The 52,811-nt window shown below is 72.2% G+C and carries 61 protein-coding genes and 3 pseudogenes; 35 read left to right on the forward strand and 29 right to left on the reverse strand.

The window, feature by feature from the left end; genetic code table 11:
- Positions 1 to 953, reverse strand: a 953-nt coding sequence (locus tag STRAU_RS36670; RefSeq protein WP_037664375.1) for a D-alanyl-D-alanine carboxypeptidase family protein, incomplete at its 3' end; no start/stop codon positions are given.
- A 171-nt stretch (positions 954 to 1,124) separates the two neighbouring features.
- On the reverse strand, positions 1,125 to 1,574 hold the full coding sequence (locus STRAU_RS36675) for a carboxymuconolactone decarboxylase family protein (RefSeq protein ID WP_016645446.1): 450 nt from the start codon (positions 1,572 to 1,574) through the stop codon (positions 1,125 to 1,127).
- 82 nt (positions 1,575 to 1,656) lie between these two features.
- On the opposite strand from STRAU_RS36675, the gene STRAU_RS36680 reads away from it, so the two are divergent.
- Together STRAU_RS36680 and STRAU_RS36685 are read left to right on the forward strand one after the other, a co-directional pair.
- Positions 1,657 to 2,538, forward strand: coding sequence for a sigma-70 family RNA polymerase sigma factor (locus STRAU_RS36680; RefSeq protein ID WP_016645447.1), 882 nt, complete (start codon positions 1,657 to 1,659; stop codon positions 2,536 to 2,538).
- Between the two features lie 288 nt (positions 2,539 to 2,826).
- The gene (locus STRAU_RS36685) at positions 2,827 to 3,465 is read left to right on the forward strand and encodes a hypothetical protein (RefSeq protein WP_016645448.1); all 639 of its coding nucleotides are present in this window, start codon (positions 2,827 to 2,829) and stop codon (positions 3,463 to 3,465) included.
- Between the two features lie 78 nt (positions 3,466 to 3,543).
- Here the strand turns inward: STRAU_RS36685 and STRAU_RS36690 are convergent, their stop codons facing one another.
- The 3 genes from STRAU_RS36690 to STRAU_RS36700 all read right to left on the reverse strand — a co-directional run bounded on the left by STRAU_RS36690 (position 3,544) and on the right by STRAU_RS36700 (position 5,397).
- A complete protein-coding gene (locus tag STRAU_RS36690) occupies positions 3,544 to 4,395 on the reverse strand; it encodes a hypothetical protein (protein WP_158692209.1) in 852 nt (283 codons plus the stop codon).
- Between the two features lie 106 nt (positions 4,396 to 4,501).
- Entirely contained in the window at positions 4,502 to 4,942 is a 441-nt protein-coding gene (locus STRAU_RS36695; RefSeq protein ID WP_016645450.1) for a hypothetical protein, read from the reverse strand.
- 170 nt (positions 4,943 to 5,112) lie between these two features.
- Positions 5,113 to 5,397 carry a YciI family protein gene (locus STRAU_RS36700; protein WP_016645452.1) on the reverse strand — a complete coding sequence of 95 codons (285 nt, stop codon included), beginning with the start codon at positions 5,395 to 5,397 and terminating at the stop codon, positions 5,113 to 5,115.
- 24 nt (positions 5,398 to 5,421) lie between these two features.
- Here STRAU_RS36700 and STRAU_RS36705 point away from each other — a divergent pair, with 24 nt between their 5' ends.
- Positions 5,422 to 6,108, forward strand: a complete 687-nt coding sequence (locus STRAU_RS36705) for a Crp/Fnr family transcriptional regulator (protein WP_106968165.1) — start codon at positions 5,422 to 5,424, stop codon at positions 6,106 to 6,108.
- A gap of 71 nt (positions 6,109 to 6,179) precedes the next feature.
- On the opposite strand, the gene STRAU_RS36710 is transcribed toward STRAU_RS36705, so the two are convergent.
- Positions 6,180 to 6,710: a GNAT family N-acetyltransferase gene (locus STRAU_RS36710; protein ID WP_037664377.1), complete on the reverse strand. Its 531-nt coding sequence runs from the start codon at positions 6,708 to 6,710 to the stop codon at positions 6,180 to 6,182.
- 100 nt (positions 6,711 to 6,810) lie between these two features.
- Positions 6,811 to 8,104: pseudogene (locus tag STRAU_RS36715) on the reverse strand (MFS transporter).
- A gap of 149 nt (positions 8,105 to 8,253) precedes the next feature.
- Between STRAU_RS36715 and STRAU_RS36720 the strand changes: the two are divergent.
- The 3 genes from STRAU_RS36720 to STRAU_RS36730 all read left to right on the forward strand — a co-directional run bounded on the left by STRAU_RS36720 (position 8,254) and on the right by STRAU_RS36730 (position 10,549).
- Entirely contained in the window at positions 8,254 to 9,066 is an 813-nt protein-coding gene (locus STRAU_RS36720) for an AraC family transcriptional regulator (protein ID WP_016645455.1), read from the forward strand.
- 34 nt (positions 9,067 to 9,100) lie between these two features.
- On the forward strand, positions 9,101 to 9,694 hold the full coding sequence (locus STRAU_RS36725) for a helix-turn-helix domain-containing protein (RefSeq protein ID WP_016645456.1): 594 nt from the start codon (positions 9,101 to 9,103) through the stop codon (positions 9,692 to 9,694).
- A 177-nt stretch (positions 9,695 to 9,871) separates the two neighbouring features.
- Entirely contained in the window at positions 9,872 to 10,549 is a 678-nt protein-coding gene (locus tag STRAU_RS36730) for a GNAT family N-acetyltransferase (protein ID WP_016645457.1), read from the forward strand.
- A 21-nt stretch (positions 10,550 to 10,570) separates the two neighbouring features.
- Here the strand turns inward: STRAU_RS36730 and STRAU_RS36735 are convergent, their stop codons facing one another.
- Both STRAU_RS36735 and STRAU_RS36740 read right to left on the reverse strand, forming a co-directional pair.
- Positions 10,571 to 11,062 carry a glutathione peroxidase gene (locus tag STRAU_RS36735; RefSeq protein ID WP_016645458.1) on the reverse strand — a complete coding sequence of 164 codons (492 nt, stop codon included), beginning with the start codon at positions 11,060 to 11,062 and terminating at the stop codon, positions 10,571 to 10,573.
- A 16-nt stretch (positions 11,063 to 11,078) separates the two neighbouring features.
- A complete protein-coding gene (locus STRAU_RS36740) occupies positions 11,079 to 11,879 on the reverse strand; it encodes an ABC transporter permease (protein ID WP_016645459.1) in 801 nt (266 codons plus the stop codon).
- Positions 11,880 to 12,005: 126 nt separating this feature from the next.
- On the opposite strand from STRAU_RS36740, the gene STRAU_RS36745 reads away from it, so the two are divergent.
- From STRAU_RS36745 to STRAU_RS36760, 4 genes are all read left to right on the forward strand, one after another.
- Entirely contained in the window at positions 12,006 to 13,091 is a 1,086-nt protein-coding gene (locus STRAU_RS36745; RefSeq protein WP_037664378.1) for an S-(hydroxymethyl)mycothiol dehydrogenase, read from the forward strand.
- The gene (locus STRAU_RS36750; RefSeq protein WP_016645461.1) at positions 13,091 to 13,765 is read left to right on the forward strand and encodes an MBL fold metallo-hydrolase; all 675 of its coding nucleotides are present in this window, start codon (positions 13,091 to 13,093) and stop codon (positions 13,763 to 13,765) included. The genes STRAU_RS36745 and STRAU_RS36750 overlap by 1 nt, the downstream gene beginning before the upstream one ends.
- Positions 13,766 to 13,890: 125 nt before the next feature.
- A complete protein-coding gene (locus STRAU_RS36755; RefSeq protein WP_016645462.1) occupies positions 13,891 to 14,607 on the forward strand; it encodes a DUF2470 domain-containing protein in 717 nt (238 codons plus the stop codon).
- 54 nt (positions 14,608 to 14,661) lie between these two features.
- Positions 14,662 to 15,273, forward strand: a complete 612-nt coding sequence (locus STRAU_RS36760; RefSeq protein ID WP_052029436.1) for an isochorismatase family protein — start codon at positions 14,662 to 14,664, stop codon at positions 15,271 to 15,273.
- 83 nt (positions 15,274 to 15,356) lie between these two features.
- On the opposite strand, the gene STRAU_RS36765 is transcribed toward STRAU_RS36760, so the two are convergent.
- A complete protein-coding gene (locus STRAU_RS36765) occupies positions 15,357 to 16,343 on the reverse strand; it encodes a 2-dehydropantoate 2-reductase (RefSeq protein WP_016645464.1) in 987 nt (328 codons plus the stop codon).
- Positions 16,344 to 16,461: 118 nt separating this feature from the next.
- Here STRAU_RS36765 and STRAU_RS36770 point away from each other — a divergent pair, with 118 nt between their 5' ends.
- A complete protein-coding gene (locus STRAU_RS36770; RefSeq protein WP_016645465.1) occupies positions 16,462 to 17,103 on the forward strand; it encodes a CGNR zinc finger domain-containing protein in 642 nt (213 codons plus the stop codon).
- 229 nt (positions 17,104 to 17,332) lie between these two features.
- Positions 17,333 to 17,503 carry a hypothetical protein gene (locus STRAU_RS42715; RefSeq protein ID WP_016645466.1) on the forward strand — a complete coding sequence of 57 codons (171 nt, stop codon included), beginning with the start codon at positions 17,333 to 17,335 and terminating at the stop codon, positions 17,501 to 17,503.
- A gap of 19 nt (positions 17,504 to 17,522) precedes the next feature.
- Here STRAU_RS42715 and STRAU_RS36780 read toward each other — a convergent pair whose 3' ends face one another.
- From STRAU_RS36780 to STRAU_RS36800, 5 genes and pseudogenes are all read right to left on the reverse strand, one after another.
- Positions 17,523 to 18,644, reverse strand: a complete 1,122-nt coding sequence (locus tag STRAU_RS36780; protein ID WP_078621736.1) for a glycosyltransferase family 2 protein — start codon at positions 18,642 to 18,644, stop codon at positions 17,523 to 17,525.
- 100 nt (positions 18,645 to 18,744) lie between these two features.
- Entirely contained in the window at positions 18,745 to 20,097 is a 1,353-nt protein-coding gene (locus STRAU_RS36785) for a hypothetical protein (RefSeq protein ID WP_016645468.1), read from the reverse strand.
- A gap of 83 nt (positions 20,098 to 20,180) precedes the next feature.
- Positions 20,181 to 21,662: an NHL repeat-containing protein gene (locus tag STRAU_RS36790; RefSeq protein ID WP_016645469.1), complete on the reverse strand. Its 1,482-nt coding sequence runs from the start codon at positions 21,660 to 21,662 to the stop codon at positions 20,181 to 20,183.
- A gap of 247 nt (positions 21,663 to 21,909) precedes the next feature.
- A pseudogene (locus STRAU_RS36795) lies at positions 21,910 to 22,683 on the reverse strand (NHL domain-containing protein); the annotation flags it as partial.
- A 193-nt stretch (positions 22,684 to 22,876) separates the two neighbouring features.
- A pseudogene (locus STRAU_RS36800) lies at positions 22,877 to 23,230 on the reverse strand (flavoprotein); the annotation flags it as partial.
- Between the two features lie 195 nt (positions 23,231 to 23,425).
- Here STRAU_RS36800 and STRAU_RS36805 point away from each other — a divergent pair.
- On the forward strand, positions 23,426 to 23,788 hold the full coding sequence (locus STRAU_RS36805; protein WP_016645471.1) for an ArsR/SmtB family transcription factor: 363 nt from the start codon (positions 23,426 to 23,428) through the stop codon (positions 23,786 to 23,788).
- Positions 23,789 to 23,845: 57 nt separating this feature from the next.
- On the opposite strand, the gene arsB is transcribed toward STRAU_RS36805, so the two are convergent.
- Both arsB and STRAU_RS36815 read right to left on the reverse strand, forming a co-directional pair.
- Positions 23,846 to 24,940 (reverse strand): ACR3 family arsenite efflux transporter, encoded by a 1,095-nt coding sequence (gene arsB / locus STRAU_RS36810; protein WP_037664417.1) that lies wholly within the window; start codon positions 24,938 to 24,940, stop codon positions 23,846 to 23,848.
- On the reverse strand, positions 24,940 to 25,251 hold the full coding sequence (locus STRAU_RS36815) for an ArsR/SmtB family transcription factor (protein ID WP_037664385.1): 312 nt from the start codon (positions 25,249 to 25,251) through the stop codon (positions 24,940 to 24,942). The genes arsB and STRAU_RS36815 overlap by 1 nt, the downstream gene beginning before the upstream one ends.
- Positions 25,252 to 25,351: 100 nt before the next feature.
- On the opposite strand from STRAU_RS36815, the gene STRAU_RS36820 reads away from it, so the two are divergent.
- From STRAU_RS36820 to STRAU_RS36835, 4 genes are all read left to right on the forward strand, one after another.
- Positions 25,352 to 25,987: an arsenate reductase/protein-tyrosine-phosphatase family protein gene (locus STRAU_RS36820; RefSeq protein WP_016645475.1), complete on the forward strand. Its 636-nt coding sequence runs from the start codon at positions 25,352 to 25,354 to the stop codon at positions 25,985 to 25,987.
- A 49-nt stretch (positions 25,988 to 26,036) separates the two neighbouring features.
- The gene (locus tag STRAU_RS36825; protein ID WP_037664387.1) at positions 26,037 to 26,459 is read left to right on the forward strand and encodes an arsenate reductase ArsC; all 423 of its coding nucleotides are present in this window, start codon (positions 26,037 to 26,039) and stop codon (positions 26,457 to 26,459) included.
- 108 nt (positions 26,460 to 26,567) lie between these two features.
- Positions 26,568 to 26,975 (forward strand): YciI family protein, encoded by a 408-nt coding sequence (locus STRAU_RS36830; protein ID WP_037664389.1) that lies wholly within the window; start codon positions 26,568 to 26,570, stop codon positions 26,973 to 26,975.
- 20 nt (positions 26,976 to 26,995) lie between these two features.
- The gene (locus STRAU_RS36835; protein WP_037664419.1) at positions 26,996 to 28,141 is read left to right on the forward strand and encodes an RNA polymerase sigma factor; all 1,146 of its coding nucleotides are present in this window, start codon (positions 26,996 to 26,998) and stop codon (positions 28,139 to 28,141) included.
- Positions 28,142 to 28,144: 3 nt separating this feature from the next.
- Here the strand turns inward: STRAU_RS36835 and STRAU_RS36840 are convergent, their stop codons facing one another.
- On the reverse strand, positions 28,145 to 29,290 hold the full coding sequence (locus STRAU_RS36840; protein WP_016645480.1) for a lactonase family protein: 1,146 nt from the start codon (positions 29,288 to 29,290) through the stop codon (positions 28,145 to 28,147).
- Between the two features lie 253 nt (positions 29,291 to 29,543).
- Between STRAU_RS36840 and STRAU_RS36845 the strand changes: the two genes are divergently transcribed.
- The 4 genes from STRAU_RS36845 to STRAU_RS36860 all read left to right on the forward strand — a co-directional run bounded on the left by STRAU_RS36845 (position 29,544) and on the right by STRAU_RS36860 (position 32,915).
- The gene (locus STRAU_RS36845) at positions 29,544 to 30,740 is read left to right on the forward strand and encodes a hypothetical protein (protein ID WP_016645479.1); all 1,197 of its coding nucleotides are present in this window, start codon (positions 29,544 to 29,546) and stop codon (positions 30,738 to 30,740) included.
- A 100-nt stretch (positions 30,741 to 30,840) separates the two neighbouring features.
- The gene (locus STRAU_RS36850) at positions 30,841 to 31,545 is read left to right on the forward strand and encodes a TNT domain-containing protein (RefSeq protein WP_016645481.1); all 705 of its coding nucleotides are present in this window, start codon (positions 30,841 to 30,843) and stop codon (positions 31,543 to 31,545) included.
- 18 nt (positions 31,546 to 31,563) lie between these two features.
- Positions 31,564 to 31,812 carry a hypothetical protein gene (locus tag STRAU_RS36855; RefSeq protein ID WP_016645482.1) on the forward strand — a complete coding sequence of 83 codons (249 nt, stop codon included), beginning with the start codon at positions 31,564 to 31,566 and terminating at the stop codon, positions 31,810 to 31,812.
- Between the two features lie 38 nt (positions 31,813 to 31,850).
- Positions 31,851 to 32,915, forward strand: coding sequence for a lipoate-protein ligase LplAB (locus STRAU_RS36860; protein WP_037664422.1), 1,065 nt, complete (start codon positions 31,851 to 31,853; stop codon positions 32,913 to 32,915).
- A gap of 48 nt (positions 32,916 to 32,963) precedes the next feature.
- Here the strand turns inward: STRAU_RS36860 and STRAU_RS36865 are convergent, their stop codons facing one another.
- The 4 genes from STRAU_RS36865 to STRAU_RS41100 form a co-directional block, all read right to left on the reverse strand.
- Positions 32,964 to 34,271 (reverse strand): bifunctional folylpolyglutamate synthase/dihydrofolate synthase, encoded by a 1,308-nt coding sequence (locus STRAU_RS36865; RefSeq protein WP_016645484.1) that lies wholly within the window; start codon positions 34,269 to 34,271, stop codon positions 32,964 to 32,966.
- A gap of 104 nt (positions 34,272 to 34,375) precedes the next feature.
- Entirely contained in the window at positions 34,376 to 35,512 is a 1,137-nt protein-coding gene (locus STRAU_RS36870; protein ID WP_016645486.1) for a GTP-binding protein, read from the reverse strand.
- Positions 35,513 to 35,520: 8 nt separating this feature from the next.
- On the reverse strand, positions 35,521 to 35,691 hold the full coding sequence (gene rpmF / locus STRAU_RS36875) for a 50S ribosomal protein L32 (RefSeq protein ID WP_016645485.1): 171 nt from the start codon (positions 35,689 to 35,691) through the stop codon (positions 35,521 to 35,523).
- A gap of 94 nt (positions 35,692 to 35,785) precedes the next feature.
- Complete coding sequence (locus tag STRAU_RS41100) at positions 35,786 to 36,151, reverse strand: DoxX family protein (protein ID WP_016645487.1); 366 nt, start codon at positions 36,149 to 36,151, stop codon at positions 35,786 to 35,788.
- 6 nt (positions 36,152 to 36,157) lie between these two features.
- On the opposite strand from STRAU_RS41100, the gene STRAU_RS41105 reads away from it, so the two are divergent.
- The 3 genes from STRAU_RS41105 (at position 36,158) to STRAU_RS36895 (ending at position 39,136) form a co-directional block, all read left to right on the forward strand.
- Positions 36,158 to 36,955, forward strand: a complete 798-nt coding sequence (locus STRAU_RS41105; RefSeq protein WP_016645488.1) for a helix-turn-helix domain-containing protein — start codon at positions 36,158 to 36,160, stop codon at positions 36,953 to 36,955.
- A 94-nt stretch (positions 36,956 to 37,049) separates the two neighbouring features.
- Positions 37,050 to 37,925: a MerR family transcriptional regulator gene (locus STRAU_RS36890; RefSeq protein ID WP_037664430.1), complete on the forward strand. Its 876-nt coding sequence runs from the start codon at positions 37,050 to 37,052 to the stop codon at positions 37,923 to 37,925.
- On the forward strand, positions 37,922 to 39,136 hold the full coding sequence (locus STRAU_RS36895) for a glycosyltransferase (RefSeq protein WP_016645490.1): 1,215 nt from the start codon (positions 37,922 to 37,924) through the stop codon (positions 39,134 to 39,136). Before STRAU_RS36890 ends, STRAU_RS36895 begins: the two co-directional genes overlap by 4 nt.
- Positions 39,137 to 39,176: 40 nt before the next feature.
- Here the strand turns inward: STRAU_RS36895 and STRAU_RS36900 are convergent, their stop codons facing one another.
- From STRAU_RS36900 to STRAU_RS36910, 3 genes are all read right to left on the reverse strand, one after another.
- Positions 39,177 to 40,208, reverse strand: a complete 1,032-nt coding sequence (locus STRAU_RS36900; RefSeq protein WP_016645491.1) for a glutathione S-transferase family protein — start codon at positions 40,206 to 40,208, stop codon at positions 39,177 to 39,179.
- Positions 40,205 to 40,588 (reverse strand): hypothetical protein, encoded by a 384-nt coding sequence (locus STRAU_RS44855; RefSeq protein WP_016645492.1) that lies wholly within the window; start codon positions 40,586 to 40,588, stop codon positions 40,205 to 40,207. Before STRAU_RS44855 ends, STRAU_RS36900 begins: the two co-directional genes overlap by 4 nt.
- Before the next feature lie 166 nt (positions 40,589 to 40,754).
- A complete protein-coding gene (locus tag STRAU_RS36910) occupies positions 40,755 to 42,230 on the reverse strand; it encodes a cytochrome P450 (protein ID WP_037664392.1) in 1,476 nt (491 codons plus the stop codon).
- Between the two features lie 109 nt (positions 42,231 to 42,339).
- On the opposite strand from STRAU_RS36910, the gene STRAU_RS36915 reads away from it, so the two are divergent.
- The 8 genes from STRAU_RS36915 (at position 42,340) to STRAU_RS36950 (ending at position 48,545) form a co-directional block, all read left to right on the forward strand.
- Positions 42,340 to 42,957 (forward strand): TetR/AcrR family transcriptional regulator, encoded by a 618-nt coding sequence (locus tag STRAU_RS36915; RefSeq protein WP_016645494.1) that lies wholly within the window; start codon positions 42,340 to 42,342, stop codon positions 42,955 to 42,957.
- A 129-nt stretch (positions 42,958 to 43,086) separates the two neighbouring features.
- Entirely contained in the window at positions 43,087 to 43,836 is a 750-nt protein-coding gene (gene dapB, locus STRAU_RS36920; RefSeq protein ID WP_016645495.1) for a 4-hydroxy-tetrahydrodipicolinate reductase, read from the forward strand.
- A 45-nt stretch (positions 43,837 to 43,881) separates the two neighbouring features.
- A complete protein-coding gene (locus STRAU_RS36925) occupies positions 43,882 to 45,030 on the forward strand; it encodes an isopropylmalate synthase (RefSeq protein WP_037664393.1) in 1,149 nt (382 codons plus the stop codon).
- 28 nt (positions 45,031 to 45,058) lie between these two features.
- Positions 45,059 to 45,244: a hypothetical protein gene (locus STRAU_RS36930; protein WP_016645497.1), complete on the forward strand. Its 186-nt coding sequence runs from the start codon at positions 45,059 to 45,061 to the stop codon at positions 45,242 to 45,244.
- A gap of 1 nt (position 45,245) precedes the next feature.
- Positions 45,246 to 46,094 carry an ATP-grasp domain-containing protein gene (locus tag STRAU_RS36935; protein WP_016645498.1) on the forward strand — a complete coding sequence of 283 codons (849 nt, stop codon included), beginning with the start codon at positions 45,246 to 45,248 and terminating at the stop codon, positions 46,092 to 46,094.
- The gene (gene argC / locus STRAU_RS36940) at positions 46,091 to 47,146 is read left to right on the forward strand and encodes an N-acetyl-gamma-glutamyl-phosphate reductase (protein ID WP_016645499.1); all 1,056 of its coding nucleotides are present in this window, start codon (positions 46,091 to 46,093) and stop codon (positions 47,144 to 47,146) included. Before STRAU_RS36935 ends, argC begins: the two co-directional genes overlap by 4 nt.
- Positions 47,147 to 47,193: 47 nt before the next feature.
- Positions 47,194 to 47,970: an amino acid kinase family protein gene (locus tag STRAU_RS36945; protein ID WP_016645500.1), complete on the forward strand. Its 777-nt coding sequence runs from the start codon at positions 47,194 to 47,196 to the stop codon at positions 47,968 to 47,970.
- An 11-nt stretch (positions 47,971 to 47,981) separates the two neighbouring features.
- The gene (locus tag STRAU_RS36950) at positions 47,982 to 48,545 is read left to right on the forward strand and encodes a type 1 glutamine amidotransferase (protein WP_037664395.1); all 564 of its coding nucleotides are present in this window, start codon (positions 47,982 to 47,984) and stop codon (positions 48,543 to 48,545) included.
- A 33-nt stretch (positions 48,546 to 48,578) separates the two neighbouring features.
- Here the strand turns inward: STRAU_RS36950 and STRAU_RS36955 are convergent, their stop codons facing one another.
- Both STRAU_RS36955 and STRAU_RS42720 read right to left on the reverse strand, forming a co-directional pair.
- Positions 48,579 to 49,082 (reverse strand): hypothetical protein, encoded by a 504-nt coding sequence (locus STRAU_RS36955; protein ID WP_158692210.1) that lies wholly within the window; start codon positions 49,080 to 49,082, stop codon positions 48,579 to 48,581.
- On the reverse strand, positions 49,082 to 49,222 hold the full coding sequence (locus tag STRAU_RS42720; protein ID WP_016645502.1) for a hypothetical protein: 141 nt from the start codon (positions 49,220 to 49,222) through the stop codon (positions 49,082 to 49,084). The genes STRAU_RS36955 and STRAU_RS42720 overlap by 1 nt, the downstream gene beginning before the upstream one ends.
- Before the next feature lie 237 nt (positions 49,223 to 49,459).
- Between STRAU_RS42720 and STRAU_RS36960 the strand changes: the two genes are divergently transcribed.
- A complete protein-coding gene (locus STRAU_RS36960) occupies positions 49,460 to 49,960 on the forward strand; it encodes a winged helix-turn-helix transcriptional regulator (protein WP_037664397.1) in 501 nt (166 codons plus the stop codon).
- 27 nt (positions 49,961 to 49,987) lie between these two features.
- Here the strand turns inward: STRAU_RS36960 and STRAU_RS36965 are convergent, their stop codons facing one another.
- Positions 49,988 to 50,227, reverse strand: a complete 240-nt coding sequence (locus STRAU_RS36965) for a hypothetical protein (protein WP_016645505.1) — start codon at positions 50,225 to 50,227, stop codon at positions 49,988 to 49,990.
- Between the two features lie 157 nt (positions 50,228 to 50,384).
- Between STRAU_RS36965 and STRAU_RS36970 the strand changes: the two genes are divergently transcribed.
- Both STRAU_RS36970 and STRAU_RS36975 read left to right on the forward strand, forming a co-directional pair.
- Positions 50,385 to 50,969 carry an SRPBCC family protein gene (locus STRAU_RS36970; protein ID WP_016645506.1) on the forward strand — a complete coding sequence of 195 codons (585 nt, stop codon included), beginning with the start codon at positions 50,385 to 50,387 and terminating at the stop codon, positions 50,967 to 50,969.
- Positions 50,969 to 52,057 (forward strand): LLM class flavin-dependent oxidoreductase, encoded by a 1,089-nt coding sequence (locus tag STRAU_RS36975; protein WP_016645507.1) that lies wholly within the window; start codon positions 50,969 to 50,971, stop codon positions 52,055 to 52,057. The genes STRAU_RS36970 and STRAU_RS36975 overlap by 1 nt, the downstream gene beginning before the upstream one ends.
- Here STRAU_RS36975 and STRAU_RS36980 read toward each other — a convergent pair.
- Positions 52,042 to 52,728, reverse strand: coding sequence for an HD domain-containing protein (locus STRAU_RS36980; RefSeq protein WP_016645508.1), 687 nt, complete (start codon positions 52,726 to 52,728; stop codon positions 52,042 to 52,044). The genes STRAU_RS36975 and STRAU_RS36980 overlap by 16 nt on opposite strands.
- Positions 52,729 to 52,811 lie beyond the last annotated feature (83 nt).

The raw sequence follows: 52,811 nt of genomic DNA on the forward strand, positions 1-52,811 counted from the left end.
GCGAAGCCCCAGTCGAGCAGCGACCTGGCCTCCTCGTACACGGTCATGCCGCCCCGCCGCGGGTTCATCACCGTCACCAGGACGGTGCGCGCGCCCCGGTGGGCCGCGGCGATCAGGGTGTGCCCGGCGCCGCTGGTGTAGCCGTTCTTGACGCCGATCAGGCCGCGGTAGGGGGCCACGCCGTCGGCGCCGGTGAGCAGCCGGTTGGTGTTCTGGATCGGGTACGACCAGTTGCCGTCGGGAAAGCTCGCGCGAGCCGTCGAGCAGTACCGGGCGAACTGCGGGTCGGCGAGGCCCGCCCGGCCGAACACCGACAGGTCGTACGCCGACGACACCTGGCCGGGCGCGTCGTAGCCGTCGGGCGACACGACGTGCGTGTCGCGGGCGCCGAGCGCGCGGGCCTTGGCGCGCATCTGCCGCACCGTGCGCTCCCAGCCGCCGTTCATCGAGGCGAGCACGTGCACGGCGTCGTTGCCGGAACTGAGGAACACCCCGCGCCACAGGTCGGACACCTGGTAACTGCGGCCCGCCGAGAGGCCCACCAGGCTGCTGCCGCCGCCGACGCGGGCCAGCTCGGTGTCGGTGACGGTGTGCCGGGTGTCGGGGTGCAGCCGGGGCAGCGCCGTCAGCGCGAACAGGGACTTGAGGGTGGAGGCGGGCGGCAGCCGGCGGTGCGCGTTGTGCGCGGCGAGCACTTCGCCCGTCCTCGCGTCGGACACCATCCAGGACAGCGCGGACAGGCCACGGGGAACCGGTGGCGCGTCAGGGCGCGGGCGTACCTGGGTTCCGGACCGGTCGAGCAGGGACGAGGAGTACGCGGGCGCGGGCTTCGGCGGCGCGGGCTCGGCGCCGACGGCCGGTCCCGCGAGGCAGACCAGGGCCCCGGTGGTGAGGGCCGTGGCGCGCAGGACGGGGGCGCGCCGGGACGGGCGCGAAAGGTACCTGATGACCATTCAGCCACCGTAGGAGCGGGCTCCCCGCCGCGCAGATCGGCTTGGCCCGGGTGGATGTATCGGACACGCCCTGGGGCGTGGCGGCCGAGTGGGGTCGCCGACACGCCGTCGGGGCGTCATCCCTATGCCGTGCGCAAGGCACGGCCTCCGGGGGATGACGCCCCGCCCGGCTCACCAGGTCTTGCCGGCCTGCTCCCGGGTCGTGCGGTTGATCCGGTTGAAGAAATTGGTCAGCGCGATCTCCAGGATGACCGCGCCCAGTTGCTCCTCGCTGAAGTGGTCGGCGGCGGCGTCCCAGATCTCGTCGGTCACGCCCGGTGCGCCGTCCTGGATCCGGGTGGCGGCCTCGGTCAGGGCGAGGGCCGCCCGCTCCTCTTCGGTGTAGAAGGGCGTATCGCGCCATGCGACCACGTTGTGCAGCCGCTCGTCCGTCTCACCGGCCTTCCGTGCCGCTTCGATCCCGGCGAAGATGCACGGGCTGCAGCCGTTGATCTGGCTGGTACGCAGATGGACCAGGGACAGCAGGTGCTTGTCGACGCCCCCGGCGTAAATCGCCTTGTAGAGGTGCTGGATCGCCGTCACCACGTCGGGGTTCGCCGGGCTGTTCAGTCGTGCTTCCATCGGTGCTGCTCCTTCATCGGTTACCTGCGCCCCTTGGGGCCCGTCATCACCACGACGGAGCAGAGTCGAGAAAGGTAACAACATGTACGACACCAGCGCGGCGGACCCGATGGCCGAGGCGTTCGAGGCTCAGCGTGACCGGCTGCGCGCGGTCGCCCACCGCATGCTCGGATCGCACGCCGACGCCGAGGACGTGGTCCAGGAGGCGTGGCTGCGCCTCTCCCGCCAGGACGCGGCGACCATCCACAACCTCGCCGGCTGGCTGACCACGGTGGTCGGGCGGATCAGCCTCGATGTCCTGCGATCGCGCCAGGCCCGCCCGGAGGCGTCCTACGACGACGGTCTGTCCGAGTTCGTGGTGACGCTCGACGACGGTCCCGCCCCCGAGGACGACGCGGTGCTCGCCGACTCGGTCGGCCTCGCGCTCCTCGTCGTACTGGACTCGCTCGGGCCGAGCGAGCGGCTTGCGTTCGTGCTGCACGACCTGTTCGCGGTGCCGTTCGAGGAGATCGGCCAGATCCTCGGCAAGTCCACCGCCGCCGCCAAGATGCTCGCCAGCCGCGCCCGCAAGAAGGTGCGGGCCATCGAGCGGCCCACGGTCGCCGGGCGGGAGCAGCGAGAGGTGGTGCACGCCTTCCTGGCGGCGGCTCGCAGCGGCGACTTCGAGGAGTTGCTGCGGGTGCTCGACCCCGAGGTGAAACGGACCGTCCACACCCCCTCCGGCGTGGTCGTCACCCTCGGCGCCACCCAGGTCGCAGCCGGCGCGCGACTGTCCGGCGCGGCGGCACAGGGGCGGGCGGTGCTCGTCAACGGCCTCCCAGGGCTCATCGCCTGGCGCGAGGACGGAACCCCGCTCTCGGTCGTCGCGTTCACCGTCGTCGACGGCAGGATCACCGACATCGCGGTCGTGGTCGACCCGGCCAAGCTCGCGCGGATGGACCTGCCGGAGCCGGCGGCGGGGTGACGAAGGCGGAGGCCGACCGGCGGGGAGCGCCGCGGGTCGGCCGATGGACGGCTGTGGCTGGGTGAGGTGTCTGCCCGCACCGGACTGTGAACTTCGAGGCGCGTACGAGTAGTTGCTCGCCGCGCAGCCGGGCTCACCTCACTCGTACGATCATTACGCCGAAGCCCTGAACAGGAGCTATCGTCACCGCCACACGGGTCAACTGCCCGGAAGGCGCGGGTGGCAGCGGTTGTCGGGCACCGCCCGCCGAAGGCTGCCACGGCCGAAGACAGAGAAAGGGCCGACACCATGACCGAGAGCGCGAGCGCCGCCACGGCACTGGCATCGCAGTACGCCACCCAGGTGAGCGGCGACCTGGAACGCAACGTCAAGGAGCAGGAACGTATCCGGGCGGAGATCGACACTCTGCAGGAGCAACTGGCCGCCCTGCACCGTGACCACACCGTGCTGATGAACATCCGCCAGGCCCTGGAAGTCGCGACCCCGCCCGCCGCGACCGCTGAGGCGCCGGAGAGGGCCGGCGTGGTTCCCGCTCCCCGGCGCAAAGCCGCGGCCGCCGCCAGCAGGAGCAAGCAGCGGGCGGCCAGCCGGGACGGGTCGCCGCAGCGCGGCACGGCGGGCGGAAAGCAGGCCCGCAAGACCGCGCCCACAAAGGCCGCCGAGCCCACCCTGGTCGAACTCATCCGACGCTACCTCGACACGCAGACCGAACCACGCTCCGCGGCGGAAATCGCCATCGACCTCGGTCAGGCGCATCCCGCCCGTGGCGTCAAGGCCACCGTCGTGCGCACCACGCTCGAAAATCTGGTGGCCAAGAACCGGGCCCAGCGCACCAAGCAGGGCACGTCGGTCTTCTACACCGCGCCCGACGCTCCCGCCCAGGTGACGAACCCTGAACAACAGCCCCAGCCGGACCACGCGGAGTGACACCGCCATTGCCGCGCGCGGCGATCGCCTCGCCTGTGAACGGGAGAAGTCCCGCGCGGGCAGCGTCGGCCAAGGCCCTCACCTACTGTGCCGCCGTACATTCTCCAGGTAGCGCTTCCGGGCCTCCTCGACCTGTCGGAAGCGCCCAGCACTGTCTTTGATCGCCTGGTGCTGCAGGGTCGCGTCGGCCCGCCACCAGACGTCCACCAGGTGTGTCCGGAGTTTGCACGCGACGTCGTCGCGGGCCGTGGCGATCTCGGCGCGGGTGGGACGCCCGCCCTTCCATCGGGGGTCCTCGTTCGGGTCCATCGGATGGCGGTAGGCATGCCCCCGGTCCCGCATACAGGCCCGCCACTTGCCGAACACCCGCTGGGCGGCGGGGGTGTGCTGGGACTTCTCGTACGCGGCGGCGGAAGCCTCGTTGACCAGGTCGGAGCTCACTTTTGGTACGTCGCGCACGAGTGCGTGCTGGGCCCGTTCCTGGCAGCCCGACCGGCCGTCGGTACCGTAGGCAGCTGTCCGCTGCCGTGCGGTGAGCCTCGCGTCCCGCTGTTCCAGGCGCCGCTCCGCGGTCTTGGTGACCGGGTCGGGCATGGCGTGGTATCCGTAGCGCTTCGCCACCGCAGGCTCAGCCAGACCGTAGCGGCCGCGATGCGGCCATGTCTCGGTGGCGGGGTGGGGGAGCTCGGGCCAGTCCAGTCCCTGACGCGCCATGCACGACTTGATCAGCTTCTCCTGCGCCGTGGCGGCGAGGGCGGCGTTGCGGCTGTCCAACTCGTACGCGTCCAGGGGCAGGGCGAGTGCGCGGATCTCCCGGCTCGGGGCGGGCGGCCGATCCGGGGGGCGGTTACCGTCGTCTGCCGAGGGTCCCCCGCAGCCCGCGGCGAGCAGCAACATCAGGGCCGCTGCGGGTGCGATACGCCTGCGCATGGTCATCACCTCCCAGGAGGTGCCGGAGGCACGGCAGGCGGCGCCGTACCTCCGGCAGATGGACTGGCTCACTTCAGGGCATGGATTCGCGCCGCCGGTTCACGAGTCAGACGCACGACTTGTACAGCGAGCTCGTCTTGTACTTGACGCGGGTGTCCTTGAGGTCGGACGACCACGTCCACGGGTGGAACGTCCAGTGGTCACCGCGGTTCCAGTAGTTCGTCCACAGCGTCCAATAGCAGCTGCGAGTGAGGTTCTTCACCGAGCGGAGATTGTCGTTGACCTTGCGTCCGTTGTTGTATTTGTTGTCGGACAGCTTCATGTCCGACTTGCAGAACTTCTTGTAGCCGCCCGTGTAGCGCCAGTGCTCGTACGCATGCAGCGGGGCCGGGCACGCCGCCCTGGCCGACCGCGCGGTGTCGTCCGCGGCGGTGGACCTCGGGGTCTTCGGGGCGTTGTCGGCCTGGGCGGTCGGAGCCGCCAAGGTCAGCCCGGTGCCGAGCGCAAGGGTGGCCGTGGCCAGCGCGAGGCGCTTGTGTCGATGCATCAGTGGTGTCCTCCGTTGTCTTCGGGTAGGCGCACCGCCCCCGTTGGCGGTGGTGGTTTCGGCCGTTCGCTCTGTATTCGAGCGGTCGGTTGGTTGTTCAGCAGCCCGCTTCCGTACTCGTGAACAAAACCGTGGGGGTCTTTTCGTGCCGCAGCGGCACCGCACGTGTCTCAGTGGGCAAGGCCCACCACAGGGGACCATTCCCGGATGCTGACGATCTCGACGGCCGGCAGGCGAAAGTAGGGATCGGCGTCCAGCAGGCGGTGGAGAGCAGCACGGTCCGGGACATCGAAGAGCAACAGCGCGCCCGAATCGTCCGTGAAGGGACCGGCCGCGTGCAGTCGGCCCGTTGCATGGAGCGCGGTGAGGGAGGCGCGGTGAGCGGGGCGGGCCGCGAGTCGGGCGGCGCTGTGCTCGGCGTTGTCGGTGCTGAAGCGCAGTTCGAAGGTCCACATGGTCCGGACGCTAGTGTCGAGTGCATGTGCGCGTCTGTATCGGCTGATACACCTACAAGGCTGTCTCTGGCGGAGATCCCGCTCCTGGCCGGCCTGCCCGAGGCAGAGTTGGCTGAGGCATGGGCGGCTTCGACGGCCAAGCATTATGGCGTCGGCGATGCTCTTTGCCGGGAAGGCGAGCCTGCACATGAGCTCGTGCTGCTGCTGAGGGGGCAGGTGGCGGCGACTTCGGTCACAGCCGGTGGTTCGGTCGTCCGTCATGGGATCTGGACGTGTCCGGCCGCTCTGGACAAGACGGCGGTGATCGACGGCCGTGGGCATACGGCGACGTTCACGGCGGAGACGGAAGCATGTGTCCGAACGCTCCCGCGCCCGGCATTCCTGGCACTGATCGACGACGTCGCCGCCGTGCGCGGCCATGTACTGCGGACGTTGGCCGCCGAGACACGGCGCCAGCAGGCACGCGTCGTGGACACCCTGTTGCCCGCACAGGCGCGGCTTGCCGCCTGGATGCTGAAGGCGGCCGATACGGAAGGCGTCGTGCGCCTGCCCGCGTCGCAGCAGCAGCTCGCGGAGCTGCTCGGGCTCACCAGGGTCACCGTCAATCGCGCGCTCGGCGCGTTCCGGCGGGATGGCCTGATCGAGTACGACCACGGTGCGGCACGAGCGACTCTGCTGGCTCCGGAGCTCTTGCAGCTGCGCGGGCTGTGACACGCCAGCCCCTCAAACCCTCCCAGCCGAGGCCGACCGGCGGGGATCGCCGCCGGTCGGCCGATGGACGGCTACCGCTGGGTGAAGTCCGCCGCCACGGCACGGAACCGTGCGGTCGCGGCGGCGTCCTCGCGCAGGCGTCGTAGTCCGGCCTTCTCCAGGACGCGGACGGATGCCGGGTTGGACAGTTCCACGGTCGCGTGCACTGCGTCCACGCCGGGCGCGGTCAGGGCGAACTCGACCAGCGCACGGGTGGCTTCGGAGGCGTAGCCGCAGCCCCGGCGGGAGGCGACGATGCCGTAGCCGACCTCCAGGGCGCCGTCGCTCGGCGGCCAGAACAGCCCGATCGAGCCGATGACTTGGCCGGTGCCGCGCTCGGCCACCAGGCGGTGGCCGTAGGCGGTGAGGCCCTCGGGGTGTTCGGTGAGGAAGTCCGCGATGACGCGGTCGCCTTCGGCGGGGAAGTCCTCGGCCCAGTCGGCGAGGCGGGGGCCGTCGGCGACGGCGGCGAGCTCACCCGGCGTCCACGGGCGCAGCACGAGCCGTTCCGTGGTCAGGTCGGCGCCGGTCACCGAGAAGGAAGAGAAGGATGGTGAACACATGCGGTACTCCAGGTCGTTTCAGACGACCGGGCCACGGCTCACAGTCCGCGCGCGGCCCGGACAAGGGCATGCTGACGACGGGCCTGGCAGGCCATATTCATCAACCTCCCTTGTCGGAGCGGCAGTCGGCGGCGGGCGCTGAGTGCGCGCGCGTCGGTGGATCGTAACAAGGGGGCTCGGGCGCGGGTTCGGCGGCCGCGTTTATCCGGGTGGACGGCGGGACGGGGCTCCCGGTCGGCGGCGGGACGGGCCTCGCGTCCGGCATGGCCGGCTCGCGCAGTGGTCGCAGCAGGAGCCAGCCGACGGCGGGCAGGGCGATCAGTGGGGCGAGGGCGAGTTGGAGGGAGGTCGTGTCGGCGAGGGCGCCGATGAGGGGGCTGGCGATGCCGCCGACGCTGACGGTCAGGCCGAGCGTGACACCACTGGCCGTCCCCACGCGCCCCGGCAGGTAGTCCTGACCGAGCGTGATGTGCAGGGAGAAGGGCACGTACAGACCCGCGGACGTCAGCGCGACGAAGAGATAGAGCAGCGGACCCGGGACCAGGACGACGCCCGCGACCGCGAGCACGCTCAGCGCGTACGACCACCGGACCACCGTGACGCGGCTGTGGCGGGTGGCGAGGCGGCCCCCGGGTGGCGAGGCGTCCCCCCGCCACGGTGCCCACCGCGCCGCCGAGGTAGAGCACGAACAGCGCCGCCGTACCCGCGAACTCGCCGCCGTGGGTGCGCTCGCGCACGTACAGCGCGATGAACGCGCTCAGGCCGACGAAGACGATCGAGCGGCACACCACGGCGCCGGACAGCCGGAGGAAGGACGGCCAGTCGTCGCGGCCGGCCGCGACGCGGCCGCGCGTCGCCGCGCTCGCGTCCCCGGGTGTCCGCAGCGCCCGCAGCGCCGCCGCGCACAGCACCGCGCCCGCGAGGGCGGGTACGACCAGTAGCAAGGACGCGCCCAGTCCGCCGGTGGCGACGACGGCGGCCACCAGCAAGGGGGCGGTGGCGAAGCCGATGTTGCCGCCCAGCGAGAACCAGCCCATCGCGGTGTGGCTGCCACGGCTGGCGACGCGCGCCACGCGGGCGGCTTCGGGGTGGTACGCGGCCACGCCGATCCCGGACACGGCGACGACCGCGAGGGTCAGGGCGTAGGAACCGCCGACACCGCTGAGCGCGACACCGGTGCCGCCCACCAGCGTGCTCACCGGCAGCAGCCACGGCATCGCCCACTTGTCGGTGAGCGCCCCGAACAGCGGCTGCACCACGGACGACAGGAGTGAGGCGGCGAGGACGATGCCGGAGGCGGCCGCGTAGGAGTACGCGCGCTCGGCCACGAAGAACGGCACCAGGGCGGCGACGGCTCCCTGGTAGACGTCCACGCAGGCGTGGCCGAGGGACATCAGGGCGAGGGGTCTGTTGCCGGTCTTGTGTTTGTTGCTGGTCTTGTCTCTGGACACCTGTCGATCGTCGCGATGTCCCACACTGTCGGGCTTCCGATAAAGTGCCAGCTTGTATCGATTATCCGCCATGAGCCGGAGGGGTCCGCCCGATGCAGGAAGCCGCCCGCCTCGTGCCGGAGGCGGCCCACCTCGTGCCGGAGGACGCCCACCCCGCGCCCGAAGCCGTCCGCCACACCCCCACGGCCCCCACGCACGTCCGCACCCTCGCCGCCGGGGAGCGCATCGACGCCCACCGGCACGACGACCACCAGATCGTGCTGCCCGGGTCCGGGGTCGTCGCGGTCACCACCGAGGCCGGCACGTGGTTCGCGCCCGGCACCCGCGCCATCTGGGTGCCCGCGGGCACCGTCCACGCGCACCGCGCCCACGGCCATCTGAACGCGCACTTCGTCGGGCTGCCCCCGGACGAGAATCCGCTCGGCCTGGACGCCCCCACCGTCCTGTCGGTCAGCCCGCTGCTGCGCGAGCTGATCGTCGAGTACACCCGCGTACCCGCCGACACCGGGCCCCAACGCCGCCGACTGCGCGCGGTCCTCCTCGACCAGCTCCGTACGTCGCCCCAGCAGCCGATGCAACTGCCCACGCCCGCCGACCCGCGCCTCGCGGCCGTCTGCGCCCTGGTCCACGACCACCCCGAAGACCCCCGCACGCTCGCCGCCCTGGGCGCCGCGACCGGCGTCGGCGAACGCACCCTCAGCCGCCTCTTCCGCGCCGAACTCGGCATGACCTTCCCGCAGTGGCGCACCCAGTCGCGCCTCTACCACGCGCTGCGGATGCTGGCGGACGGCACTCCCGTCACCACCGTTGCGCACCGCTGCGGCTGGTCGTCGACGAGCGCGTTCATCGACGTCTTCCGCCGCTCCTTCGGCTACACGCCCGGCGCCCACAACCGACGCCCCTGACGGCGCGGTGGTCGCAGGTGCTTAGGATGCCGTCATGGCTGATCCGGACCCCTCGACCCGTCCCTCCGCGCGGGATCCGGAGCTGGGCTTCCCGCCGCCCGGCGAAGTGCTGCACCGGCTGCGTACGCAGCGGGGCATGTCGCTGCGTCAGGTTGCCGCGGAGTGCGGGCTCTCGGTGTCGTTCCTGGCGTCCCTGGAGCGCGGCGAGACCGACATCGCGCTGGAGCGGCTCGGCCGGCTCGCGAAGGTCTTCGACCACGACGTCGGCTCGTTCCTCGGCTTCTCCCGCGGCCGGGCCACGCCCTCGGTCTTCCCGAGGGAGGAACAGGAGACGCTGAACCGGGCCCCCGGAGTCGTCTACCGCGTGCTGCGCTCCCCGGAGCTCGGATACCAGGTCGTCACCGGTGACTTCCAGCCCGGCTGCGGCCTCACCGAGGACCTCCAGCACGAGGGCACCGACCTCGTCATGATCACCGGCGGCACCCTCGTGGCCCGCTACAACGGCGTGGACCACGAACTGCGCGCCGGGGACTGCATCCAGTGGTCGGCCGGACACCCGCACACCTTCCGCAACGACGGCGAGGAACCGGCCCAGATGGTGGTCGTGCTGTTCTCCAGCCTCTACTGACGCTCCGTCACCTGTCTCGGGCGCCCTCCAACTGCCCCACGGACACCCGTCCGTGGGGCTTTCTGCTGTGCGGACCGGCGATCCACAACCCTCTCGCGTTGAACAGTATTCTGTACTAGCGTGCAATTTACCGCACACGATGTGCGCGGTCGACGACACGTTTCCTGGGAGGGACTCATGACTGCGGAGAGCGCAGACATCACGGAGGTCGCAGCGAACACGGACGTCGCGGAACTGGCCAGGACCTGGGCGGCGGGCTGGGCCGTGTCACGCCGGACACCCCGGCCGACGGAGCTGCCCTGGGGGGTGTATCTGGCTGTGGGCCGCCCCGAGCGGGTCGGGCGCCATGTGCTGCCGGAGCCGAGTGCGGACGTGGTGCGCGCGGCGGCCGCCTCGGTCGAGACGCCGTACACCTGGCTGGAGGTCCCCGCCGAGCCGAGCGAGGTCGAGCCCTGGCTCCCGGCGGACTGGGCGATCGACAAGGAGGAGTCGGGCTACCTGATGGCCGTCGGGCTCCGGCCCGCGGAGCCGGTGGCGCCCGACGGCTACACCGCGTCGATCGAGACGGAGGACGGCGTCACCTTCGTGCGGGTGCACGACGGCGCGGGACAGCTCGCGGCCCAGGGCCAGATGGCCGTCCTCGGGCACGCGACCGTCGTGGACCGCGTCGTGACGCAGGAGGCCCACCGCCGCCGCGGCCTGGGCGGCTTCGTCATGCGTACGCTCACCGACGAGGCCCTGGCCCGCGGGGCGAGGATCGGCGTCCTGGGCGCGACCCCCGACGGGCGTGCGCTGTACGAGACGCTGGGCTGGCACCTGAGCGCGCCGCTGACGTCCTGCGTCTACCGGCCCTGAGCGCGGGCGTGCCGGGCGGAGTCAGGCGGGGAGGCTCGCCTCGATGGCGGCGACGACCTCGGGGGAGTCGGGCTCGGTCTTCGGGGAGAAGCGGGCGACGACCTCGCCGTCGGCGGAAACCAAGAACTTCTCGAAGTTCCAGCGGATGTCGCCGCTGTGGCCCTCGCCGTCCGCCGTCGTGACGAGCCGCTCGTACAGGGCGTGCCGCCCCTCGCCGTTCACGTCGACCTTCTCCGTCATGGGGAAGGTGACGCCGTACGTCGCCGAGCAGAACTCGGCGATCTCCTCGGACGTGCCGGGCTCCTGGCCCATGAACTGGTTGCAGGGCACGCCGAGGACGGTGAAGCCGCGCGCGGCGTACGTCTCCTGGAGGCGCTCCAGGCCCGCGTACTGCGGGGTGAGCCCGCACTTGGAGGCGACGTTGACGATCAGGACGGCCTTGCCCCGGTACTGGGAGAGGTCGGCGGGGCCGCCCTGGAGGCTGTCGATTTCTACTGCGTCGTAAACAGACATGAGGCCGAGCGTACGCTCAGCCGACTCTGTCGGAGGCCGGGGGTTCGTCGCGGTGGAGCTTGCCGTACGCGATCAGCTCGACGGTCACGGCGACGGCGACCGCCTGTACGGCCATCAGGGCGATGAGGACGAAGAGCTGGACCGCGCCCGCCTGCACCGGCGACGCGCCGCCGAGCAGCATGCCGACGAACGCGCCGGGCAGCGTGACCAGGCCGACCGTGCGGGTCTGGTCGAGGCCGGGCAGGAGCGCGTCGGAGGCGGCGGGGCGGATCACCTCCAGGCGGGCGTCGCGCTCCAGCAGGCCGAGGGCGAGGCCCGCCTCGAACTCGCCCGTCCGGGTGCGCAGTTCGTCCAGGGCGCGGCGGCCGCCGAGAACGGTCGCCGTGAGCGCGCCGCCGATGAGGATGCCGGTGACCGGGATCATCGCGATGCCGTGGACGGGGACGAGGCCCGCCAGGGTCAGCGCGGCGACCACCGGCACGACGGGCACCGCGATGGGCACCGCCGCCCACCACCAGGTGCCGTTCGGAGTGATGCGCCGCCCGGCCGTACGGGTGGCCACGCCGAACATCAGCAGCAGGAAGGCGAACAGGGCCGCCGTGTGGTGGATCACCCAGCCGATCAGCAGGGACACCACGGCCAGTTGGGCGGTGGCCCGCACCCCGGCCACGGCGATCTCCCGCGCCCGGCCCCGCGAGTCGTCGGGCGAGAGCCGGAACACGGCGGCCGTCGTCGCCGCGGCGAGCAGCAGGAGCACCAGGACGACGGCGAGCGTCGCGTTCACGGGCAGCAGGGTCTGAGCAGCGATTTCGCGCACGTTCTCACCCTAGGCGCGGGGGCCGTAGGCTCCTCGTACCGGCGTGTTTCGCCGCTCGCGGGCAGCGGCGCCGGACGGGACGTACGCAGGCGAGAGACGTACGCAGGCGAGAGAAGGGCGAGAGTCATGGCGCAGCAAGTGCGGGGCGTGATCGCACGCGCGAAGGGCGAACCGGTGCGGATCGAGACGATCACGGTGCCGGACCCGGGGCCGGGCGAAGCCGTGGTGAAAGTCCAGGCGTGCGGGGTCTGTCACACCGACCTGCACTACCGCGAGGGCGGCATCAACGACGACTTCCCCTTCCTGCTCGGACACGAGGCGGCGGGCGTCGTGGAGTCGGTGGGCGAGGGCGTCACCGAGGTCGCGCCCGGCGACTTCGTGATCCTCAACTGGCGTGCCGTGTGCGGCCAGTGCCGCGCCTGCAAGCGCGGCCGTCCGCAGTACTGCTTCGCCACGCACAACGCGAAGCAGAAGATGACCCTGGCCGACGGCACCGAGCTCGCGCCCGCCCTCGGCATCGGCGCGTTCGCGGAGAAGACGCTGGTCGCTGCCGGGCAGTGCACCAAGGTCGACCCGGCGGCGTCCCCGGCCGCGGCGGGACTGCTCGGCTGCGGGGTGATGGCCGGGCTCGGCGCCGCGATCAACACCGGCGGCGTGGGCCGCGGCGACTCGGTGGCCGTCATCGGCTGCGGCGGCGTCGGCAACGCCGCCGTCGTGGGGGCCCGCCTCGCCGGTGCCGCGAAGATCATCGCGGTGGACATCGACGACCGGAAGCTGGAGACCGCGCGCGGGCTCGGCGCGACGGACATCGTCAACTCGCGTTCCGGGGACCCGGTGGAGGCGATCCGCGAGCTGACGGGCGGCTTCGGCGCCGACGTCGTCATCGAGGCGGTCGGCCGCCCGGAGACGTACGAACAAGCCTTCTACGCCCGGGACTTGGCGGGCACCGTCGTCCTGGTCGGCGTGCCGACACCGGAGATGCGGATCGACCTGCCGCTGCTCGACGTCTTCGGGCGCGGCGGCGCGCTCAAGTCGAGCTGGTACGGCGACTGCCTGCCCTCGCGGGACTTCCCGATGCTCATCGACCTCTACCGGCAGGGGCGGCTCGACCTCGACGCGTTCGTGACCGAGACGATCGCGCTCGACGAGGTCGAGAAGGCGTTCGAGCGGATGCACCACGGCGACGTGCTGCGTTCGGTGGTGGTCTTCTGATGGCCACCGAGTCCGCCGGGTCCACCGGCTCGTCCGCGCCGTCGGGCGGCGCGCGCGTCGACCACCTCGTCACCTCCGGAACGTTCTCGCTCGACGGCGGCACCTGGGACGTCGACAACAACGTCTGGATCGTCGGCGACGACCACGAGGCCGTCGTCATCGACGCCGCCCACGACGCCGAGGCCATCGCGGCCGCCCTGGGCGACCGCCGCCTGGTCGCGATCGTGTGCACGCACGCCCACGACGACCACGTCGACGCCGCGCCCGCACTCGCCGACCGCACCGGCGCGCCCGTCCTGCTGCACCCCGACGACCTGGAGCTGTGGAAGCTCACGCACCCGGACCGCGCTCCGGACGGCGAGCTGGCCGACGGCCAGGAACTGGCCGTCGCCGGCACGGTGTTGCGGGTCCTGCACACGCCCGGCCACTGCCGCGGCGCGGTCAGCCTGTACGCGCCCGCGCTCGGCACCGTCTTCACCGGGGACACCCTCTTCACGGGCGGCCCCGGTGCGACGGGCCGCTCCTTCAGTGACTTCCCGACGATCGTGGACTCCATCCGCGACCGGCTCCTGACGCTGCCGCCCGAGACGGTCGTCCGCACCGGGCACGGCGACAGCACGACCATCGGCGCGGAGGCGCCGCACCTGGAGGAGTGGATCGCGCGCGGCCACTGACGGGCACGTGACCTACACCGAAGGCCACCTGGGACACCCTGGGTGGCCTTTTCCATGTCACGCCTGCTGGCAGCACCACGCGATCTCCGATAAGTTAGGCAAGGCTTACCTAATGGAGGTTGAGGATGGGTGTCCGACACGTCAGCACGACCATGCCCACCGCGGCGGCGCGCGCCCGCTCCGTGCTCGCCACCGCCTGGTCCTGCGCGGTGACCACGGAGATCGGCAGAGACGACCTCGTCGGCGCCCACACCGTCAGCGAGCGGGGCGCGGTGCTGCTGCACCCGCCCGAGGACAGCGCGCTCGCCGCCGCGCTGATCTGCGCGCCGCGCGGCGAACCGTCGACGCTCGTGGAGTTCGCGGACGTCGCGCCGGTGCCGGTCCGGGACCGGGTGCGCTCCCGGCTCTGGCTCTCCGGAACGCTCACGGCCACCCGCGACCACCTGGTGTTCGAGCCGGCCTGCGCGGTGCTGCACGACAGCAACGGCCGCACCGGAATCGACCTCGAGGAGTTCGCGCTCGCCGACCCGGACCCGCTCGCCCTCGCCGAGGGCCGGCTGCTCACCCACCTCGCCGACGCCCACCCCGAGGCCGTCGAGCAGCTCACCCGGCTCGTCGCCGCGGACAGCCTGTCCGGCGTCGTCGCCGTCAAACCGCTGGCCATCGACCGGCACGGTGTGACGCTGCGCCTGGAACGGGTCAGCAGCCAGGCCGATGTGCGCCTGCCGTTCCACGAACCCGTCGACGACCTGGGCCAGGTCACCGAGCGCATGCACGCGCTGCTCACCAAGGCCCGGCTGCTGCGGCGGCCGGTGCTGCGGCCGGCCCCGCCGGAGTCCTGACGGTATGCGGGGGCCGGTGCGGGACATCCGTAACCCGCAGGGATGATGGGGCACATGAGTTCTGCCACCACATCCTCGAGCGAGCCGACGTCCGCCGGCACCGCCCCCGTCGAACCCGTCGAGGCCCTGATCATCGTCGACACCCAGTCCGGCTTCGTCGTCGGCGACGAAGCCGTGCCCGACGCGGAGCGTCTGCTGCCGCGCATGGAACAGCTCCTCGCCAAGGCGCGGGCGGCCGGCGCGCTCGTCATCCAGCTGCAGAACGACGGCCCGGAGGGCGCCCTCGACGAACGCGGCACGCCCACCTGGGAGACGCACTTCCCCGTCGACGCCGAGCGCGGCGAGCTGGTGTTCCACAAGACCGTCGACGACGGCTTCGAGGAGACCGAACTGGAGGACGTGCTGCGGGCGGAGGGCGTCGGCGCGCTCGCCGTCTGCGGTGTGATGTCGGAGATGTGTGTCAGCGCGACCTCGCGCACCGCCCTGGACCTCGGCTTCCGGGTGGTCATTCCGCACGACGCCCACGCGACGTACGACATTCCGGCGGCGGCGGGCATCAGCGACGTCGTCCCGGCGGCGACCGTGTCGCGTGTCGCGGAGTGGGCGCTCGGCGACGAGGTCGAGATCGTGCCGAGCGTGGACGACGTCAGCTTCGTGGCGCTGTAAGCCCTGTACGTGCCGGCGCCGGAACGGGTCCGGGGGACGGGTTCCGGCGCCGGCACGTACTGGTGCGGCGGGGGCGTGCGGCGTCAGCCGTTGCCGCCGCCACCCGCCTCCTCGGACCGCGCGGCCAGCACGCTGGCCACCTCGTACAAGTACCGGTTGACGGGTGTCGGCGTTCCCGCGCGCTCGCCCAGGCGCACCACCGAACCGTTCCACGCGTCGAGCTCCGAGGGGCGGCCGGCGCGGATGTCGCGGTGGAGGGACGAGGTGCCCGCGGCGGGCTGCTGGTCGATGAAGTCGAGGGTCCGCGCGACGATGTCGTCCGGCAGCCGGACGTCCATGGCCCGCGCCACCCGCTCGATCTCCGTCATCCCCTCGACCAGCAACTGCCGCGTCCCCGGCCGCGAGCGCAGCACCCCGAACGGGGCGTCCGTCACCGTGCCGAGCCCGCCGAAGGGCACCACGAACAGGAACTTGGCCCACAGCTCGGCCCAGATGTCGTCGGGCACCGTGGCGTTCACGCCCGCCGCGGTGAGCGCGGCGCGGAGCCGTTCCACGCGGGGCGTGGCGCGGTTGTCCCACTCGGTGAAGGCCAGGGCGCCGGGGCCGCCCACGTGCCGCACCCGTCCCGGGCCGTCCAAGTGGGCGATGATCTTCGCGGTGCCGGGCAGCACCGCGTCCCGGCCGACCTCTCGGGCCACCTGCTCCGGCGCCTCGACGCCGTTCTGCAGCGTCACGACCGCCGTCCCGGAGCCGATCAGCGGCTTCAACGCGTCGATGGCGGGGGGTAGTTGCCAGGTCTTGACGCACAGCAGGACGACGTCGACCTCTCCGATGTCGCGCGTGTCGTCGCTCGCCCGCGCTGGCGTGACGGTGAAGTCGCCCGCCGGGCTGTCCACGGTCAGGCCCTCGCGCCGCAGCGCCTCCAGATGGGCGCCCCGCGCGACGAACCCGACGTCGTGCCCGGCCTCCGCGAGGCGTCCCCCGAAGTAGCCGCCGACCCCGCCGGTGCCGACCACGGCGACCTTCAGCGCCCCGCCCTCGTCGCCCTTGTCCCGCACGGTTTCCGTCACGAAGAACCTCCCCTGGCTCCCGCTCGCCGCAGACGAGCCCGGCCGTGCGTCCGCAGGCCGGTCGCCACACCTTAGTCGAGTTACTGGTTGAAGGGGTAACACCTGCTAGCGTGCGTCCATGGCGCAGGCACACACCGGCTCCGAGGCACGCCCCGGCGGCCCGGAAACCGCGGAAGAGGTGAGCCCGGCCGACCTCCGGTTCCGCCTGGAGGGCGGCCGGCCGTCCTTGACCTTCACCGCGACCCTCGGCAAGCGGACCCGCGCCCCCGTGGAGCGGCTGCGGGAGCCGTCCGACCTCGCCCGCTGGTTCCGCGCCGTCGAGATGACGGCAGCTCACATGCCGGTTTCCCAGGCAGAGTTGACGGAGGCTCGGCTGCTGCGCGAGGCCCTGTACCGGCTTTTCACGGGGGTACGCACCGCTGCCGCGCCGCCGCCCCCGGACGTGGACGCGGTCAACCGCTGGGCGGCACGCCCGCTGCCGGGCACCGGTCTCGTCCTCGGCGCGGGGGGCACCCTGAGGCAGGCGCCGCCCGCACTCGACACCCCCGACCTGCTCGGCCTGTTGGCCCGCGACGCCGCGGACCTGCTCGGCGGCCCGCTGTCCCGCCGGATCCGCGAGTGCGCCGCCGACGACTGCTCGCTGCTGTTCGCCGACGAGAGCCGGGCGGGCGCACGGCGCTGGTGCTCGATGGACGCGTGCGGGGCGCGCGCGAAGATGGCGGAGTACCGGGCGCGCCGCAGGAACGGGACGACGGCCTGACGTGCAGGCCGGGGCCTGCCGCCCGGACCAGGGACTGGGGATCGACCGGCAGGCGGCGTACGGCCATCCGCCTCGGCCGGTGCGGCCGGGTCAGGGCACCGCGACCCGGGCAGCGTCCTCCTGCGGCAGGCGTGGCCCGCGAAGCTCCCGCCTAGGTGGCCGCGTGGCCGTGAGCGCCTGGACGACCCGGCGCCGGGGCGGCAGAAGCCTGCAGAGGGAAGCCCCCGCCATGACGAGTGTCGTCGCCGCGACCACGGTGGCCAGCGCCTCGAAGCCGGATCCGGGCCGCGCCAGCCCCTTCACCGAGAGCGCCGACGCCCCGCCGACACCCAGCGCCCCGGCCGGTGGCAATCCTCCGTACACGCGATCTCTGCCCCTCGACGACGGTGGCGAACGATGAACGGTGAGCCGCGGTCGGCTCAGGTGGCGCGCCAGTGCTCTTCCCCGCGGCGGGCCATGTCCCACAGGGAGCGGAGGTAGACGGCGTGCTGGAACATGTCGTAGGCCAGCTCGACGGCGAGCGTGCCGGCGAGGAGCTGGGACTTCCAGCCGGCGCCGTGCGCGGTGACCACCTTCTCGGCGGCGAAGACGAGGCCGACGGCGATCCAGAACGGGGTGAACTCCGGCTTTCCCCGGGCCAGCATCCATCCGGTGAACAGGAGATAGAGGGCCAGGAAGAGAACGGACAGGCCCATGAAGGTCTGCCGGACGATGTACGGGGCGGTGACCCTGGTCCAGCCGTAGTCGCGCAGGTTCTCCAGGGCGCCGCGCTGCCAGCGCAGGCGCTGGTGCCAGAGCTTGGGCAGGCTGGTCATGACCTCGGTGACGACGCCGCAGCCGGGTGGCGAGACAGTGCGGTAGCCGAGGGTGCGGACGGCCTTGGTGATCTCGTCGTCCTCGGTCAGCGAGGCGAGGGAGTAGTACGAGGTGCCGCCGCCGATGAGACCGGCGCGGCGGGCGCGTCTCACCTCGCGCAGCGTCCGGGCCCGGAAGAGGGTCGCGGTGCCGGTGAGGACGTCGGCCCGGTAGTCGCGTCGGGCTATCTCGCGGGCGTAGCGGTGGAATTCGATGCGCTGGAGCGCTCCGAGCAGACCGCCGCCCTGCTCGCCGTAGAAGATGCCGCCGACGGCTCCGACCGAATGGTCCATGGCGGCGATGGCGCCGGCGAGGAAGGACGGCCGCAGCACGGTGTCGGCGTCCTGGACGAGGACCAGGTCGGTGTCGTCGAGGCCGGCCAGGAGCCGGCCGAGGGCCTGGTTGAGGGCGCCGGCCTTCTTGTGCCGGTTGTCCCGCGACGCGATGACGGTGGCCCCGTTGGCCCGGGCGATCTCCACGGTCCCGTCGGCGCAGTTGTCGGCGACGACCACGACCTGGTGCGGCGGGAGCTCCTGGCGGTGCAGCGCCGCGATGGCGGCGGCGATGCGCTCGGCCTCGTTGTGGGCGGGTATCAGCGCGAGGACGTGCGGGGCCGCGGCCGTCCCGTCCCGGGAGACGCGGGTACGGACCCGTGGCACCGTGCGTCTGCGGCGTGGCCATCGCATGCGAGTGCTCCTGGAGCGGTGGGGTGCGGGGATGAGGGAGAAACGGGAGAAGGGGGAGAAGGGGGGCGCCGCACCTGCGCGCGGCGCCCCGGTGCCCGGGTCAGTCTCCGGGGCTGATCTCGACGGTGTCCTGTGCGGTGGCGAACACCGGGTCGCCCAGCTGGATGCCGACCGGCGCGCGTCCGGCCGGAGCCGTCGCCTCGACCTCCATCGCCGGGTAGACCGACACCCAGGCGTCCCTGCCGGGCCCGCTCGGGACCAGGTCCAGGGGGACGGCCGGGCAGGTCAGGGTGCGGTGGTCGGCCGACAGCACACCCGGGGCGACGACTTCGTGCTGCTCGTCCTCCCAGCGGGTGAACGCGACCCGGTCCTCCGTGAAACGCAGGCCGTCGGGCGCGGTGAAGACCACCTTGACCGCTCCGATGGCGCGCTGTCCGGTGTTGCGGATGACGAACGGCGGGTAGATCCAGCGGTCCTGTCCCGCGGTCGCCGTCAGGGTCCGGGTCTTGATGGTGGCCCGCAGCCCGGTGTCGATGCCGCGCGGCGCCTTGTACCGGTAGTAGACGCTGCCGAGTTGGAAGGCGTCCTCCGGCTTGGCCTCGTCCCAGCGCAGGCTGCTCGGCGTGCCGTCGGGGTTGACGGACTGCGGCCAGACCAGGAAGCGGTAGTAGCCGGTCTTGTCGCCCAGCTGGCGAAGGTCGATGCCGGGCAGGGTCACCTTGCGGCCGGTACCGCTGTCCGCGTGCCCATCGGCCTTCTGCAACTGGGGAGTCGGGGTGTAGTGCGAGGGCGTACCGTCCTCGTGGACGAGCTGGTAGTACACGTGGTCGCTGTTGTTGCTCGGCACGTCCTGCTGGCCCTGGCGCAGGTTGACCAGGTCGATGATGAACTTGTCACCGGGGACGCGCCCGTTGTCCGTGACGAAGCCGAATCCGGCCTGGCTGTTCGGCGAACCGCCCCAGTTGTTGTCGTAGGGCAGCCGGACGAAGGGCCGGCCGGCCTTCTCCGGGTCGCTCTTCTGCCAGGCACCGGCGAGCACCTGGATCTCCGGGTTCGCCGTGCGGATCTCGCCGTTGTCGAGGGTGACGTCGACCCGGATCCGGTACGTGCGGGCGCCCGCGGGGCGGGGGTCGGCGTCGACGTTGAGGTCGCCGCGCAGGGTGAAGGTGATGAGGTCGGCGTCGTCGAGGAAGGTGAGGTCGATGACCTCGTACTCCTGGCCGGTGCCGCCCTGGCCGCGCCTGACCTCGGTGGCGGTGACGTCCGCCTGCTCGTTGCCGGTGTAGGAGTAGCGGACCTCCTTGATCTTCACGCCCATCGGGACGCGGACGCGGCCGTCGTAGCGGAACTCGCTGTCCCAGGTGGCGAATCGGTTGGCGTGGCCGAGGGTGCGGATGCCGGTGACTTCGGGGTCGATCGGTGTGGAGTCCTGGGGTGTCGCAGGAGTGCCCATGCGCGATGTCTCGCTTCCTGCCCGGGAGTGGGTTGACGGTGAGGCGCAGGGGCCACCCTCACGGGGTGGCCCCTGAGGTTCTGCTACGGCGTCTCGATGACGATCGATGCCTGGCCGGCGGCGAAGGGCGGGTTGCCGACCTGGAGGCTCACGTTGACCGTGCCGGGAGTCGCGAAGGAGTCGACCTCCATCTCCGGGTAGAGCAGGACCCACTTGCCGGGGTCGGTGTCCAGCCGCGCCTGGCAGGTGAGCCGGCGGCCGTCGGCCGACCGCTGGGCCCCGTTGACGACCTCCTGGCTGCTGCCCTCGCGCGACGACCGCAGCACGTCCTCCGTGAAGCGCATGCCTTCCGGAGCGGTCAGCACGATCTGCTCGGTGCCGATGGTGCGCCGGCTGGTGTTCGTGATCTGCAGGACCGCCGGGTAGACCCACCGCTGGCCGGGCCGTACCCGTGCGTTCTGCGACTGCGTCTGGACCACCCGGGCGGTGAGGTCCGACTGGGTGCCGGCGATCGTGCCGGAGAGCTGAATGGGGGCGAGGCGGCCGATGCTCGCGGAGCCGTTGTCGTAACGGCCCGGCAGGGCGTCCGTCCGGGCCTGCACCGGGATGGTGTAGATGAGCGAACCGGTGTCGCTGGTCGTGGTGTTGAGGTGCGGGTTCGCCGTGATGACCAGGGTCTGCCCGGAGTCCTCGATGGTGTGGTCGAGGGCGGCGGTGATGATGCCGTGGATGGTGTCGTGGTACGCGTACGTGGGCTGGCCCCTGAAGGTGAAGCCGCCCGGTGCGGTGAAGCGCTGGACGATGTCCCCCGGGTTCACCGGCTGCCCGGTGCCGGAGGTGTACTTCACGGTGAAGACGGCCGGCTGCCCGGGGGCGGCGGTGGGGATCGTGTCCTGGATGACGGTGAGGGCGGTCTCGTCTCCCACCGGTGCGGGGACGACGATCGTCACGGGCAGGCGGTCGACGTTGTCCTTGAGGTTGATGTCGCCGCTGTACTGGATCTCCAGCGTGGAGTTGTAGACGCCCGGAGGCGTGGTGTCGGGGGCGATGACGCGGAAGACGCCGTCCAGGGAGCCCTGGTGGGCCGGCAGCTGCTGGCCGGTGAAGGTGCGGCTGAGCCGCCGGTCGCCGTTGCCCGGCACGCCGACGAGGCCGTCGGCGAGGTTCAGCACCACGGTGACGAACCGCCCGTCGACCGGGCTGGGCCCGCGGTTCTGGATCCGGACGCCGAGGTCGAATGCCTGGCCGCGCTGGACCGCGTACGGAGAGATGCTCTTGCCGTACAGATCCGCGGCGGGCGGCAGCGGCGGCGTCATGTCAGCCACGGCCGTCACACCGCGGACCCGGTGGTTGCTGTAGTCGCCGACGTACAGATTGCCCGCGCCGTCCAGTGTCACGCCGCACGGGCTGTAGAGGCGGGTGGAGAAGGCCGGGCCGCCGTCGTCGACGTAGCCTCCGATCCCGTTGCCCGCGACGGTGGTGATGATGCCGTTGGTGGACACCCTGCGCACACGGTTGTTGCCGCTGTCGGCGATGTACAGATTGCCTGCGGCGTCCAGTGCCACGCCGTGGGGGTGGTGGATGCCGGTGGCGACGGCAGGCCCCCCGTCGGAGATGTAGCCGGCGGTGCCGTTGCCGCGACGGTGGTGATGATGCCGGTGCGGGTCACCTTGCGGATCCGGTGGTTGAGGCAGTCGGCGATGTACAGGTTCCCCTCGGGATCCACGGCCACCCCGGACGGGTTCCGGAGCTGGGTGGCGATGGCCGGTCCGCCGTCGGAGATGTAGCCGGCGGTGCCGTTGCCCGCGACGGCGCGACGGTGGTGATGATGCCGGTGCGGGTCACCTTGCGGACCCGGTGGGTGGACCAGTCGCTGAAGTACACGTTTCCCTCACGGTCCACTGCGATGCCGTGGGGGTGGTGGAGCCGGGTGGCGACGGCGGGTCCGCCGTCGGAGATGTATCCCGCTTCGCCGTTGCCGGCGATGGTGGTGATGATGCCGGCGGCGGTCACCTTGCGGATCCGGTGGTTGCCGGCGTCGGCTATGTAGAGGGTGCCGGCGTCGTCGACGGCCACGTCGACGGGGTCGCTGAGCTTGGTCGCGACGGCGGGTCCGCCGTCGGACACGTACCCCGCCTGACCGGTGCCGGCGACGGTGGTGATGGTCCCGTCGGGGGTCACCTTGCGGATCCGGTGGTTGTGGCGGTCGGCGATGTAGAGGTTGCCCTGCTTGTCGACGGCGAGGCCGAGGGGGAGGTTCAGCTTGGTCAGCGGCGCGGGGCCGCCGTCGGAGAGGTATCCGGCGGCGCCCGTGCCGGCGACCGTGGCGATGGCGCCGTCGGGCAGGCCGATGGGCTGTGGTCCGGTTCCGGTGCTCGATTCGCCTGCCATCACTGCTTCTCCCGTCTGCGGGCATGGCACACCGGGCGCGGGCCCTGCCGCGCCGATGAGGATGCGATGGGTGGTGCGGAGTAGGGCAGACCCTAAACGCAGCACTCCGGGAGCTTTCCCGCTTCTTCCGGACAGCTCGTCAAAAGGCGCGAACGGCGCCCTTGCGCCGCAAAAGGAAACACCAACCGGACCCATGCCCTCCGACGCGGCGGGCCTTCGCGGCCAAGGCGCGGCCCACAAACATCCGAAGGATCAGACCGCCGGGACAGGGAGCCGACACATCCGTCCGGCGTCAATTCGCGCCCGGCGCGCCGGAATTCGCCGGGGACAGCTGGGCGTCAACCGGTGCGCGCACGGCCCGATGACCGGAATGCGGTGTCACGGCGGTTCACGTGGCCGGGGCTGCCGGGGCCGCGCAGCACCCGCCGCTCTCGCCGGGCTGCTCGGCGGAGAGCTCGTCGAACAGCCCGGCACCCCCGCGCACGCCGGTCTCCGGCAGGATCAACTCGACGCGCTCAGCGGCTTCCCGGTCTCCGGCCAGGGCGGCGGCGATGGAGCGGGTCTGCTCGTAGCCCGTCATCGCGAGGAAGGTGGGGGCGCGGCCGTAGGACTTCATGCCGACCAGGTAGACGTCCCTCTCCGGGTGGGACAGCTCCTTCACGCCGTGGGGGTGAACGGTGCCGCAGGAATGGACGTTGGGGACGATCAGCGGCTCCAGTTCGACGGGGGCCTGGAGGCGTTCGTAACGAGCGCGTGCGGCAGGGGACTTGAGGTCGGGGACGCGGTAGGAGATCCGCTCGGCGGCCTGCTTCTCGCCGAGGGTGTCGGCGAGCGGCTGCAGATACCGCTCGGCCCAGGTGGAGAACAGGCGCACGTGCGCCCACTCGCGCACGGCCGCAAGCTTGCACCTTGTTTCGATGCGCGTCAACATAGACATATGTCGAATTCGAGTGAGACGGTGCTGCCGCTGGTGGACGAGGCGGTGGCGCCGTGCTGCCCGCCGCTGACCGAAAGGCCCCTGGACGCGGAAGAGGCCGAGCGGGCCGCGCGGATGTTCAAGGCGCTCGGCGACCCCGTGAGGCTGCGGCTGTTCTCCCTGGTCGCCTCGCACGAGGGCGGGGAGGCGTGCGTGTGCGACATCTCCGACGTCGGCGTCTCGCAGCCGACCGTCTCCCACCACCTGAAGAAGCTCAAGGACGCCGGGCTGCTGACCTCCGAGCGGCGCGGGACCTGGGTGTACTACCGGGTCGCCCCCAGCGTGCTTGCCGCCATGGGCAAGCTGCTGACCGCCCGCGCCTGAACGAGCGGGGCGGGCCGCCCGGTCGGCCGGGGCGGCCCGCCTCCGGCGCTCGACCCGCTAGGCGGCGGAGGCGAACTTCCGCCGCCAGGCCAGCGAGACGTACACGAGCGCGACCAGGACGGGTACTTCGATGAGCGGGCCGACGACGCCGGAGAGGGCCTGGCCGGAGGTGACGCCGAAGGTGGCGATGGCGACCGCGATGGCCAGCTCGAAGTTGTTCCCGGCCGCGGTGAAGGCGAGGGTGGCCGTGCGGTCGTACGCGAGGCCGATGGCCTTGCCCAGCAGGAACGTGCCGAACCACATGACCGCGAAGTACACGAGCAGTGGCAGCGCGATGCGCACGACGTCCAGCGGCTGCGAGGTGATGGTCTTGCCCTGCAGGGCGAAGAGGATGACGATCGTGAACAGCAGCCCGTACAGGGCCCACGGGCCGATCTTCGGAAGGAAGTCGGTCTCGTACCTCTCGCGGCCCAGCTTCTGCTCGCCGATCCGGCGGGTGAGGAACCCGGCCAGCAGGGGGACGCCGAGGAAGATGACGACGTTCAGGGCGATCTTCCCCATGGAGATGTCCAGGTGCTCGCCGTCGCCCAGGCCCAGCCGGCCGGGCAGCAGGTCGAGGTAGAACCACCCGAGCAGGCCGAACGCCAGGACCTGGAAGACCGAGTTCAGCGCGACCAGGACGGCGGCGGCTTCGCGGTCGCCGCAGGCCAGGTCGTTCCAGATGATGACCATGGCGATGCAGCGGGCCAGGCCGACGATGATCAGTCCGGTGCGGTACTCCGGCAGATCCGCCAGGAAGATCCATGCCAGGGCGAACATCACGGCCGGGCCGATCAGCCAGTTGATGACCAGCGAGGAGACCATCAGCTTGCGGTCTCCGGTGACGGCGTCGAGCTTGTCGTAGCGGACCTTGGCCAGGACCGGATACATCATGATCAGCAGGCCGAGCGCGATCGGCAGGGAGATCCCGCCGAGCTCGACCTTGGCCAGCGCGTCGTCGAGGCCGGGGATCAGCCGGCCCAGGCCGAGGCCGACGGCCATCGCGGCCAGGATCCACACCGCCAGGTAGCGGTCGAGCGTGGAGAGTCCGGCGACGACGCCGTGCTCGGCGGGGGCGGGCGCGCTCGTGGCCGCCTCTTCGGTACGGGTCATCAGCACGCCCGCTTCCGGCCGGTCTCGGCGGTCTCCCGGGCGGCGCTCGCCAGGCCCGCGAAGGAGTCGGCCAGGGTGTCCAGGACCTCGGGCTTGAGCTTGTAGTAGATGAAGCGGCCGCACGGCTCGGTGTCCACCACGCCCGCCTCGCGCAGCACCTTCATGTGGTTGGAGAGGTTGGTCTGCTTCGCGCCGGTCTCCGCGACCAGGTGCGTGGTGCACAGCGTCTCGTGGGCGAGCAAGGTCACGATGCGCAGCCTGAGCGGGTCGGCGAGGACGCGCATCAGTTCAGTGTCGACTGACGTCAGCATGGGCTGATACTGTCACATCATTCGAGACTGATGCCAGTACAGGTCATTCGAGACCGACGCCAGTACAGGCTGCATCGTGGAACCCGCCGGAGGGGTCCTCATGACCGCGCCCACACCGCCCGTTCCACCCGGCACCCGCCTCGCCGCCGGCGCCGCCCGCCTGGCCGCGCGGCACACCGGCCGTTTCGCGGCCGAGGCCGTCCAGGCGCTGATCGCCGACTCCTATGCCCGGCTCGCCGCTACCGCGCGGGTCTCCACGCATCTGGTCGTGCTGGCCGAGCGATGGACGGCCGAGCGTCTCGACACCCTGGACCACCTGCGCAAACGGCCGGGCGGCAGGCGGCCCCGGGTGCTGTTCGTCTGCGGCCGCAACGCCGGACGCTCCCAGATCGCCGCCGCCCTGCTCACCCACCGCGCCGCGGACCTGGTGCACGTCTCCTCCGCGGGCGACGCGCCCGCCGCCGTCGAGCCCTTCATAGCCCAGGTGCTGACCGAGGCCGGCGTCGACTCCGGAGGCGGCACCTTCCCCCAGCCGCTGACCGACGAGGTCGTCCGGGCCGCCGACATCGTCGTCACCGTGGGCTGCGGGGACGCATGCCCCCTCGTGCCCGGCCCCCGCTACTTGGACTGGCCCCTCCCCGACCCCGAGGGCGCCCCGATCGCCGTCGTACGCGAGATCCGCGACACCATCGACGCCCGCATCACCGACCTGCTCGCCGCGCTGCCAGGGCCATGAACCACCGTGCCGGCCCCACCTGTCGACCTGATTCGTGAAGGAAGAACCCATGCCCTCCGCCCCCGCCGCGTCCGTGCTGTTCGTCTGCGTGCACAACGCCGGACGCTCACAGATGGCCGCCGGATTCCTCACCCACCTCGCGGGCGACCGCATCGAGGTGCGCTCCGCCGGCTCCCTGCCCGCCGACCAGGTCAACCCCGCCGCCGTCGAAGCCATGAAGGAAGCCGGCATCGACATCGCCGGCCAGACGCCGAAGATCCTCACCACCGAGGCCGTCCAGGCGTCCGACTACGTCATCACCATGGGCTGCGGGGACACCTGCCCCGTCTTCCCCGGCAAGACCTACCTCGACTGGACCCTGGAAGACCCCGCGGGCCAGGGAGTCGAGGCCGTCCGGCCCATCCGGGACGCGATCCGCTCCCGCGTCGTCTCGCTGATCGCCGAGATCGACGGCCGGCCGAAGCCGCAGTGACGCGGCGGCGAAAAAAATTTCCGGCGCTGATGTCGAGAACCCGTGAGTGGCTCCGTCCCCGCAGTGAACGCGACCACAATGGGTCGCACCAGTACCGAGGAGACCACGATGGCCAAGTACCTGCTGCTCAAGCACTACCGCGGCGCCCCGGCCGCGGTGAACGACGTACCGATGGACCAGTGGACGCAGGCGGAGATCTCGGCTCACGTGCAGTACATGCAGGACTTCGCGGACCGGCTCGAGGGGACCGGTGAGTTCGTCGACGGCCAGGCCCTCGCCCCCGAGGGGACGTGGGTGCGGTACGACGGCGAGGGGCGCCCGCCGGTCACGGACGGCCCGTTCGCCGAGACCAAGGACCTGATCGCCGGCTGGATGGTGATCGACGTCGACAGTCACGAGCGCGCCGTCGAACTGGCCGGGGAGCTGTCGGCCGCCCCCGGGGCGGGCGGGAAGCCGATCCACGAGTGGCTCGAGGTGCGCCCGTTCCTGACCGCGCCGCCCACCATCACGGAGTGACCTCCCAAGTGACCTCCGAGCTGAACGAGGCCCTGCTCCGGAGCCTCACCCCGAGCGTGCTCGGGATCCTCGTCCGCCGCGGAGCCGACTTCGCGGCGGCCGAGGACGCCGTGCAGGAGGCGCTCATCGAGGCGGTCCGCGTCTGGCCGGCCGGCCCTCCGCGCGACGCGAAGGGCTGGCTGGTCACCGTGGCCTGGCGCAAGTTCCTCGACGCGACCCGGGCGGACGCCGCCCGCCGCAGGCGTGAGGACCTCGTCGACGAGGAGCCGGCGCCCGGGCCCGCCCCCGGGGCGGACGACACGCTCCAGCTGTACTTCCTGTGCGCCCACCCCTCGCTGACGCCGTCGTCCGCGGTCGCGCTCACCCTGCGCGCCGTGGGCGGGCTGACCACCCGCCAGATCGCCCAGGCGTACCTGGTGCCCGAGGCGACCATGGCGCAGCGCATCAGCCGCGCCAAGCGCACCGTGTCCGACGTACGGTTCGACAGGCCCGGCGATGTCGCCACCGTGCTGCGTGTCCTCTACCTGGTCTTCAACGAGGGCTACTCCGGCGATGTCGACCTGGCCGCCGAGGCCATCCGGCTCACCCGGCAGCTCGCGGCCGCGATCGACCACCCCGAGGTGGCCGGGCTGCTCGCCCTCATGCTGCTCCACCATGCCCGCCGCGCCGCCCGGACCGCGCCGGACGGCGGTCTGGTGCCGCTCGCCGAGCAGGACCGGGCCCGGTGGGACACCGGGTTGATCGCCGAGGGCGTGCGGATCCTGCAGGCGGCCCTCGCCCGCGACCGGCTCGGCGAGTTCCAGGCCCAGGCCGCCGTCGCGGCCCTCCACGCCGACGCGCCCACCGCCGAGGAGACCGACTGGGTGCAGATCGTCGAGTGGTACGACGAGCTCACGCGCCTGACCGACAACCCGGTCGTCCGCCTCAACCGCGCGGTGGCCGTCGGTGAGGCCGACGGACCGCGCGCGGGCCTGGCGGCGCTCGCCGCGCTGGACGACTCGCTGCCCCGGTACACCGCGGTGGCGGCCCACCTCCACGAACGCGACGGCGACCTGGCCACGGCGGCACGGCTGTACACCGAGGCGGCCCACAAGGCACCCAACCTCGCCGAGCGCGACCACCTGACCCGCCAGGCGGCCCGCCTCAACACCCACCGGAGCCGCTGACGGTTACAGCGGCAGCGCGCACACCGCGATCGGTGCCGCGAACGGCCTGCCCGCGAGGGCGAGTTCGCCGGTGGCCGCGTCCACGCGGAAGACGCTCACCGATCCCGTCCGCTGGTTGGCGGTGAACAGCAGCCGCCCCGAGGGGGACAGGGCGAGGTGGCGGGGGAAGCCGCCGCCCACCGGCACGGTGTCGAGCAGCCGCAGGCTCGCGCCGCCCCGCTCCACGGCGTACCGGGTGAGGGTGTCGTCGCCGCGGTTGGCGAGGAAGGCGAAGCGTCCGTCGCCGGTCACCGCGAGCTGCGCCGGGTGGCTCGTGACACCCGGCTTCGTTCCCGTGGGCTGGGGTTCGCCGGGTGTGAGGCGGCCGCTCACGGCGTCGTAACCGCAGACCACGACGGTGTTGTCGAGCTCGTCGGCGACGTACGCGAACCGCCCGGAGGGGTGGAAGGTGAGGTGGCGCGGCCCGGCGCCCGGCCGCATCGTCGCGTACGAGACGCGGCTGAGCCTCCCGGCCGTCGTGTCGAGCCGGTAGGTGTACACGGTGTCGGTGCCCAGGTCGACGGCGAGGACGTGCCGGCCGTCCGGGGCGGTGACGACCTGGTGGGCGTGCGGGCCCTGCTGGCCGGGGCCGGGCGGCGGGGTGGAGTGCGTGACGAGATGGGTCCGCTCGCCGAGCGCGCCGGACGCCTCGATGGGGTGCACGGCCACGCTGCCGGAGGTGTAGTTGGCGCTCAGCAGCCAGCCGCCGCCGGGGTGCACGGAGAGATGGCAGGGCCCCGCCCCGCCGGTGGAACGGGTGCCGAGCACCCGGTGGGCGCCGTCGGCGGAGAGCGCGATCGCGGTCACGCCGCCCTGCTCCCGCTCGTTGACGGCGTACAGCGTCCGCCCCGAGGGATGCGCCGCCAGATACGACGGGTCCGGCACGCCGCCGAGCGTGCCGACGCCGGTGACGCCGCCCGTCTTCTCGTCGTACGTGGCCAGCCCGATGCCCGTGCCGCCGCCCGGCTGCGAGGTGTACGTACCGAGGAACAAGGGCCGTCGCGCAGGCGCCCGCGAACCGGGCGCGGCCGCGGCGCCGGAGGTGACCGCGCCGCAGGCGACCGCGGTCGCCGCGGCGAGCGTCGAACCGATGAACCGCCTTCTGTCCATGACTGCACCTCGGAGTGGGGGGCCGGTGGTGTCGGATGTGGCAGACGTGGCAGACACAGTGGTCCCCGAACACCTCAACGGGCAAGAGGCGCAACTTGAGTTGCATGATGTGCAACGTGATCGGTCCGCCGTACGGGGGAGGCGGTTGGTCCACGGGAGCGATGCGCGAGGCCGGGCGCGGCGGGGAGGGTCGGAGCCCAGGCCCCACGCGTGGCCTGGGAATTCCCCGCCGAGCCGCATCCCGGAGGACACCGTGGCGCACCCCGCCCGCACCGCCGACGCACACGAACAGGCGCCGCCGCCCACCCACGAGCCCGCCCACGAACAGGCGCCGCCCCCACGCCCCTCACCAACCGTCGCGCACCCCGCGCCGTGGTGGCGCCGCTGGCCCGCCTGGGCGCCACGGGCCGCCGCGGCCTGGGGCGTCGCGTACGCGGTCGTGCAGACACTGTGGGCTGCGACCGCCACCGGCGTACCGCTGGCCGGGAACCGGCACAGCCCGGCGGCCCTGCAACTCCTCCTGGCCGCCCTCGCCCTCGCCGCCGCAGGCGCCTGCCTGGCCACCACCAGGACACTCGGCCCGCGCGGCCGGCGCGCGACGGCCGGGGCGCTGGCCGTGCTGATCCCGGCACTCGGCTGGGGCACGATCGGCCTGCCGATGCACTTCGTGACCCTGGCGTCCGGGGCGGGCGTGGAGAGCGCCACGAGCCTGGCGAACCTTCTGCTGGTCACGGCCGGTTCGGCCCTGCTCACCCTGGTCGCCGTCTCGTACCGCCGTCGCCTGCGCGGCAGTTGTCCCCGCTGCGGACAGGAGCACCCGGGCGCCGGCGACGGGCCGCTCGCCCACCCGCCCGCGACCACCGCGCCGCGCCCGACGCGCCTGGCGGCGTACCTGCTGATGTGCGGACTGCTGCCCTGGTCCGTCGTGAAGACCGTCTGGCTGTTCGGCGGCGACGCGATCAGCGTGAGCGGAGAGGCATGGCAGGACGAGGTCGAATCGGAGGCGTCCGGCGCGGCGAGGACGCTCGCGACGGTGGGCATCGACGTGACGGTCCTCGGCGCGCTCCTCGGCATCTTCCTGCTCCTCGGCCTCCTGCACCGCTGGGGCCAGGTGTTCCCGCGCTGGACCCTGCCGCTGGCCGGCCGCCGCGTGCCCCGCCTGCTGCCGCTGATCCCGGCCTGGCTGACCGGATTCAGCCTCGCTCTGTACGGGACGCTGCTCACCGCCGGATCCCTGCTCATGGCCGCCGGTGTGCTGCCGAAGCCCGATCCGGACGGCGTGTTCACCAGCGGCACCGGGCTCGCCTGGATGGTGGCGTTCGGGGGCCTGGCCTTCGGCGGGCTCGGCTGGGGGCTGCTCATCGCCGCCCGCTCGTACGCGGCACGCACCCGCCCCCGATGCGTTCCGGCCACATCCTCCTCAACAGGGGCACGCAACCAGGGAAGTTGACGACCGAGTGCCACTGATTCGCTAGCGTGTGCGAGTGAATTTTCATGCCCGCGCACACGCGAGCGCAGACCCGAGGAGTCGCCGAGTGGACCACAGCCGTGTGAGCCGGATCCGTACGACCCTGGCCGCGATGGGGGTGACGGCCACGGTGGTGACGGCCGTCGCCGCGGCGCCCACCGCGAGCGCGACGCCGGCCGCCCCGGGCGCCGCGGCGTCGGCGCGGTCCTCGGCGCCGTCGCTGAAGCCCGAGCCCTGCACCGGCACCTTCCAGGACGACGCCCGTCTCGGCCCCAAGTGGCTGCCCCGCAAGTGGCAGAAGCCCGTCGGCCCGCTCCTGAAGAACTGGAAGCGCACGGGCAAGCTCACGCCCGCCGCCTTCCTCAAGAAGTACTGGGAGGGCCCGGCGGACACGGGAAGCTGGAAGTACCCGCCCAACGACGGCTTCGAGACGGTCAACGGCCAGGTCGACAAGCACCCGGAGGAGCTGGAGGAGGGCGAGGTGCTCGACCGCTTCGGCTCCGAGTACGGATCGTTCCTCGCGCCCGCCGGGGACTCCTACGCGGAGCGCGCGCTGCCGCCGCAGAACCTCAACACCCGCGACGCCGTGTACGCCTGCGACTATCGCGTCTACAAGGTCGCCAAGCCGTTCCACGTCTGGCAGGGCGGCATCGCCCCCTGGTTCGAACAGCCCGGCGGCGGCGAGCAGATCAAGCTCGACCCCGTGTTCCTCGACCCCGGCGAGGGGCAGCGCCTGAACGTGAAGTGGCTCCTGGACCACGGCTACCTCGAGCCGGCCGCCGGCTAGCGGCGGGACGGGACGACGGTGGACGTCCACGAACTGCGGGCCGCCCTGCGCGCCGCGGGCGTGCCCGACGGCTACTACTGGATCGAGGGCGTCCACGAACCGGCACCCACGCCCCCGGACTTCGCATATCTGCGCAAGGACCGGGACGGGGCGTGGGAGACCGGGACGTACGAACGGGGACAGCACCACGCGCTCGGCCGCGACACGGACGAGGCGGAGGGGTGCGCGCGGCTGTTGCGGCTGCTGAGCGGGCGTTCTCTCCCGTAGCCTCGTCCTGGAACAGGCGCGGGAACATGGAGGAACAGGTGCACGGCGAGTACAAGATCCCTGGCGGCAAGCTGGTCGTCGTGGACCTCGACGTGGAGGACGGCGCCCTGCGGCACGTACGCGTCGCGGGCGATTTCTTCCTGGAGCCCGACGAGGCGTTCCTTGCCCTGAGCGGCGCCTTGGAGGGCGCGCCCGCCGACACCGACGCCGCGGGCCTGGGCGCCCGCATCGACGCGGCGCTCCCCGAGGGCACGGCCATGTACGGCCTGACCTCCGAGGGCGTGGGGATCGCGGTGCGCCGCGCCCTCGCGCACGCCACGGACTGGACCGACTACGACTGGCAGTTGGTCCACGAAGGCCCGCAGGAACCGGCCCTGCACATGGCTCTCGACGAGGTGATCACGACGGAGGTCGGCGCGGGGCGCCGCCCGCCGACGCTGCGCGTGTGGGAGTGGGGCGCGCCGGCCGTCGTCATCGGCAGCTTCCAGTCGCTGCGCAACGAGATCGACCCGGAGGGCGCCGCCCGCCACGGCATCGAGGTCGTACGCCGGATCAGCGGCGGCGGCGCCATGTTCATCGAACCCGGCAACACGATCACGTACTCCCTGTCCGTCCCCGACGCCCTGGTCCAGGGCCTGTCGTTCGCGGACAGCTACGCCTATCTGGACGACTGGGTGCTCGGCGCCCTGGGTGACATGGGCGTCAACGCCTGGTACCAGCCCCTCAACGACATCGCCACCGAGGCCGGGAAGATCGCGGGCGCCGCGCAGAAGCGCATGCTCGGCACGGAGCCCGGCAGCGGGGCCGTGCTGCACCACGTGACCATGGCGTACGACATCGACGCGGACAAGATGCTCGAAGTCCTGCGCATCGGCCGCGAGAAGCTCTCCGACAAGGGCACCAAGAGCGCGAAGAAGCGCGTCGACCCCTTGCGCCGGCAGACGGGGCTGCCGCGCGAGGCGGTTATCGACCGGATGATCGACTCCTTCCGCACCCGCCATGGGCTGACACCCGGCAAGGTCACCGAGGAGGAGATGACGCGGGCGCAGGAGTTGGCGCGGACGAAGTTCACGACCTCGGAGTGGACCGCGCGCGTGCCGTAGGCCCTTTGGCCCGGTGTCAGCCCGGTGTCAGCCCGGCAGGGACCGGCGTCAGCCCGGCGGGAGGCCCAGCAGGGTGCGGGTCTCGCCCACGAGCGCCAGCGAGCCGATGACCACGATCTGGCCGCCGGGGCCGGTGAGGCGGGCCGCCTGCCGCAGGGCCGTATGCGTGTCCGGGGCGCGGTGGACGTGCGGGCGGCCGGCGACGAGGCGGGCGAGGTGGTCCGGGTCGGCGGCCTTCGGGGATGCGGTGCGCGTCAGCAACAGGGGCCATTCCGGGGGAAGTTCGGCCAGCATCTCGTCGGCCGCCTTGGTGCCTTCCACCGCGAACACGAGCGTGGGGGGCGGCCCCGCAGCCGTCATCCGGACGATGTCCGGGAGCACGGCGGCGACGCTGTGCGGGTTGTGCGCCCCGTCCATGAGGACCGACCCGGTCCAGTCGTCCAGCCGGGCAGGCCGCACCAGTTCGAGGCGGCCCGGCCACGTGGTGGCCGCCAGCCCGGCCCGCAGCCGCTCCTCGGAGAAGTCGGGGACCAGGCCGCGTTCGCGCAGCGCGTCGATCCCGGCGACGGCGAGTGCGAGATTGCGCTGCTGATGGGCTCCGCGCAGCGGGCAGGGCAGGTCGTGGTGGATTCCGAGCGGGGTGGCGACCTCCACCGGCCCCTCGTGCGCGGCGGCGGGCGCCTCGGTGACCCGGATCTCCTCACCGAGGCGCCACACCGTCAGCCCGTCGCGCTCGGCGAGCACCCGCCGCACCATGCGCGCCGCCTCGGGCGGCAACTCGCCGAGGATCACATGGTCGCCGTCCCGGACCACTCCGGCCTTGGCCCAGGCGATCTCCGCGTACGAGTCGCCGAGGAGGTCGGTGTGGTCGAGGGCCACATTCGTGATGACCTTCACCCCGAGGTCGAAGGAGTTCACGGCGGTGTCCCGCCCGCCGGCGCTGGCCTCCAGCACCGCCAGGTCGACGCCGACGCTGCGGTAGTGCACCGCCGCCGCGGCGGCACGGAACGCCGGCGCGTCGAGCGGATCGCTCAGCCGCCGGGCCGCGGCGTCGACCTCGGCGTAGGCGGCGGCGTACGCGGCGCGCGAGGCGGGGACGTTGTTCACGCGGATGCGCTCCACGGCCTCCTGGAGCGCGGGGCCCGGCATGCTGCCGACGCGCAGCCCGAGCGCGGCCAGGCCCGAGACCGCGAACGCGCAGGTGGAGCCCTTGCCGTTGGTGCCGGTGACCAGAATGCCCCGCAGCCCTCGGTCCGGTCGGTCCAGGGCGGTGAGCAGGGGAGGCAGATAGTTCTTGACCGGCAGTCTCACCGCCCGGCGTTCGGCGGTGAGGTCGCGGGCTCGCTGATAGTCCATGACAGGAGATGCTGCCGTACCCCCGGCCTCGTACCGGCGGAGATCCGCCACCCGCGGCCGCGTGCCGCGGGACTCGGGGGTGAGGTGCCGCTGCCCGGCCGGTCTCAGGCAGCCGTGTCCCAGGCGGGGAACGGGTCCGCCGCGGGCAGTTCCTCGCCCTCGGCCATCAGGCACGCGGCCAGCGCCGACCGCAGCGCCGCCGTCCGCAGCCCGGTGCCGATGAAGACCAGCTCCTGGGCGGACACCGAGTCGTCGTCCGCGTGGTGCGCGGCCGTCGGCTCGAACCGCGCGACCGATCCGGCCTGCGACCAGAGCCCGGTCACGTACGGGCGGCTCGCGAGCCGGAAGAACCCCTTGGACCGCAGCACCTGGCCATAGGTGCCGCTGTCCATGCCCTTGGTGACGAACGACCACAACCGCTCGGGGTGGAAGGGGAGTTCGGCCCGGAAGACGGTGCTGGAGATCCCGTACTCCTCGGTCTCCGGCACATGGTCGCCGTTCAGCTCCCGCACCCAGCCCGGCGCGAGCTGCGCGCGCTCCAGGTCGAACAGGCCCGTGCCGAGGACGTGGCGAAGATCCACCTGCCCGTGTGTCGCGGTGACGACGCGGGCGGCCGGATTGAGGCGCGCGAGCGTGGCCCTGAGCTGGCCGGCGTCCTCGGCGGCCACGAGGTCGAGCTTGTTCAGGACGATGACGTCGGCGAACTCGATCTGGTCCATCAGCAGGTCGCTCACGGTGCGCTCGTCGTCCTCGTACTGATCGAGCCCACGCTCGACGAGGCCGTCGCCGCCGGTCAGCTCCGGCAGGAAGTTCGCCGCGTCCACGACGGTGACCATCGTGTCGAGGCGGGCGAGGTCCCCGAGCGTCGCCCCGTCGTCGCGCGGGAAGGCGAACGTCGCGGCGACCGGCATCGGCTCGGAGATGCCGCTGGACTCGATGAGCAGATGGTCGAAGCGGCCCTCGCGGGCCAGCCGGTCGACCTCTTCGAGGAGGTCGTCGCGGAGTGTGCAGCAGATGCAGCCGTTGGTCATCTCGACCAGGCGCTCCTCGGTGCGCGAGAGCGCCGCCTCGCCGCCGCGCACCAGCGCGGCGTCGATGTTGATCTCGCTCATGTCGTTCACGATCACCGCGACGCGCAGGCCGTCGCGATTGCCCAGGACATGGTTGAGCAGCGTGGTCTTGCCCGCGCCGAGAAAGCCGGACAGGACCGTCACCGGCAGCCGGCCGTCGTCGGACGTCATGGAGTCGCTCAGCTCCCCGGCCGGATCAGACCGCGCTCGTACGCCTTCACGAGCCGCTGCGGTACGAGGTGCGTGACGCCGTCGACCGTCACGGGCACGAGCTGCGACGTGCTGCCCTTCCACTGGGCGCGGCGGTGACGCGTGTTGCTGCGGGACATCTTCCGCTTGGGTACGGCCATGGGGTCCTCCAGAGGTGAGGGGTGCGGGTCGGGGCGCCGGGTAGGGACGGCCAGAGGCTATATGAAAATGGATCCCATTAACAAAAAGTGCTCCTTACGCGGTGAGCGCCACCGCCGTCGCCCACGCGACGTAGCCCGCGTTCACCACCAGCCGCGCCGCGACCCCCCACGGGCTGTTGAGCACTCCGGACCGCGTACGCGTACGACAGGCGGCGTCGACGTGCGAGACCTGGAACACGGTGAGGAGCCCGGCAGCCGTCCACGCGCCCGCCACACGCGTGTCCGGCGCGGCGACCAGCGCGGCGGTGCCGAGTTCCGCCAGCGCGCTGCCGATGACGAAGATGGCGGGATGCGGGAGCCACACGGGGACCAGGGAACGGAAGTAGGCGGGGAACGCGAAGTGCGCGAGGGCGGTCGTGGCGAGGAACAGGGCGAGGGCGAAGGCCGCGGGTGTGGACATGCGCCGATGATCGGGGCGCGGCCCCGGCGCCGTCTTGAACAGAACGATCGCGCGGCCGCGCCACACGGCCCGCTGCTCGCGGTCGCGGACGAGGTCACCGTCTTCGGGGAGTCGCGTGCGTACGAGGTGACCCGGCACCGTCATCCGGCGTGGAAGGCCGTGCTGCCGCTGCGCGGGAGCGTGCGCGTGGACGGGACCGTCGGCGCGGGAGTGCTGGTGCCGCCGCAGTACGACCACACCTGCGCCACCTCGGACGGTTTCGTCGCGGTCTTCCTGGATCCGTGGCGCCTGCGGGCCGACCGGTCGGGACCGACGTGGCTGGACGCGCGGGGCGTGCGGCGGCTGGTGGGAGCGCTGGGGGAGTGCGCGATCGAGCGGTTCGGGCCGTGCGCCGAGGACGAGGGGCGGGCGCGGTGCGCGAGCGCCCACGCTCACCCGCCGAACGTGGACTCCGACGCGCTCCGCCACGAACTCGCCGCCCTCGCCGGGCCGCCCGCCCCCGTCGACCCGCGCGTCCTGCACGCCGTGCGGAGCAGCGCCGGGGCGGCGCGGCTCGACGGGGTCGCCGCCGAGGTCGGGCTCTCCCCGGCGCGGCTGCGGGCGCTCTTCCGGACGGAGGTCGGGGTTCCGCTCGGCGTGATGCGCCGATGGCTGCGGTTGCGTACGGCGGTGGGCGCGCTGGTGGACGGCGGCGGAGCCGTCGCGGACGCGGCCGTCGCCGCGGGTTTCAGCGACCAGGCCCATCTCACCCGCACCGCGCGCACTCTCGTCGGCCGCACCCCCGCGTCGCTGTTACCGCGCTGAACACGGCACCGGCGTCCGGCACCGCCCGCCGCTGCCGGTTGACCCTCACGTCACGTCAGGCTGCACGCTGTACGGCGACGAAAGGGTGACGATCATGAGCTACACCGTCGGGCAGGTCGCCGGCTTCGCCGGGATCACGATCCGTACGCTGCACCACTACGACCGGACCGGACTGCTCACACCCAGCGAGCGCAGCCCCGGCGGCTACCGCCTGTACGGCGACCCCGACCTGGCCCGGCTCCAGAAGATCCTCTTCTACCGCGAACTCGGCTTCACGCTCGACGAGATCGCCGAGATCCTGACCGATCCGGGGGCCAACGCCCTCGATCAGCTCCGGGCCCGGCGCCGGGCGCTGCGCGAGCAGATCGGCAAGCTGGAACGACTCGTCGAGGTGGCCGAGCGCGCCATGGAGGTGCAGCAGACGGGCGCCCGGCTGAACCCGCGCGAACGGTTCGAGGTCTTCGGTGAGATCACCTTCGACCTGAGCTACGCGACCGAGGCCGAGCTCAAGTGGCAGGGCAGCACCGGGTACAAGGAGGCCATGGCCCGCGCGGCCGCGCACTCCATGGAGGACTGGGCCCGCATCATGGGCGAGGCCGCGGCCTGGCGCGAACGGGTCGTCGCGGCCTTCGACGACCGCGAGCCCGCCGACGGCCCGCGCGTCCGGGAGCTCGCCGAGCAGCACCGGCAGCACATCAGCCGCTGGTTCACCGACTGCCCGCCCGACATGCACCTGCGCATCGCCGACGACTTCGTCACCGACGCCCGGGCGTTCGCGCTCGTGATACCGCCCTCGCAGCAGCGTCCGGGGCTCGCCACCTATCTGCGGGAGGCGGTCCGTGCCAATGCCGTTTCCGCCGATGTGCGCGGCGACGCTCACGGCCGACGTGAGGCTGAAGCTAAACCTGAGGTTGAGAGTGGTGGCGGGGGCGGGCCTGCGGGCGGCGCGCGTGGAGGTGACGGACGGTGAGGATCCTGATCGCCGCCGCCGGTTCGTACGGCGACATCGCCCCGTACACCGGTCTGGGCACCCGGTTGCGCATGGCGGGCCACGATGTCGCCATCGCCACCCACGACGGCTTCGCGCCGCTCGTGCGGGACGCGGGCCTGCGGGTCCGCCCGCTGCCCGCCGACGCGGGAGCTCCGGGCCCCGGGGCGGGACGGCGCGCACTGATGCGGACGGCGAGCGCCTTCGTACGAGACTTGGGGGCCGGACTCGCGGACGCCTTCGAGGAGGGCGACGACCTGCTCGTCCTGTCCACGACCACCGCCCCGCTCGGCTGGCAGCTCGCGGAGGCCCTCGACGTACCGACGATCGGCGCTTACCTCCAGCCGGTCCATCCGACGCGGGAGTTCGCACCCGTGGTGAGCGGCGCGCGTTCCCTGGGCGGCTGGGGCAACCGCGCCATGGGGCGCTTCTCCCTGCGGATGGTCGACCGTGTCTACGCCGACGCGGTCAGGGATCTGCGGTCCCGCCTCGGCCTGCCCGCGGCCGCGCCGGCCGCCGTCCGCGCCCGCCGGGAAGGCGGGGCATGGCCGGTGCTGCACGGCTTCAGCCCGGCCGTCGTGCGGCGTCCGGCCGACTGGCGCGCCGGACTCGACGTCGTCGGCAACTGGTGGCCGCACCACGACCCGGCGGCGCGACTTCCGCCCGACGTCGAGGACTTCCTCGGCTCCGGTCCGCCGCCGGTCTTCATCGGCTTCGGGAGCATGGCGGCGGGCGAGGGCGAGCGCCTCGGCGAACTCGCCGTGGCGGCGCTGCGCCGCGCCGGGCTGCGTGGCGTGCTGCAGTCCGGCCGGGCCGGCCTGGCGGCGGCCGGCGACGGGATCCTCACCGTCGGCGAACTCCCGCACGCCCTGCTCTTCCCGCGGATGGCGGCCGTGGTGCACCACGCGGGGGCGGGCACCGCGGCGGCGGGACTGCGGGCGGGCGTTCCGGCCGTCCCCGTCCCCGTCACCGCCGACCAGCCCTTCTGGGCCGCCCGTCTGACCGCGCTCGGCGCCGCCCCCGCTCCCGTTCCGTTCCGGACGCTCACGGCGGAACGCCTGGCCGAGGCACTCACCCGCGCGGTCCACGAGACGACGTGCGCGACCGCCGCCGCGGCCGTCTCCCGCGCCATGGCGGCGGAGGACGGCGCGGGGGAGTTCCTCAAGGCCGTGGAGCGGCTCGGCCTTGACTGAGAGCCTGCCTTTGAACCCCCGCCTGCGGCCCGACGCCCCGTCACGGCCGCCCCTCCGGCGGCACCTCCTCCGCCTCCGGCACCGGCCCCGGCGCCGTCCCCGCCCCGAACGGGCTCCCGCCGAGGTCCTGCCGGTGATGCGGCGTCAGCCAGCCCGCGAGGTCCGGTCCGAGGGGGACGACGGCGGTGGGATTGATGCCGGTGTGCACCTGGTAGTAGTGCCGCTTGATGTGGTCGAAGTCGACCGTGTCGCCGAAGCCCGGGGTCTGGTACAGATCCCTGGCGTACGCCCACAGCACCGGGTCCTCGGCGAGCTTCCAGCGGTTGCACTTGAAGTGGCCGTGGTACACGGCGTCGAAGCGCACCAGCGTCGTGAAGAGCCGGATGTCCGCTTCCGTGATGCTGTCGCCGACCAGATAGCGGCGGTCCGCGAGCCGCCGTGAGGTCTCCTCCAGACGCCGGAACACATCCCTGCACGCGTCCTCGTACTCGCTCTGGGAGGAGGCGAAACCCGCTCTGTACACGCCGTTGTTGACGTCGCGGTAGATGCCGTCCATCACCGCGTCGATCTCCTCGCGCAGCGGCTCGGGATACAGGTCCGGGGCGCCGGGGCGGTGCAGGGCCGTCCACTCCGTCGCCAGGTCCAGCGTCAGCTGCTGGTAGTCGTTGGTGACCAGCTGGCCGCTGGGGACGTCCACGATCGCCGGGACGCTCACGCCGCCCGGATAGCCCGTCTCCCGCGCGTCGTACGCCTCGCTGAGATAGCGGATGCCGAGGACCGGGTCGCGGCCGTCCTTGTCGAGGGTGAAGCGCCAGCTGCGGTCGTCCTGGATCGGGTCGGCGACCGCCAGCGAGAGCGCGTCCTCCAGGCCGAGCAGGCGGCGGGAGACGAGCGCGCGGCTCGCCCAGGGGCAGGCGCGGCTCACCACCAGGCGATAGCGCCCGGCCTCCACCGGCCAGCCGTCCCGGCCGTCGGCCGTGATGCGGTCGGCGAAGTGGCTGCGCGAGCGCTTGAACGGCTTCTTGCCGTACGCCTCGTTGCTCCCCGCCGTCTGCTGCGCCTTGTCGCTCACCGCAGGCTCCCTTCGCGGCGCGGGGCCGGGGCGGACGTCGGCCCGGCGGTGTCGGCGGGCGGGGGCGCGGGCGCGTCGGCGGGAGGGAGCGCCCGGGTGTCGGCGGGAGGATGCGCGGAGGTGTCGGCAGGGGGATGTGCCGCGTCGGCGGACAGGGGCGTCGGGCCGTGCGGCGCGAGGTCGTAGATCCTGTTCAGCAGCTCGGCCTCGTTGCCCGCGAGGCCCGCGCGCCGCAGCGCCTCGTCGGCGTCCGCGATCGGCACGGCGAGCAGGGCCGCGGTCTGCGCCGTCACGGGTCCGTCCAGGGCGGCGCGCGCGGTGTGCAGCAGCCGCAAGCAAGCCTGTGCCGCGGCCAGTTCGGGGTACGTCGTGCCGGTCATGTCGGTTGGCTCCTTAACGCGCGGGTCCCATGGGTCGAAGGTGCAACTCCCACTCTTGCGCACGGGTCTGACAATTGCCCTTCAACTGCCCGCCAAGCGCCTTGCGCGCCGCCCCGCGGAAGGCCGCGGCTGTGTCATCCGGACCGGCGTACCCGAGGCCCCGCCCTCACCCGGACCGGCGTATCAGCCGCAGCCGCAGCCCCTCCGGCATGAGCGTCAGCCGCTCGGCGACCCGCAGCCGGTAGCCGGGCTCCGGCACCAGGTCGTAGCGGCGCAGCAACAGCGCCAGCACCAGCGTCGCCTCGTGCAGCGCGAACTGACGGCCGATGCAGGCCCGCGCGCCGGTGCCGAACGGCTTGAAGACGTGCGGCGGCCGGGCGCGCACCGCGGCGGGCGCGAACCGGTCGGGGTCGAACTCCTCCGGCCGCGCCCCCCACGCCTCCGGGTCCCGGTGCAGCAGCACCGCCAGGACCAGCGCCCACGCGCCCCGCCGCACCGGATGCACCCCGCCGAGCACCGTGTCCTGCCGGGCCTCGCGCGCGAACGCCGGAGCGGTGGGCCACAGCCGCAGCGACTCGTCGAGCACCCGGCGCACGTAACGGAGCTTGGCCACCTGCTCGTACCCGGGCGTCTGTGCCCGCCCCCACACCTGGTCGACCTCCTCCCGCGCGCGGGTGAGCACGTCGGGGTGGCGGGCCAGATAGTGCAGCGCGAACGACAGGGCGCCCGACGTGGTCTCATGACCGGCCACCAGGAAGGTGATGACCTGGCGGCGGATGTTCTCCGGAGACAGCCGTTCGCCGGTGTCGGGGTGGGCGACGTCCAGCATGCGGTCGAGCAGGTCGCCGCGGGCGCCCGAGGCGTCCGCGGCCCGCCGGGCCGCGACGACCTCGTCCACGGTCCGGTTCAGATACGCGATGTCGGCGGCGTTGCGCCGCTCGGCGCCGCGCAGCAGCAGCGGCGCGAGGGCGGGCGGCATGACGTTGCGGCGCTGGGCGTGGGAGAGCGTGCCGACCATGGCCGTGACGAAGGGGTGCGGCCGGTCCCGCCGGAAGGAGCCGAAGTCGTGCCCGAATCCGGTGCGGGCGATCGTCTCCAGGGTCAGTTTCGTCATGTCGCCGGGCACGTCCACGGCCCGCCCCGCGGCCGCCGCGCCGTCCCAGTGCGCCATGAGCTGCCCGGCCACGTCGAGCATCAGCGGGTGATAGCCCGCCATCGCGTCCCGGCTGAACCCGGGCGCCAGGATGTCGTGCGCCAGCTGCCAGTTGGGCTCGTGGTTGTACGCGGTGAACAGGCCGTCGCCCGCGACGGGCCGCAGATTGGCCACGCCGAGCCCCACGTGCTTGGCGAACCGCGTCTCGTCGGCCAGTTCGCCCGCGAGCCGCGCGCCCCAGACGAAGACGATCTCCTTGCCGAACGCCTTGCGGCGGAAGACGGGCCCGAGGCGGCGGCCGATGCGCATCGAATCCTGCACGGGGGTGCGGAGACGCACGCCGAGCACGTCCCCGACCAGCGGAACACGGCGCGGCGGGTGCGGTATGCGGTGCAGCTGGGGCCAGCCGGCCTCCGCGCCGCGGAATCCCTTCGGCAGGTCCCCGGGCCCCGGCTCGGCACTTCCCGTCGGCTGCGTCGTCTGCGCCATGGCCGCCATCTCCCTTGTGCACGGGTCCCGTTGGAGCCTGTTGTACGTCGATTCAATAGCGGTTTCAGTCTGGTCCGGTTGTTGAACCGACGTCAAGTAAGCTGCCGTCATGGCCGCGAACCCGCAGGAGCGCACGCGCCGCAGGCTCAGCACCGAGGAGCGCAGGGAGCAGCTCCTGACCGTGGGGGCGCGGCTGTTCGCGCAGAACCCCTACGACGACGTCTGGGTCGAGCGGGTCGCCGAGATCGCGGGCGTCTCCCGCGGGCTGCTGTACCACTACTTCCCGACCAAACGGGACTTCTTCGCCGCGGTCGTACGGCGCGAGAGCGAACGCATGCTGCGCCTGACGGCCGCCGAGCCGGGCCTGCCCGTGCGCGAACAGCTCGGCGCCGGCCTGGACGCCTTTCTCGGGTACGTGGAGGGCCATGCCCAGGGCTTCCGCGCCTTCCACCGCGCGGAGGCGGCCGGGGACCCCATGGTCCGCGAGGTCTACCGCGAGGGCCTCGCCGCCCAGGAGCGGCAGATCCTCGCGGCCTTCGCCGCCGACCCCGAGACCGCGCCCCTGACGGCCGAGCTGCCCGCCGTGCGCCTGGCGGTGCGCGGCTGGCTCGCCTTCCTGGTCGCGGTCTGCCTGGAGTGGCTGGAGGAGCGGGAGCTGACGCGCGCACAGGTGCGGGACCTGTGCGCGCGGGCCCTGCTGGGGGCGATCCTGCCGCAGTCCCCGTGACGGAACGACGGGACGGATGCCGCGTTGCCCGAGCGGGCGCCGGATGATCTCAGCCGGCGATGGGCAGCTTTCTGGTAGCGACCACTGAGCCCTGCATCGACCCGTCAGCCGGGAGGAACGAGGGGCAGGATGAGTGCCATCCGAGTCGGAGTGATCGGCGCGGCCGGACGCATGGGCCGCGAGGTGGTCAAGGCCGTTGAATCCGTCGATGACCTGGAACTGGTCGCGGCCCTGCGCCGCACCGACCGACTGGAGAGCCTCACCCGGGCAGGCGTCCAGGTCGCTGTCGAGCTGACGCATCCGGACGCGGTCATGGACCACCTGGAGTTCTGCGTACGCAACGGCATCCACGGGGTGGTCGGTACCACCGGCTGGACCGACGAGCGGCTGAACACGCTGAGAGGCTGGCTCGCCGCCTCACCGCGGACCGGCATGCTCGTCGGTCCCCTCTCCGTCGGCGCGGTGCTGACCATGCGGCTCGCGCGGTACGCGGCGCGCTGGTTCGAGTCCGTCGAGGTCGTCGAGATGCATCACCCCGACAAGGCCGACGCCCCCAGCGGCGCCGCCGTCCGCACCGCCCGGCTCATCGCCGAGGCACGCCGTGAGGCAGGCAGGGCCGCGCAGCCGGACGCCACGACGGCCGCCCTCGCCGGCGCTCGGGGCGCGGACGTCGAAGGGGTGCCGGTACACGCCGTGCGGGCGCGCGGGCTCGTGGCCCACCAAGAGGTCATTTTCGGTGGCACCGGCGAGACCCTCACGATTCGGCACGACTCCATGGACCGCGTCTGCTTCACGCCCGGCTTCCTGCTCGGCGTGCGTCGGGTCGGTTCCGTCCCCGGGCTGACCCTGGGCCTGGAGTCCTTCATGGACCTGGACTGAGGCCCGTCCGAAACGAGGGGTGAAGAAAGACGAGGGGTGAGGAAAATGGCAGCAGAAAGGCCGGAGAGCCCGCCGAGGCCGCCTCGTGTTTCCGACGCCACGCTGCGGGACTCCGCGCACATGGCGGGCGTCGAGTTCGGCCCGAAGGACGCCGCGGCCATCGCGGGCCTCCTGGTCAGGACCGGGGTCGAACTGGTCGAGGTGGGCATGGTGTCGGGCCCGGGAACCAAGGACGCGGACCTCGTCCTGGCCGCTCATGAGGCGGTCGGCCCCGAGCGCAGCATGACGCTCGTCGTCGTGCGCGACCGCCGGCAGGTCGACGCGGCCCTCAAGGAGGCCGAGCGACTGGGCGTACGGCACATCATGTGCTCCATCCCCACCTCCGAGCGGCACGCCGAGCTGAAACTCGGCTCCGCCAGCCTCAAGTTCCTGCAAGTGCACGCCCGTTCGGCGATCTCCCGGGCCAAGGAACGCGGATTCCACGTCACCTTCAGCGGTGAGGACGGCGCACGAACGCCCCCCGAGCGGCTCATCCCGTACGTCACGACGGGCTTCCGGGCCGGAGCCGACCGCTTCCGGCTCGCGGAGACCGTCCCCTGCCTCTCGCCCTGGCAGATGGAGGAGACGATCGCGGAACTCGTGGCGATCGACCGCTCCGAGATCGAGATCCACTCCCACAACATGCTGGGCATGGCCGTCGCCAACTCGCTGGCCGCCGTCCGCGCGGGTGCCCGGTGGGTCTCCGCGACCGTCGGCGGCATCGGCGAGCGCGGCGGCAACACCCCCCTGGCCGAACTGCTCACCGCGCTGCGCGTCCTGCACGCCGACACTCGTTTCGACCTGACCCACCTCACCGAGCTCTCCCGCCTCGCGCTGAAGAGCTCCGGCCTCGGCGACGCCTTTCAGCCGGGGCCGGCCACCCGGCACTCGTACGCCTACGAGTTGGCGGGCCAGCTCAGCCACCCGGAGGCGTACGAGACACTGCCCGCCGAACTCGTCGGCAACACCCGCCGATTGCGCGTACGCAGCCGCCTCACCCCTGCCCTGGTCTCCTGGGCGCTGGCCGGCTCGGGCAGCCGCGTGGACATCGAAGCCTTCACCTCCTGGCTCATCGAACGGCAGGAACGAGACGGCAACCCGCTGCTCGACCGGGACGCGATCCGCGCGGCCGCCGCCGTCTTCCCGCCCGCGTGAACCCCGCCACGACCAAGGGAGACCTCTCATGACGACCGACACGCTCGCCGGCACCTGCCCCGAGTGCGAGACGGACCTGACCGTGCCGACGATGGGAAAGGGAGAGACCCTCGCCTGCCCCGAGTGCATGCTCACACTCCGCGTCGAGGACGTGTCCGACGGCCGCATCACCCTGCACATGGTCGAGACCCAGCTGCGCGACTGGGGCCAGTGACATGAGGCGGACGGTCGCCGTCGTCGCGGACCGGATCGGCTGGGAGGAACGGCAGCTGATCGCTGTGGCCCCGGAGTTCGGCCTCCATCTGGAGTGGGTCAACGACGAGTCGATGTGCCTGGGCCCACCGGACGCGCCGTCGCTCGCAGGCTACGACGCACTGCTGGTGCGCAGCCGCAGCTACACCCGCGGCGGGCTCATCGCCACGCTCGCCGAGGCCACCGGGATCCGGGTGCTGAACACCGCCCGCGCGATCCACATCTGCCAGAACAAGGCGGCTCTGCGGACCGTGCTGCGCACCGCGGGCATTCCCGTCCCGGACTTCCGGCTTGTGCTCTCCCGCAGGGACTTCGAGCGCTGCTTGCGCGAACTGCGACCGCCCCTGGTCCTCAAGCCCGTCTTCGGCGGCATGGGCAGGCGCGTCACCCTGATCCGGCACGCCGACACCGCCCCGTCCCTCTACGACTACGTCGAGGATCTCGGGCACGCCTTCGAGCAGGCATGCCTGGTGGAGCCGTACCTGGGCGACACGTCGACGCGCTGTCTGGTCGTGGGGGACGAATTGGTCGGCGCTGTCGAATTCGCCGGGGACGGCACCGACTGGCGAACCAACGCGGCGCTGGGCAACCGGACCCGAGCCGTGGCGCACGACCCGGATCTGCGCAAGATCCTCAACGGTGTGGTGTCCGAACTGGGGCCCGGAATCCATGGGGTCGATCTCTTCCGCACCCCCGACGGCTATGTGGTCAACGAGGTCAATCACGCCCCGGGCTTCCGGGCGCTGGCCTCGGCGACCGGCGCGGACATCCCTTCGGCCATCGCCCGCCACGTCCGGGAGGTCCTCGCATGATCCGTGCGGGAGTCATCGGCGCTTCCGGACTCGCCGGGGGCGAACTCATCAGGCTGCTCACGCAACACCCCGACCTGGAGCTGACCTTCCTCGGCGGCTCCTCCAGCGTCGGCATGCGTCCCGGCGAACTCCACCCCGGCCTGCGCATCGACTCCGCCCTGACCGTGCGGCACGTCACCGAGAACACCGCCGCCCGGCTCGACGTGGCCTTTCTCGCCACCCCGGCGCCGGTCTCCGCGGAGCTCGCCGCCCTGCTCGCGGACCGGGTCCCGGCCGTCATCGACCTCAGCGCCGCCTTCCGCATCCGCACCCAGCATGTCCACGATCGCTGGTATCCGAAGGTGGAGCGCCGCGCGGCCCTCGTGGACCGCTTCGTGTACGGGGTGCCGGAACTGGTCGGCGATCAGATGACGGACGCCGCGCTGATCTCGCTCCCCGGCTGCTACGCGACCGCGATCACCCTGGGCCTGGCACCCCTCATCCTCGGCATGGGCCTGCACGCGGACAGGGTGCTCGTGGACGCCAAGGGCGGGTCCAGCGGCAGCGGTCTGCGGCCGCGCACCAGCGGCCTGCATCCGTTGCGCAGCGGCGCCATCACGCCGTACGCCCCGACCGGTCACCGGCACGCCGCGGAGGTCACCGACTTCCTGCAGCGGACTCGACCCGGCTCGATCTCCTCCATGAGCATGTCCGCGTACGGCGTCCCCACCGTGCGGGGCCTGCTCGCCAGTCTCTACGTGTTCACCGACCGGGCCGTCGGCCGACGTGAGCTGCAGCGGGCCTATCTGCGTTTCTACAAGGGGCACCCGTTCGTCCGGGTACGGCGGCACACCGAGACGCGGATCCCGGTGCCCGACCCGCAGGCGGTGCTCGGCTCCAACTTCTGTGACGTGACCGCCCTGGTCGACGAGGACGGTGGCCGCATCGTCGTCCTCTCGGCCCTCGACAACCTCGTCAAGGGCGCCGCGGGCCAAGCCGTACAGGCCGCGAACCGACGGTTCGGGCTGCCCGAGGAGACCGGTCTGACGATGCAGCCGGTGATGCCCGCGTGAGTGCGACACCGCGCCAGCCGCCGAATGCGAGGCCGCACCAGCCGCCTGTGGCCGTGGTCAAGCTCGGCGGCAGCTGCCTCGACCTGCTCGACGCCTCCTGGTGGGACGATCTGGCCCGGCACGGACGGGAACGGCCACTGATCCTCCTCCACGGCTGGTCCCGCCCCCTCCAGCGGCTCCACCCCTGCCACCGCCGGCCATCAGCGATGCTGCGGGACCGGTACGGCAACCAGAGCCGCTGGACCACGCCCGAGGTCATCGACGACATCAAGACCGTCAGCTCAGCGGTGAGCCGGGAAGTCCTCGCGCAGCTCCGACAGCGCGATGTCACCGCGGAGTGGCTGCTCGGCAGCGACGGGCTGATCAGCGCGGGCCCCGGCGAGCGCCTGTGGTGGCGAGGCAGGCAGCTCGTCGAGCTGGAGAACCTGGTCGGCCCGCCCACCAGCGTGAACACGGCACGGCTGGACCACACCCGGCCGGGACACGTGCCTCTGGTGACACCGTTGGCACGCAACACGGCCGGCCAGGAGGTGAACACCGACGCCGACCGCGCCGCCGCCGCTGTCGCCGGAGCAGTCGGCGCCGCTGATCTGGTACTTGTCACCGACGTCTCCCACCTGATCGCCGACGGACAGCCTGTCCACTCGATCACCGAGGAGACCGCGATCACCTGGCGCAACAAGGTCGCCACGGGCGGAATGCGCAAGAAGCTGCGGGCCGCGTGCGAGGCCCTGGAACGAGGCGTGGAACGGGTCGTCATCGGCAACGCGCCCGTCACGGCCCTGCTCACCACCCACGCTGGAACTGTCGTCACACGAGCCTGAGGAGCAAACACGTGCTCCGTCCCCGCGTTCTGGTCGTCGACAACGGAACACTGTCGTTACCGCAACTGCGCGGACGCCTGGAGGACTTGGGGTCCCGCACCGACACGGTGGACACGGCCTCGGTGCCGTCCCGGCTCCAGGGCCGCTACCAGGCCATCGTGCTGAGCGGCACCAAGGTGCGCGCCCACGACCGGGAGCACTACGGGTCGCTCATCGACCTCGTCATGACCGCCGACGTCCCCGTCCTCGGAATCTGCGGCGGGATGCAGATCCTCGCGGTCGCCGGGGGTGGCAGCCTCTCCCAGGGGCCCCAGCGGGTCGGCCGCAGCGAGGTGCAGGTCGACACGGAAGAGCCGCTCTTCGCCCATGTGCGGCCGACGGTGACGCTGTTCCAGCGGCACACCCTGTACCTGCGGCGGGCTCCGCGGGGCTTCCGCGTCATCGGCCGCTCCGAGCACGCGCCGGTGGAGTTCATCCGCTCCGACGACGGCCGGCTCGTGGGCTCCCAGGCCCATCTGGAATACCGGACCGACGGCCGCGAAATCCTGCGAGGCTTCACGCGGTTCTACCTGTAGGCGTCTCTGCCCGCCGATGTCGCCGTGCTGCCCTCACGCGGGCAGAAAGCCCGCGCCGAAGTGCTCCGTCAGGGCCCGCCGGGCGTCCTCGGCGTCGTCGGCGAGACGCTCGGCGGCCCACAGGAAGAAGTCGTCCGCGACGGTGTCGATCCAGTCGTACGTCGCGTCGAAGGGCCCGGGATCCGGCGCCGGATACCGCAGTTCCAGCTCCGGGCCGCGCGCCCCGAAGACCGTGAACAGCCGGTTCCCGTCCGGTTCGGACGCCTGCCGCACGGCGACCGAGGAACAGTCCCACCACCGCGGCCCGTACTGCAGCCAGAGCGTCGTCGTGTCCCCGCCCTCGGCGTACAGGGCGGCCGCGACGGGGGCGTCGCCGCGACGGGAGGCGTCCGTGAGATGGACGAACCCGTGGCAGCGGCCGGACCCGGGCGTGAGCAGGCCCGTCGCGGTCTCCAGCGACCAGACACGGCCGTGCCGGTCGTAGTCCTGCAGCACGACCGCCGACGGCGGTGCGGAGGGTTTCCGTATGGCAGGCATCAGTTGCGGCGCTCCAGTCCGAGCTCCTGGTCGACGGCGGCGCTGCTGCGTGTCGCCGCCTCGATCACGGCCGCCCAGCTCCCGTACTTGGCGAACTGCTGGTCGGCCGTCGGCCCCAGCGGGTTGCGGTACTTCTTCATGTTGCGCAGCGGACGTTACGGCCGTATGTGCGCGTGGGAGCCGTGTGACGTCGGCGCGTCAGAGTGACGTACGAGTTCCCTGGGAGGAGTGATGCACGCGTCCCTTTTGCGCCGACACAGTCCCGAGGCCGAGCACGTACTGGTTGAGCCCGGCGCGGGGCACAGCAGGGTGCACGGGGGACGGCCGGTGGGCGCCGGAGGGCGTACGCGTGCGCGAACCCTTCTTATGCTGACCCCATGAGGCGGACATCTTTTGCCAACTGGCCCTGTTCCATCGCGCGCACCATGGATCTGCTCGGCGACTGGTGGACGCCGCTCGTGCTGCGCGAAGCCTTCTACGGAGTCACGCGGTTCGATACGTTCCAGCAGGAGCTCGGCATCGCGCGCAACACCCTCGCCGACCGCTTGCGGCGCCTCGTCGACGAGGGCCTGATGGAGAAGCGCCCGTACCAGAGCGAACCGGTGCGCCACGACTACGTACTCACCGAGAAGGGCCGCGACTTCTTCGGCGTCCTCGCGGCCATGAACAGCTGGGGCAACCGCTGGCTCAGCGGCGACGACGGCGCACCGGTCGTCTTCCGGCACGAGCCGTGCGGCCACGAAAGCACCGCCGAGGTGGTGTGCGCGCACTGCAAACAGCCGATGACGTCCGAGGACACCCGCCCTAGTATGGGCCCGGGCTTCCCGCCCCGCCTCGCCGAACGGGCGGAGGTGCGCAGGCGGTTCGCCCAGCCCTGACGGCCGGCGCCGGACACGGTCTCGCGATCACAACACCGTTTCCGACGCCGCGGCCGCGACGACGCACGCCACGGCCAGGGCGAGCATCAACCCGCGCGTCCACCCACCCACGCTCCGTGCTCGTGGGCATTCCGCCGGCGAGACGTCCGCGAGGGTCTCGCACAAGCGGCATTCGCCTCCCGTCGTGACGGGACTGTCGAGCCAGTAGGCGCCGAACAGTTCGGCTCCTGTGGGCGGGGCCTGATCGGAATCCTCGATGGTCTCCATGTACGGGCCAACGAGGGGCCGACGGGGTCCGGTACGTGCTTCGCAGCTCCGTTGCAGGGATTTCACCGCGGCGTGATCACGCAGATAAGCAGACCTTAGGGGTGCCCGGTGGGGCAACTCCTTGACACCTCAGTCCTGTTGAGCAACTCTGCTGGTCATGGAGTGGACAGGGGTACGTTACGCGGAAGGGCCGAGCGTCGAGGTACGCATCTGGATCGACGCGCCGCCCCAGCGGGTGTGGGCCTTCGCGAGCGACATCGCGCGAATGCCGGAGCGCAGCGGCGAGTTGCAGGCCGTGGAGTGGCTGGACGGAGCCGTCGCCCCCGCGCGCGGGGCGTGCTTCGCCGGGCACAACGAGCACGAGGCGTTCGGCGAGTGGACCACGGTGTCCCACGTGGTCGAGTGCGAGGCGCCGCGGGTCTTCGGGTGGGCGGTGACCGACCCCGAACACCCCAGCGCCACCTGGCGGTTCAGCCTGCGCGAGCGCGACGGCGGCACCGAGCTGACGCACTGGATGCGGATGGGCCCGGCCCGGTCCGGGGTCTCGCTCGCGATCGAGCGGATGCCGGAGAAGGAACAGAAGATCGTCTTCGTGCGGATGCGGGAGCTGGAGCTGGGGATGAGCGCGACGGTCGAGGCCATCAAGGCGCTCGCCGAATCTGGTGCCGAGTCTGGTGCTGGTGCCGACGCCGTCACCGGTGCCGACGCCGACACCGTCACCGGTTCGGAGCGTGACGCCTGATGCGTACCGCCACCACCATCGAGGCGTCCGGCGGCGACTGGCAGGACACCGTCGCCTACGTCACCGAGGCCGAGAAGCTCGGCATGGACATCTGCTGGGTCGCCGAGGCGTGGGGCGCCGAAGCGCCTTCCCCGCTCGGCTACTTGGCGGCCCGGACCGAGCGCATGCTGCTCGGCTCCGGCATCATCCAGCTCGCCACCCGCACCCCCGTCGCCATCGCCCGCACGGCGATCACGCTGTCCAACATCTCCGGCGGCCGGTTCCTGCTCGGTCTCGGCCCGTCCGGGCCGCAGGTCGTCGAAGGGCTGCACGGGGTTCCCTTCGACCGTCCCCTGGCGCGCATGCGGGAGACCGTCGAGATCGTGCGGCAGGCGGCGACCGGCGAGAAAATCGCTTACGAGGGACGGGAGTTCACCATTCCGCTGCCGGGCGGCGAGGCCAGGCCGATGCGTCTGGCGACGCGCGCCGAACACGATCTGCCCGTCTACCTGGCCACGCTCTCACCCCGCATGCTCCGCCTGACCGGCCGCGTCGCCGACGGCTGGCTCGGCACCAGCTTCGTCCCCGAAGGCGCCCGGGCGGCCTACTTCGACCACCTGGACGCCGGACTCGCCGAAGCGGGCCGGAAGCGGACGGAACTCGACATCTGCCAGGGCGCCGAGGTGGCGTTCGCCGAGGACGAGGACGCCCTGCGCGCCATGGTCGCCTGGCGCAAGAAGGAACTCGCCTTCAGCCTCGGCGGCATGGGCTCTGCGTCCACCAACTTCTACAACGACGCGTACAGCCGCCAGGGCTGGGCCGATGTCGCCGCGGCCGTGCGCGAGCGCTGGCAGGCGGGCGACCGGGACGGCGCGGCACGGCTGGTCAGCGACGAGATGGTCCTCGCGACGACGCTCATCGGCACCGAGGACATGGTGCGCGAACGGCTGCGGGTGTGGCGGGCGGCGGGGGTCACCACGGTCCGCTTCTATCCGGCCGGTGACACCCTCGACGCCCGCCTCACCACGCTGGGCCGGGCCATCGACCTCGTACGGGATCTCGATGTACGGGACGTGGACCGGCGGGACGAGGGTCAGGCCGGTTCGTAGCCCTCGTAGTCGCCCCAGCCGGGAGCCTGCGTGACCTGCTCCCACAGCGGCCAGTTCGCCCCCGTCCGCTGGCGCACCAGCTCGCCGGGGAGGGTGAACAGCGGCGCCTTGCCGGGCTTGGCGAGCGCCTGGCCGAGGATCGCGTCACGCAGCGCGGCGGCCGTGTGCAGGCGGGGAAGCACCGCGTGCACACGGTCGGCGTACCCGGCCGGAAGTTCCTTCGCGCTGCCCGCGACGTCCAACCGGGCTCCGGCGCTCACCAGCGCGATCTCGGGGCGTTTGCGCAGGGCGATGCTGTCCGTGGAGTGCAGCGCGATGGCGTCCCAGACCACCTCCACGCGGTCGGCCGACACGCCCTCGCGGGTGAGGAACTCGGCGGCGACGTCGGCGCCGTCGACCTCGAAACGCTGGTGCCGGTCGCCCTCGGCGCTGAGCCCCGCGTCGTGCAGCACGCAGCCGAGGAAGAGCAACTCGTCGTCGTAGTCGCGGTCGGGCAGCACTCCGTCCTGTTCGCCGAGGTACCGGCCGTAGAGGTAGGTGCGCAGGCTGTGGTTGAAGAGCGCGGGGGACTCCAGGGAGCGGGCGTAGCGCATCGCCCGTGCGGCCAAGTCGCCCTTGGGAAAGGGCAGTTCGTCGTATCCGTCGAAGTCGTCTTCGTAGGCGTTGTCCATGACTCACGATTCTTGGACCCCCCACGGATGTCCGCAATGACGAGAAGCCCACCTATCCTGCCAAGCCCGCAGCCCGCAGCCCG

This window comes from Streptomyces aurantiacus JA 4570, assembly GCF_000414115.1.
Lineage (GTDB): Bacteria > Actinomycetota > Actinomycetes > Streptomycetales > Streptomycetaceae > Streptomyces > Streptomyces aurantiacus_A.

Bases quoted from the DNA above. Each gene is read 5' to 3' on its own strand.
- STRAU_RS36675 (WP_016645446.1), bottom strand. From the start codon at position 1,574: ATGGAAGCACGACTGAACAGCCCGGCGAACCCCGACGTGGTGACGGCG.
- STRAU_RS36680 (WP_016645447.1), top strand. From the start codon at position 1,657: ATGTACGACACCAGCGCGGCGGACCCGATGGCCGAGGCGTTCGAGGCT.
- STRAU_RS36685 (WP_016645448.1), top strand. From the start codon at position 2,827: ATGACCGAGAGCGCGAGCGCCGCCACGGCACTGGCATCGCAGTACGCC.
- STRAU_RS36690 (WP_158692209.1), bottom strand. From the start codon at position 4,395: ATGCGCAGGCGTATCGCACCCGCAGCGGCCCTGATGTTGCTGCTCGCC.
- STRAU_RS36695 (WP_016645450.1), bottom strand. From the start codon at position 4,942: ATGCATCGACACAAGCGCCTCGCGCTGGCCACGGCCACCCTTGCGCTC.
- STRAU_RS36700 (WP_016645452.1), bottom strand. From the start codon at position 5,397: ATGTGGACCTTCGAACTGCGCTTCAGCACCGACAACGCCGAGCACAGC.
- STRAU_RS36705 (WP_106968165.1), top strand. From the start codon at position 5,422: ATGTGCGCGTCTGTATCGGCTGATACACCTACAAGGCTGTCTCTGGCG.
- STRAU_RS36710 (WP_037664377.1), bottom strand. From the start codon at position 6,710: ATGTGTTCACCATCCTTCTCTTCCTTCTCGGTGACCGGCGCCGACCTG.
- STRAU_RS36720 (WP_016645455.1), top strand. From the start codon at position 8,254: ATGCAGGAAGCCGCCCGCCTCGTGCCGGAGGCGGCCCACCTCGTGCCG.
- STRAU_RS36725 (WP_016645456.1), top strand. From the start codon at position 9,101: ATGGCTGATCCGGACCCCTCGACCCGTCCCTCCGCGCGGGATCCGGAG.
- STRAU_RS36730 (WP_016645457.1), top strand. From the start codon at position 9,872: ATGACTGCGGAGAGCGCAGACATCACGGAGGTCGCAGCGAACACGGAC.
- STRAU_RS36735 (WP_016645458.1), bottom strand. From the start codon at position 11,062: ATGTCTGTTTACGACGCAGTAGAAATCGACAGCCTCCAGGGCGGCCCC.
- STRAU_RS36745 (WP_037664378.1), top strand. From the start codon at position 12,006: ATGGCGCAGCAAGTGCGGGGCGTGATCGCACGCGCGAAGGGCGAACCG.
- STRAU_RS36750 (WP_016645461.1), top strand. From the start codon at position 13,091: ATGGCCACCGAGTCCGCCGGGTCCACCGGCTCGTCCGCGCCGTCGGGC.
- STRAU_RS36755 (WP_016645462.1), top strand. From the start codon at position 13,891: ATGGGTGTCCGACACGTCAGCACGACCATGCCCACCGCGGCGGCGCGC.
- STRAU_RS36760 (WP_052029436.1), top strand. From the start codon at position 14,662: ATGAGTTCTGCCACCACATCCTCGAGCGAGCCGACGTCCGCCGGCACC.
- STRAU_RS36770 (WP_016645465.1), top strand. From the start codon at position 16,462: ATGGCGCAGGCACACACCGGCTCCGAGGCACGCCCCGGCGGCCCGGAA.
- STRAU_RS42715 (WP_016645466.1), top strand. From the start codon at position 17,333: ATGACGAGTGTCGTCGCCGCGACCACGGTGGCCAGCGCCTCGAAGCCG.
- STRAU_RS36780 (WP_078621736.1), bottom strand. From the start codon at position 18,644: ATGCGATGGCCACGCCGCAGACGCACGGTGCCACGGGTCCGTACCCGC.
- STRAU_RS36785 (WP_016645468.1), bottom strand. From the start codon at position 20,097: ATGGGCACTCCTGCGACACCCCAGGACTCCACACCGATCGACCCCGAA.
- STRAU_RS36805 (WP_016645471.1), top strand. From the start codon at position 23,426: ATGTCGAATTCGAGTGAGACGGTGCTGCCGCTGGTGGACGAGGCGGTG.
- arsB (WP_037664417.1), bottom strand. From the start codon at position 24,940: ATGACCCGTACCGAAGAGGCGGCCACGAGCGCGCCCGCCCCCGCCGAG.
- STRAU_RS36815 (WP_037664385.1), bottom strand. From the start codon at position 25,251: ATGCTGACGTCAGTCGACACTGAACTGATGCGCGTCCTCGCCGACCCG.
- STRAU_RS36820 (WP_016645475.1), top strand. From the start codon at position 25,352: ATGACCGCGCCCACACCGCCCGTTCCACCCGGCACCCGCCTCGCCGCC.
- STRAU_RS36825 (WP_037664387.1), top strand. From the start codon at position 26,037: ATGCCCTCCGCCCCCGCCGCGTCCGTGCTGTTCGTCTGCGTGCACAAC.
- STRAU_RS36830 (WP_037664389.1), top strand. From the start codon at position 26,568: ATGGCCAAGTACCTGCTGCTCAAGCACTACCGCGGCGCCCCGGCCGCG.
- STRAU_RS36840 (WP_016645480.1), bottom strand. From the start codon at position 29,290: ATGGACAGAAGGCGGTTCATCGGTTCGACGCTCGCCGCGGCGACCGCG.
- STRAU_RS36865 (WP_016645484.1), bottom strand. From the start codon at position 34,271: ATGGACTATCAGCGAGCCCGCGACCTCACCGCCGAACGCCGGGCGGTG.
- STRAU_RS36870 (WP_016645486.1), bottom strand. From the start codon at position 35,512: ATGACGTCCGACGACGGCCGGCTGCCGGTGACGGTCCTGTCCGGCTTT.
- rpmF (WP_016645485.1), bottom strand. From the start codon at position 35,691: ATGGCCGTACCCAAGCGGAAGATGTCCCGCAGCAACACGCGTCACCGC.
- STRAU_RS41100 (WP_016645487.1), bottom strand. From the start codon at position 36,151: ATGTCCACACCCGCGGCCTTCGCCCTCGCCCTGTTCCTCGCCACGACC.
- STRAU_RS41105 (WP_016645488.1), top strand. From the start codon at position 36,158: ATGATCGGGGCGCGGCCCCGGCGCCGTCTTGAACAGAACGATCGCGCG.
- STRAU_RS36890 (WP_037664430.1), top strand. From the start codon at position 37,050: ATGAGCTACACCGTCGGGCAGGTCGCCGGCTTCGCCGGGATCACGATC.
- STRAU_RS44855 (WP_016645492.1), bottom strand. From the start codon at position 40,588: ATGACCGGCACGACGTACCCCGAACTGGCCGCGGCACAGGCTTGCTTG.
- STRAU_RS36910 (WP_037664392.1), bottom strand. From the start codon at position 42,230: ATGGCGCAGACGACGCAGCCGACGGGAAGTGCCGAGCCGGGGCCCGGG.
- STRAU_RS36915 (WP_016645494.1), top strand. From the start codon at position 42,340: ATGGCCGCGAACCCGCAGGAGCGCACGCGCCGCAGGCTCAGCACCGAG.
- dapB (WP_016645495.1), top strand. From the start codon at position 43,087: ATGAGTGCCATCCGAGTCGGAGTGATCGGCGCGGCCGGACGCATGGGC.
- STRAU_RS36925 (WP_037664393.1), top strand. From the start codon at position 43,882: ATGGCAGCAGAAAGGCCGGAGAGCCCGCCGAGGCCGCCTCGTGTTTCC.
- STRAU_RS36930 (WP_016645497.1), top strand. From the start codon at position 45,059: ATGACGACCGACACGCTCGCCGGCACCTGCCCCGAGTGCGAGACGGAC.
- STRAU_RS36935 (WP_016645498.1), top strand. From the start codon at position 45,246: ATGAGGCGGACGGTCGCCGTCGTCGCGGACCGGATCGGCTGGGAGGAA.
- argC (WP_016645499.1), top strand. From the start codon at position 46,091: ATGATCCGTGCGGGAGTCATCGGCGCTTCCGGACTCGCCGGGGGCGAA.
- STRAU_RS36955 (WP_158692210.1), bottom strand. From the start codon at position 49,082: ATGCCTGCCATACGGAAACCCTCCGCACCGCCGTCGGCGGTCGTGCTG.
- STRAU_RS42720 (WP_016645502.1), bottom strand. From the start codon at position 49,222: ATGAAGAAGTACCGCAACCCGCTGGGGCCGACGGCCGACCAGCAGTTC.
- STRAU_RS36960 (WP_037664397.1), top strand. From the start codon at position 49,460: ATGAGGCGGACATCTTTTGCCAACTGGCCCTGTTCCATCGCGCGCACC.
- STRAU_RS36965 (WP_016645505.1), bottom strand. From the start codon at position 50,227: ATGGAGACCATCGAGGATTCCGATCAGGCCCCGCCCACAGGAGCCGAA.
- STRAU_RS36970 (WP_016645506.1), top strand. From the start codon at position 50,385: ATGGAGTGGACAGGGGTACGTTACGCGGAAGGGCCGAGCGTCGAGGTA.
- STRAU_RS36975 (WP_016645507.1), top strand. From the start codon at position 50,969: ATGCGTACCGCCACCACCATCGAGGCGTCCGGCGGCGACTGGCAGGAC.
- STRAU_RS36980 (WP_016645508.1), bottom strand. From the start codon at position 52,728: ATGGACAACGCCTACGAAGACGACTTCGACGGATACGACGAACTGCCC.